This is a genomic window from Sphingobacterium pedocola (assembly GCF_015209965.1).
Classification (GTDB): Bacteria; Bacteroidota; Bacteroidia; order Sphingobacteriales; family Sphingobacteriaceae; genus Sphingobacterium; species Sphingobacterium pedocola.
In genome coordinates, this window is record NZ_MU158689.1 from 115,343 (window position 1) to 173,013 (window position 57,671).

General features: G+C 43.3%; 46 protein-coding genes (2 of these 46 running past the window's edge). 26 read left to right on the forward strand and 20 right to left on the reverse strand.

The window, feature by feature from the left end; all coding sequences use genetic code 11:
- From C4F40_RS00490 to C4F40_RS00515, 6 genes are all read right to left on the reverse strand, one after another.
- Positions 1-896, reverse strand: the 5' portion of a protein-coding gene (locus C4F40_RS00490) for a hypothetical protein (protein ID WP_196937411.1). Its footprint begins 427 nt before the window's first position; 896 of the gene's 1,323 nt are visible here — the first part of the coding sequence; it begins with the start codon at positions 894-896; its stop codon lies beyond the left edge, outside the window.
- A gap of 33 nt (positions 897-929) precedes the next feature.
- The gene (locus C4F40_RS00495) at positions 930-2,168 is read right to left on the reverse strand and encodes a hypothetical protein (RefSeq protein ID WP_196937412.1); all 1,239 of its coding nucleotides are present in this window, start codon (positions 2,166-2,168) and stop codon (positions 930-932) included.
- A gap of 12 nt (positions 2,169-2,180) precedes the next feature.
- Positions 2,181-4,109 carry a sialate O-acetylesterase gene (locus C4F40_RS00500; protein ID WP_196937413.1) on the reverse strand — a complete coding sequence of 643 codons (1,929 nt, stop codon included), beginning with the start codon at positions 4,107-4,109 and terminating at the stop codon, positions 2,181-2,183.
- Positions 4,110-4,117: 8 nt separating this feature from the next.
- Positions 4,118-5,926, reverse strand: coding sequence for a RagB/SusD family nutrient uptake outer membrane protein (locus C4F40_RS00505; protein WP_196937414.1), 1,809 nt, complete (start codon positions 5,924-5,926; stop codon positions 4,118-4,120).
- A gap of 11 nt (positions 5,927-5,937) precedes the next feature.
- Positions 5,938-9,051: a SusC/RagA family TonB-linked outer membrane protein gene (locus tag C4F40_RS00510; RefSeq protein WP_196937415.1), complete on the reverse strand. Its 3,114-nt coding sequence runs from the start codon at positions 9,049-9,051 to the stop codon at positions 5,938-5,940.
- Positions 9,052-9,136: 85 nt separating this feature from the next.
- Positions 9,137-11,512 carry an alpha-L-rhamnosidase-related protein gene (locus tag C4F40_RS00515; RefSeq protein ID WP_196937416.1) on the reverse strand — a complete coding sequence of 792 codons (2,376 nt, stop codon included), beginning with the start codon at positions 11,510-11,512 and terminating at the stop codon, positions 9,137-9,139.
- A 369-nt stretch (positions 11,513-11,881) separates the two neighbouring features.
- Between C4F40_RS00515 and C4F40_RS00520 the strand changes: the two genes are divergently transcribed.
- Positions 11,882-13,225: an alpha/beta hydrolase family protein gene (locus tag C4F40_RS00520; protein WP_196937417.1), complete on the forward strand. Its 1,344-nt coding sequence runs from the start codon at positions 11,882-11,884 to the stop codon at positions 13,223-13,225.
- 42 nt (positions 13,226-13,267) lie between these two features.
- Here C4F40_RS00520 and ilvD read toward each other — a convergent pair whose 3' ends face one another.
- The 3 genes from ilvD to C4F40_RS00535 are packed head-to-tail and all read right to left on the reverse strand — an operon-like array spanning position 13,268 to position 16,938.
- Entirely contained in the window at positions 13,268-14,959 is a 1,692-nt protein-coding gene (gene ilvD, locus C4F40_RS00525) for a dihydroxy-acid dehydratase (protein ID WP_196937418.1), read from the reverse strand.
- A gap of 34 nt (positions 14,960-14,993) precedes the next feature.
- Complete coding sequence (locus C4F40_RS00530; protein WP_196937419.1) at positions 14,994-16,067, reverse strand: Gfo/Idh/MocA family protein; 1,074 nt, start codon at positions 16,065-16,067, stop codon at positions 14,994-14,996.
- Complete coding sequence (locus C4F40_RS00535; protein WP_196937420.1) at positions 16,054-16,938, reverse strand: amidohydrolase family protein; 885 nt, start codon at positions 16,936-16,938, stop codon at positions 16,054-16,056. The genes C4F40_RS00530 and C4F40_RS00535 overlap by 14 nt, the downstream gene beginning before the upstream one ends.
- Positions 16,939-17,112: 174 nt before the next feature.
- Between C4F40_RS00535 and C4F40_RS00540 the strand changes: the two genes are divergently transcribed.
- The 10 genes from C4F40_RS00540 (at position 17,113) to C4F40_RS00585 (ending at position 31,928) form a co-directional block, all read left to right on the forward strand.
- Positions 17,113-18,015: an AraC family transcriptional regulator gene (locus tag C4F40_RS00540; protein ID WP_196937421.1), complete on the forward strand. Its 903-nt coding sequence runs from the start codon at positions 17,113-17,115 to the stop codon at positions 18,013-18,015.
- Between the two features lie 121 nt (positions 18,016-18,136).
- Complete coding sequence (locus C4F40_RS00545) at positions 18,137-19,369, forward strand: sugar MFS transporter (RefSeq protein WP_196937422.1); 1,233 nt, start codon at positions 18,137-18,139, stop codon at positions 19,367-19,369.
- Positions 19,370-19,585: 216 nt separating this feature from the next.
- Positions 19,586-22,663 carry a SusC/RagA family TonB-linked outer membrane protein gene (locus C4F40_RS00550; RefSeq protein WP_196937423.1) on the forward strand — a complete coding sequence of 1,026 codons (3,078 nt, stop codon included), beginning with the start codon at positions 19,586-19,588 and terminating at the stop codon, positions 22,661-22,663.
- A gap of 25 nt (positions 22,664-22,688) precedes the next feature.
- Positions 22,689-24,341, forward strand: a complete 1,653-nt coding sequence (locus C4F40_RS00555) for a RagB/SusD family nutrient uptake outer membrane protein (protein ID WP_196937424.1) — start codon at positions 22,689-22,691, stop codon at positions 24,339-24,341.
- A gap of 9 nt (positions 24,342-24,350) precedes the next feature.
- Positions 24,351-25,610 (forward strand): hypothetical protein, encoded by a 1,260-nt coding sequence (locus C4F40_RS00560; RefSeq protein ID WP_196937425.1) that lies wholly within the window; start codon positions 24,351-24,353, stop codon positions 25,608-25,610.
- A gap of 19 nt (positions 25,611-25,629) precedes the next feature.
- Positions 25,630-26,556 carry an alpha/beta hydrolase gene (locus C4F40_RS00565; RefSeq protein WP_196937426.1) on the forward strand — a complete coding sequence of 309 codons (927 nt, stop codon included), beginning with the start codon at positions 25,630-25,632 and terminating at the stop codon, positions 26,554-26,556.
- A 10-nt stretch (positions 26,557-26,566) separates the two neighbouring features.
- Positions 26,567-28,165 carry a beta-N-acetylhexosaminidase gene (locus tag C4F40_RS00570; protein ID WP_196937427.1) on the forward strand — a complete coding sequence of 533 codons (1,599 nt, stop codon included), beginning with the start codon at positions 26,567-26,569 and terminating at the stop codon, positions 28,163-28,165.
- Between the two features lie 839 nt (positions 28,166-29,004).
- Positions 29,005-30,249 (forward strand): quaternary amine ABC transporter ATP-binding protein, encoded by a 1,245-nt coding sequence (locus tag C4F40_RS00575; RefSeq protein ID WP_196937428.1) that lies wholly within the window; start codon positions 29,005-29,007, stop codon positions 30,247-30,249.
- Between the two features lie 6 nt (positions 30,250-30,255).
- Positions 30,256-31,086, forward strand: a complete 831-nt coding sequence (locus C4F40_RS00580) for an ABC transporter permease (RefSeq protein WP_196937429.1) — start codon at positions 30,256-30,258, stop codon at positions 31,084-31,086.
- 5 nt (positions 31,087-31,091) lie between these two features.
- Positions 31,092-31,928 (forward strand): glycine betaine ABC transporter substrate-binding protein, encoded by an 837-nt coding sequence (locus C4F40_RS00585; RefSeq protein WP_196937430.1) that lies wholly within the window; start codon positions 31,092-31,094, stop codon positions 31,926-31,928.
- A 55-nt stretch (positions 31,929-31,983) separates the two neighbouring features.
- Here the strand turns inward: C4F40_RS00585 and proB are convergent, their stop codons facing one another.
- Positions 31,984-32,772, reverse strand: coding sequence for a glutamate 5-kinase (gene proB / locus C4F40_RS00590; RefSeq protein WP_196937431.1), 789 nt, complete (start codon positions 32,770-32,772; stop codon positions 31,984-31,986).
- A complete protein-coding gene (gene proC / locus C4F40_RS00595) occupies positions 32,765-33,580 on the reverse strand; it encodes a pyrroline-5-carboxylate reductase (protein WP_196937432.1) in 816 nt (271 codons plus the stop codon). The genes proB and proC overlap by 8 nt, the downstream gene beginning before the upstream one ends.
- A 450-nt stretch (positions 33,581-34,030) precedes the next feature.
- Here proC and C4F40_RS00600 point away from each other — a divergent pair, with 450 nt between their 5' ends.
- The 4 genes from C4F40_RS00600 (at position 34,031) to hmpA (ending at position 37,562) form a co-directional block, all read left to right on the forward strand.
- Positions 34,031-35,098 (forward strand): endonuclease/exonuclease/phosphatase family protein, encoded by a 1,068-nt coding sequence (locus C4F40_RS00600; protein WP_196937433.1) that lies wholly within the window; start codon positions 34,031-34,033, stop codon positions 35,096-35,098.
- Positions 35,099-35,514: 416 nt separating this feature from the next.
- On the forward strand, positions 35,515-35,853 hold the full coding sequence (locus tag C4F40_RS00605; RefSeq protein WP_196937434.1) for a cupin domain-containing protein: 339 nt from the start codon (positions 35,515-35,517) through the stop codon (positions 35,851-35,853).
- Positions 35,854-35,861: 8 nt separating this feature from the next.
- The gene (locus tag C4F40_RS00610) at positions 35,862-36,299 is read left to right on the forward strand and encodes an RrF2 family transcriptional regulator (protein ID WP_196937435.1); all 438 of its coding nucleotides are present in this window, start codon (positions 35,862-35,864) and stop codon (positions 36,297-36,299) included.
- Positions 36,300-36,353: 54 nt separating this feature from the next.
- The gene (gene hmpA / locus C4F40_RS00615; protein WP_196937436.1) at positions 36,354-37,562 is read left to right on the forward strand and encodes an NO-inducible flavohemoprotein; all 1,209 of its coding nucleotides are present in this window, start codon (positions 36,354-36,356) and stop codon (positions 37,560-37,562) included.
- Positions 37,563-37,659: 97 nt separating this feature from the next.
- Here hmpA and C4F40_RS00620 read toward each other — a convergent pair whose 3' ends face one another.
- The 4 genes from C4F40_RS00620 to C4F40_RS00635 form a co-directional block, all read right to left on the reverse strand.
- Positions 37,660-39,822 carry an Ig-like domain-containing protein gene (locus C4F40_RS00620; protein WP_196937437.1) on the reverse strand — a complete coding sequence of 721 codons (2,163 nt, stop codon included), beginning with the start codon at positions 39,820-39,822 and terminating at the stop codon, positions 37,660-37,662.
- A 140-nt stretch (positions 39,823-39,962) separates the two neighbouring features.
- The gene (locus C4F40_RS00625) at positions 39,963-40,718 is read right to left on the reverse strand and encodes a LuxR C-terminal-related transcriptional regulator (protein WP_196937438.1); all 756 of its coding nucleotides are present in this window, start codon (positions 40,716-40,718) and stop codon (positions 39,963-39,965) included.
- 108 nt (positions 40,719-40,826) lie between these two features.
- Positions 40,827-41,585 carry a methyltransferase family protein gene (locus C4F40_RS00630; protein ID WP_196937439.1) on the reverse strand — a complete coding sequence of 253 codons (759 nt, stop codon included), beginning with the start codon at positions 41,583-41,585 and terminating at the stop codon, positions 40,827-40,829.
- A gap of 228 nt (positions 41,586-41,813) precedes the next feature.
- Entirely contained in the window at positions 41,814-42,071 is a 258-nt protein-coding gene (locus C4F40_RS00635; protein WP_196937440.1) for a DUF5640 domain-containing protein, read from the reverse strand.
- Between the two features lie 93 nt (positions 42,072-42,164).
- On the opposite strand from C4F40_RS00635, the gene C4F40_RS00640 reads away from it, so the two are divergent.
- The 6 genes from C4F40_RS00640 (at position 42,165) to C4F40_RS00665 (ending at position 48,921) form a co-directional block, all read left to right on the forward strand.
- On the forward strand, positions 42,165-43,121 hold the full coding sequence (locus C4F40_RS00640) for a hypothetical protein (protein WP_196937441.1): 957 nt from the start codon (positions 42,165-42,167) through the stop codon (positions 43,119-43,121).
- Positions 43,122-43,880: 759 nt separating this feature from the next.
- Positions 43,881-44,495, forward strand: coding sequence for a Crp/Fnr family transcriptional regulator (locus C4F40_RS00645; RefSeq protein WP_196937442.1), 615 nt, complete (start codon positions 43,881-43,883; stop codon positions 44,493-44,495).
- 290 nt (positions 44,496-44,785) lie between these two features.
- Complete coding sequence (locus C4F40_RS00650) at positions 44,786-45,613, forward strand: hypothetical protein (protein WP_196937443.1); 828 nt, start codon at positions 44,786-44,788, stop codon at positions 45,611-45,613.
- Between the two features lie 96 nt (positions 45,614-45,709).
- Positions 45,710-45,919: a cupin domain-containing protein gene (locus C4F40_RS00655; RefSeq protein WP_196937444.1), complete on the forward strand. Its 210-nt coding sequence runs from the start codon at positions 45,710-45,712 to the stop codon at positions 45,917-45,919.
- Between the two features lie 619 nt (positions 45,920-46,538).
- Entirely contained in the window at positions 46,539-47,780 is a 1,242-nt protein-coding gene (locus C4F40_RS00660; RefSeq protein ID WP_196937445.1) for a DUF2264 domain-containing protein, read from the forward strand.
- A 241-nt stretch (positions 47,781-48,021) separates the two neighbouring features.
- Complete coding sequence (locus C4F40_RS00665; RefSeq protein WP_196937446.1) at positions 48,022-48,921, forward strand: sulfite exporter TauE/SafE family protein; 900 nt, start codon at positions 48,022-48,024, stop codon at positions 48,919-48,921.
- A 73-nt stretch (positions 48,922-48,994) separates the two neighbouring features.
- On the opposite strand, the gene C4F40_RS00670 is transcribed toward C4F40_RS00665, so the two are convergent.
- From C4F40_RS00670 to C4F40_RS00685, 4 genes are all read right to left on the reverse strand, one after another.
- Positions 48,995-49,570, reverse strand: a complete 576-nt coding sequence (locus C4F40_RS00670) for a DUF4256 domain-containing protein (protein WP_196937447.1) — start codon at positions 49,568-49,570, stop codon at positions 48,995-48,997.
- An 89-nt stretch (positions 49,571-49,659) separates the two neighbouring features.
- A complete protein-coding gene (locus C4F40_RS00675) occupies positions 49,660-50,055 on the reverse strand; it encodes a DoxX family protein (protein WP_196937448.1) in 396 nt (131 codons plus the stop codon).
- A gap of 9 nt (positions 50,056-50,064) precedes the next feature.
- Entirely contained in the window at positions 50,065-50,529 is a 465-nt protein-coding gene (locus tag C4F40_RS00680; RefSeq protein ID WP_196937449.1) for an SRPBCC family protein, read from the reverse strand.
- Positions 50,530-50,536: 7 nt separating this feature from the next.
- Positions 50,537-50,857, reverse strand: a complete 321-nt coding sequence (locus tag C4F40_RS00685; RefSeq protein WP_196937450.1) for an ArsR/SmtB family transcription factor — start codon at positions 50,855-50,857, stop codon at positions 50,537-50,539.
- A gap of 147 nt (positions 50,858-51,004) precedes the next feature.
- Here C4F40_RS00685 and C4F40_RS00690 point away from each other — a divergent pair, with 147 nt between their 5' ends.
- Together C4F40_RS00690 and C4F40_RS00695 are read left to right on the forward strand one after the other, a co-directional pair.
- Positions 51,005-52,228, forward strand: a complete 1,224-nt coding sequence (locus tag C4F40_RS00690) for an MFS transporter (RefSeq protein WP_196937451.1) — start codon at positions 51,005-51,007, stop codon at positions 52,226-52,228.
- Positions 52,229-52,300: 72 nt separating this feature from the next.
- Complete coding sequence (locus C4F40_RS00695; RefSeq protein WP_196937452.1) at positions 52,301-52,753, forward strand: hypothetical protein; 453 nt, start codon at positions 52,301-52,303, stop codon at positions 52,751-52,753.
- Between the two features lie 9 nt (positions 52,754-52,762).
- On the opposite strand, the gene C4F40_RS00700 is transcribed toward C4F40_RS00695, so the two are convergent.
- Positions 52,763-53,725 (reverse strand): isopenicillin N synthase family dioxygenase, encoded by a 963-nt coding sequence (locus C4F40_RS00700; protein WP_196937453.1) that lies wholly within the window; start codon positions 53,723-53,725, stop codon positions 52,763-52,765.
- An 820-nt stretch (positions 53,726-54,545) separates the two neighbouring features.
- Here C4F40_RS00700 and C4F40_RS00705 point away from each other — a divergent pair.
- The 3 genes from C4F40_RS00705 to C4F40_RS00715 all read left to right on the forward strand — a co-directional run.
- Entirely contained in the window at positions 54,546-54,998 is a 453-nt protein-coding gene (locus C4F40_RS00705; protein ID WP_196937454.1) for a MarR family winged helix-turn-helix transcriptional regulator, read from the forward strand.
- 35 nt (positions 54,999-55,033) lie between these two features.
- Positions 55,034-57,460, forward strand: a complete 2,427-nt coding sequence (locus C4F40_RS00710) for a 3-hydroxyacyl-CoA dehydrogenase/enoyl-CoA hydratase family protein (RefSeq protein ID WP_196937455.1) — start codon at positions 55,034-55,036, stop codon at positions 57,458-57,460.
- A gap of 155 nt (positions 57,461-57,615) precedes the next feature.
- Positions 57,616-57,671, forward strand: the beginning of a protein-coding gene (locus C4F40_RS00715) for a four helix bundle protein (RefSeq protein ID WP_231389875.1). Its footprint extends 256 nt past the window's final position; only the first 56 of its 312 coding nucleotides appear in the window; its start codon is at positions 57,616-57,618; its stop codon lies beyond the right edge, outside the window.

Here is a 57,671-nt window from a genome sequence, read left to right on the forward strand (position 1 = left end):
ATAACTGCATTGGTAAATGGCTCGCCTTGATTGATAGGCGTAAAATAAGTAAACCATACGGGATATTTGATCCCGTAAGCCAACATGGAATACACGTTAAATTTCAGCTCATCGGCATTGGGCCTACGGTAATGCCCAGTGATCCCAATGGACTGCAAGTAGGCAGAGGTCTTGATTCCTCCATTGTTGATGGCCAACTTCCGGATAATATCTAAGTTGGTATAATACGCATTTAACAACGAGCCATCTGCACGAAACGGATATACATCAACGGAAAGATATTTCAAATTGCTCGCGCCAACTTTGTTAATCCAAGCTTGTACATAATCGGTTTCATAGTTGATGGGGCCCAAAATCGATGGAACCACCAAATCCGGGAAAAGATTGACATGGGGCAAGTGGAAACTGTCATGACTTAATATCTTATTGTAAATAGTTGCAGCCCAATCTAGCTGAGGCATATTCGGCTCATCTTTAATATAATATCCAGCGAGTCCGGGATGCGTTTCGTAGGCAGCTACCATCGCAGCAATATCAGCGTCAGTACCATAGGCTCTTGCATCAAAGATAATAGACCTTAATCCGTGGTCTGCAGATTTATCGAGGATAAATAGATTTTCCGCTTCTGAATACGTGATAACGTACTGTAAAATGTCTACATTGCCTTGCGCTAAATGGCTAAAAGTGGTATCGTTTACATCGGCATATGTCGGTGGCCAAAATACACCGATCTGAAAATTGTCCGTAATGTCTGCTGCGGACGACCTGCCTTTGAGCGACGCAATTTTTTCCGACACCTTCAATGCGAGGGGATCCCGGTCCTGTAATACATTTTTTTGACAGCTAACCATCACGATCAGCGAATAAATCAAGAGTACTGAATAATACGTTTTCATAACAAAAAATTTAAATGTGACTTTAGTATTTTTTTAGTTAAAATAGTACAAGCGTCCCTCGCCAGGTAGAAACGTGTCAGAGAAATCACTGTCTATAGGTTCTTTGCGGATGGCAATTACACCGGAGTCGACCTCATAATGTGTGATGTGCTTATATCGTTTATCGACGTGGAATGTAAAGGATTTGGTAACGGTTAAAGACTTATTGACGATAAAAACATAGCTTCCGCTTTTGCCCTTGTTGAAATGGGTGATGATCATATTATCGGTGCGGGACGTTGGCTTGATCCAGTAGTTCTGAGGTAATGCCTGTGTTCCCAAAGGCTGCTCTTCACCACTATGATATACCTCCGTGGCATCCAGATTATACAACACTTGGCCGATCGCCTTGACATGCCTGTTTAACGCACTGAATGGTACGTAAAGATCTGTCTTTCTACCATGGGGATCGATAATCGCATCGGCGAAGATCTCTTTACCAGCATCGGTTGGGGTCCAATAGGTGAACCATACGGGTCTTTTAATGCCATACGCCAGCGCGGTAAAAATATTGTACCGCAATTCACTGGCAGATGGCCTTCGGTACGCGTCAATGATCCCTACAGATTGCAGGTAGGCCGATGTTTTAACGCTGTATTTGAGGCCGACGCGCCTAACAATTTCCAGATTTTCAAAATAAGTAGGTCTTATATAGCCATTTACCATAAACGGATATTGATCGAAAGTCAGGTATTTAAGATGCTGAGGACCTACTTTTTGCACCCAACGCTCTACATGATTTGTTTCATAACTGGGTATCACAAAGTTTGGAAATAAATTGACATGCGGTACGCGATCGTGATCCAGATCTATTAGCTTTTGGTAAATTGTTGCTGCCCAATCAAATTCTGTTGAATCTGGTTCATCTTTGATGTAATATCCCTCGAGCGCAGGGTGGTTTTTATAGGCTTGTACAGCAGCTTTTATCTCCTCATCTGTACCATAGATACGTGGATCGGCGACCGAAACTTTAAATCCGTACTTATGTGCCAGATCTAACATCTTCTTATTATGCGACTCTGTAAACATTTTCGCATTCTTAACGTTCTCTATAAAATCGATGTGTGCTTCTTTGATCCATTGATATTGCTGATCATTGGTGTGCTCCCACACGGGCGGCCAAAATACGCCTATTGAAAATTCCTGTGCAGATCCTTTAGGACTGAAACAGATCGTAAGCCAAAATGCTAGAATGGCGGCCGTATGTTTTGAAGTTAAACGCATTGTTATCATAATTACTTTATTTTATTTATCGGTGCGAAAGGGGGAGGCGGGTAAACCTGCTGTATTGTATAAGCTAACCTTAGGATCTGCCGCCCAACCATAACGTATAGTTGTCGGGTTTTTCAGACTTGGATGGGACAGTTCGACGGTGTTGCCAACTATCGTGGCAGTCGCATCTTCGAAATTATTGTCTGCCCCTGCAATCTTAAACCCTTCCACGCTGGCAGTCTTGCTTATTAAGCCATCGCCTGCATGATCGAAATAGACAATAATTTTATGATCCTTGATTTCCATGCGCCGATATAGAGGTCCTGAGTACACGTTGTCTTCGTGGTAGGCTATATGACGCGCAGCCTCATATAATCGAAGACCAACATCTTTTTTGTTTCTCGGGTGAATATCAGTAGCATCACCAATATCAATACTCACCGCCATTCCGGTAGCGGGCTGCTGTAATGTCATTAACTGTGCCTCACGAAGGTATGCCCAGCTTTCGTCGGCCGGAGCCAGATTGTTGCCTCCAAAGTTGGGCAATTGAACAAAAAGAAAGGGCATGTAACCTTGTTGCCAACGAATGCGCCAATCTTGAATTAAAAGAGGAAACATAAACTGGTAGTCGCGCGGACGCCAGGTATTCGCCTCGCCTTGATACCACAAAACACCTTGTACTGAATAAGGAATCAGGGGTGCGATCATCGCGTTGAAAAGAACGCCTGGATTGTTCCGCTCTTTGGGAAGATCTGGATAACGTGGTTCAACGGAAATATTGCTTAACCACTCGCCATCCAGTTTGATATGTTTTGTCCCTATTACCAAACTTACGGATCCCTCCGAATGCCCAACGGTGCCCGTAGCCCACAAACTTCGCAACCGAATGGCCAGCAAATTCCTGCCTTTTTTTAAGACCGACTTTGGCAAGACAAGGCCTTGGGAAGTACCTTGTGCGTTTTTTAGTTCAATTTCGGTTCCATTTACATAAATCGCGGCTTCGCCTTCCAATTCATCGAACTGGAGGGTGGCATCTTTGTCTAGAGACGAGAGATCGAAGTGTTTTCTGACCCATAAATAACATCCGGGAATGTACAGCGCAGTTTCGTCACCGTATATGGATGATACCTGAAGGGGGAACGAAACCTTTTTCCAGTGTTGATCTTGATACGCTAAGGTGTGCACGCCCAAGCGCAAACCTTCCGAAGCATTCTCAAACGCTTCAACGTCTTGAAGGTACTTCGCGTATAGCTGGGTTGGCTGCGCGCCCGATTCACGGGCTTGAATCACCGAAGGTTTTGTTTCTTCTCGACTGGATAGGGCATCTTCACTAATCCATGGTTCGATAGGTGTTCCTCCCCAGGCCGACTGGATAATACCAACAGCAATATTCTTTTCTTGGTGGAGCTTTTTCGCAAAATGGTAAGCCACTCCTGAAAATGCCGCAGCCGTAGCGGAAGAGCTACGCACCCAAGAACCTTGGACATCGTGCTGCTGCTGATTATTCATCCCGTGAACAACCTGAAAGAAACGGATGTTCGGAAAATCAGCATGAAGCTGTTCTTCTGCCCAGCTTAAGGAACTGCCCAGCGTAAACTCCATATTAGACTGGCCCGAGGCTAACCAAACCTCGCCAACATATACATCATCTATGGATATGCTATCCCGCAAATCTGTAATTTGCAGGATATGGGGTCCTCCGGCAATCATGGCAGAGAGCTGTACACGCCAGGTACTATCAGGCTGCACGGTGGCACTTGCGCGCTGGTTATTGAGCGAGACGTGTACAGTTGTTTCTGGTTTTCCCGTTCCCCAAATCGGAATGGACTTTTCCCGCTGTAAAACCATGTGGTGTTTGAAGAGTCCATTTACGCACAAAGAATCGGATTGAAATGCTTTAAGCGCGTTCGGAAAAGCAAAGATGCTCAATATCAGGAAACATATGTAATGTCTGTATAGCATAATTAACGTTATTGATAGTCTGGATTTTCAACTAACCTGGTGTTTTGCTGTGTACGTGCTTTGGTGATGGGAAGATAATAATGATGATCTTCGAAAATAGCGGAGACGTTAGGCCCGCCGTCTACTTTTTCGAGAACCTGAAGTTCTAATTTTTTGGTCGCAAAATCCAACATATAGCGTAACCCGGTTTCTCTTTTCGTTAATACGTCGGTCGCCATTCTCCAACGTCTAAGATCCCAATAACGAGAACCTTCAAAGGCGAGTTCTACTTTACGTTCTTTTTGAATCAATTCAAAGTTGATAACAGTTCTTTTTGATACGCCTGCACGCTCACGAATGGCATTAATGGCGAGCAGTGCTTCATCTTGCTTGTCCAATTTATAGGCGGCCTCCGCGTGATTTAACAGCACTTCGGCATAGCGAAATACGATCCAGTCTTGACTGGATGCAAAGTCGGCGGACATATTGTTCTTCGTTTCATCTAAATACTTTAGAACGCCAAAACTGGTGTAAGGTCCAGATTTTTGTGCCTGCAGACCGAGGTGAGGTGTCCCTTGATACGCTCCATTCTGATCGGCTAGATATTGACCATTGACTTTTAAAGATTTGTGCCAGTCAATAGTACTGCCCTGCCAAGGTGTGCCATGTGTATACACACTCGCGAAGAAGCGAGGTTCCATGTCGGCCCAAAGTTCGTTGATATCCCACAGCTTGCTGGTCAGCTTACTCGTTGTTAAATCTGGTGCGGTGCCATCCTTCTTTTCAAAAGTTGAAGCGATGAAAGAAAGATAAGGCATATTTTGATTCCCGTTGAACCATGCGTTGGGCAAGGGGCCTTGAATGAAATCGTAACGCCATCCATTTCCGCCGGAAGCAATCATATCCTTACCATCATGCGGTACCACGAATATAGCTTCGGTATTGCCTTTAACGAGAAACAGGTCTCTGAAGTTTTTTACCTTATCTGATGAAACGTCGTACAAGCCATGTGCACCCTCTTGCATGATCAGGGTAGAAGCATCGTAGCTTTTTTGATAGTAGGCCCGTGCTTCCGCGGATGGCATCCCCAATAGACCGTCAAGTTGGACTGTACCATATTCGGCAATACTTCCGGCGTATAGTGCAGCTCTTGACAAAAGTGTAAGCGCGGCATAACGAGAAGCTCGGCCGCTTTCGGCCTTGATGGGCAGCAGGGGCGATGCTTCGTTCATTTCCTGAATCACAAAATCATAAAGTTCTTTTTCACTGTTTCTACTTGGATAGAGTTCCTCTTGTGGATCGGTCAATTTTTGCACTTTGGTAATTAAGGGAACTCCACCATATCGACGTACCATAGAAAAATAATTGTACGCTCTTAGAAACCGAGCTTCGGCGATTAAGCTCATTTTTAAATCATCGGAAAGCGGTGATTGAGGGACTTGCGCTATAAAATCATTGAGCTGTCTGATGATGATATAGGCATTCTCCCACCATTCCAGCAATCCGCCATTTATCGTTATTCCGGTGTTCCTAAAATCTGCCCAATTGGGATACATACCCCATGTCGCTTCATCGCTCAGGTTGTTTATTAAGGTGGCCCCAACTTGGCCTTCCACCGTCCATCCGACGCCGGGTCGGATACCTACGTACTTTTCGGGAGTTTCATTCTCTAATACGCTCATCATACTGTAACTCCCCGCCAAATGCGCTAAGATGGCGTTTTGATCATTCCAGACTATATTTTCAGATATGCGATCCAAAGGTTCCCGATCTAAAACGTCTTTACAGGAAAGCGTAGTCAACGTGCCCAATAGCACTATGTAATATATCTTTTTCATTTTTTTAAAAGTTAGAAGGAAACATTAACACCTAACATGATGGTCTTTTGCTGTGGATAATACGAAGTTGTCGGCTGTCCATCTTGAACGGCATAGGGGGATTCTGGATCAATCTTAAATTTATTCAGTTTTGAGAATGTGAAGAGATTTGTTCCCCCCAAGTAGAGTCGCGCCTGTTTCATGTTTAGATTATCCAATACCCTGTTGGGTAAGTTGTAGCCTATGGTAAAAGAGCGTAATCGTAAATAGTCTGACTTGATAAAGTTGCGGTCCGATAGCAAACCATTTGTTGATGCTCCTCCCAATCTTGGTATCAAAGAATTTGCATTGTTGACTTCTTCTGTCCACCTATTATCAAAAAATGTCTGGGTGAAAGATGTTAATGATACGGCTTTATAAAATCCAAATGCACCTTGAAAAGAAGCGGCTATATCAAAATTTCGATATGCAACTGCCAAATTTAAACCGCTAATAATATTCGGAATCTGCCCTTTGCCTATTTCTACCATGTCGCGCCAGTCTAATATGCCATCGTCATTGGTATCGATATACCGTACATCGCCAAGTTTTAGTGCAGGATCTCCTGGATAGCTTAGATCCAAATTATCGATTTGATCTTGACTTACAAATAAACCATCCGAACGGTAACCAACCGTACGGTCGACCCATTGTCCGGATTGCTGATAAATCCGCTTCGAATCTTCATCGGTATATTCTACTTCTTCGACGTGATCCCACTTCGCACGTTGCCAAGACACATTGGCCGAGATATCCCAGGTCCAATCTCCCTGTTGCCGGAATGTCCCTATTTTCAATTCAAAGCCCCTATTTGTCTGACTGTTGATGTTTTCTAGGGGTAATTCGGCGCCAAAGCTTGACGGAAGACTGATGGTTTTCTTTGCAGGAATGCCGTTGCGCGTTCTGTAAAACACATCAAACTCACCATAGATCTTACGCTGCAGAAACGAGAAATCGAGCCCCGCATTATAATTCGCTAGACGCTCCCATGATAAACTTTCATTGGCCATACCCAGTGTTGTTATACCTAAAACAGGCGTTCCATCAAAAAGAACTGGCATCAATGTAGGACCGTAACCCGCTAAATATTGAAAGTCACCGATCCCGTCGTTACCCGAAGCTCCATAGCTTGTTCTTAATTTCAATTCATCTAATCCATCAAAATCCGATAAGAACTGCTCCTGATTCATTCTCCATCCAAAAGAAATAGAAGGAAAGTATCCCCATCTTGAATCTTTCGGGAATTTGGCCGAAGCATCTGCTCTAATAATAGCTTCGACGAGATATTTATGATCGTATCCGTAGTTGAGGCGACCTACGAAACTTTTACGTCCCATCTGGCTAGCGGACCCATTATTGCTTAAAGTGCTCGTGCTTCCGGCAAACATTTGATCTAGTGTTGGAAAGGTGAAATCCTGACGGCCCGCACTGAGGTAATCGTAGTCTACCGAAATGATCTCATGCAACAGCATGCCTGACACGTCATGTTTACCGGCAAATTTTCGCGCATAATTTACCGAAAACTGTCCTGTTAACATGGTGTTCACAGCTTTCTGTTGAAAAAGCGGTGTATTGGTATTGAACTGTGAAACCAGTTCGTACGTGTCATTTCCAACATTGTAATTATACATGTCTACCGGCCGACCGTAGGATTTAACATTGTCGTTAACCTGTGAATAATTACCAAATGCCTTCAGTGACAAGCCCTCGATACTTGTAAACGAATAATTCAGTATAGCTGTGTTACTTAATGTCTGTAAGAAATTGTTATTATAGCCCCCTAGCTCCATATCCGATTGTACCAAGGCGCCTCCAGTGGCGGATCCAGAATAAGGAATCCTTGAAGGATCTGGCAGACTTGCTGGATACATTGGCTTATTGTTGAATAAATCCGCGAAAAGATAACCTCCTCCATTCTGCGGGCGATGCGTAGACTTGATGCGGTCGACAATGTTAGAAACGGTGACGCCCAAGGTAAGATTATCCAATATGTTTGCATCAACATTGACCTGTAGGTTATAGCGGTTGTAATCGCCGCCATTCTTTTTCCAAAAAGATCCTTGATTCATCAGCCCTAAAAAAGTGTAGTATTTGATTTTGTCGCTTCCGCCTCTGACAGACATGTTGTAATTATGTAGTTGTGCATAATCTTTCATAATAATGTCTTGCCAATTCGTATTGTAGTAACCAGGTTCGGTGGCATCGTAGAATTTCTGGATTTGTTCCGCTGTATAGGGTACAGCATTTGCTGGTTGACCCGATTGCAGATACTCTTCCGAAACCAAGGTTGTGTAATCGCCCGAGGAAAGCATCTGTTGGAAATAGGTTGGCTTTTGTAGCGTAGATGTTCCATTAAATGAAATGGTGGGCTTTTCGGAATTCCCCCTTTTCGTTGTTACCAGGATGACACCGTTTCCTGCTCTAGAACCGTATATAGAAGCAGCACCGTCTTTTAGTACAGTAACGCTCTCGATCTGACTGGCATCAATATTATTAAAGGATGCTTCGATTCCATCTACAATAATAAGCGCATTTCCATAACCCCGAATGTTAAGACTTGCACCATCACGCCCCGGTAAACCGCTTCCCTGCATAGCAATTAAACCCGGTAACTTCCCGACCAGCGCATTTGTTACAGACGACATAGGAACTTTGGCCAATTCTTCAGATTTCAAAGTGGATATCGCACCGGTGACATTTGATTTGCTTTGTGTTCCGTAGCCCACGACCACGACCTCGTCCAAACCAGCGATTTGCGCTTCCAAGACGATGGTTTTAAATTCATCTTGGCCATCCAGTACAATTTCTTTGGAGGCGTAACCGACAGACGTAATGTTTAAAACGATAGGTGTGTTTCCGGTCAAGGGGATTGCAAAATTTCCCTCCTTGTCGGAACTGGTCTGTCTGGAATCTCCTTTGACGGAAACTGTCGCTCCGGCAATAGGTAACCCGTCGATATTTTGGACCGTTCCTTTAAATATCCTGTCCTGCGCAACAGCCGTTAGCAAAGGAAGCGAGAGTGCAACGAATAGGGTCAGGAAAACCTTGTGCGCATACCTAACTGTAGATCTTGGACACCTAAAAAATACACGTGTTTCTGTCTTCATAATTTAGTATTTATACGATGCGACTTAACGCAAACGCGATTAAAATGAATTATTTTCCTAAATTGATTATGTGAGTCGTTTGCCGTTATATGGTGATCGAATTGGTACCACTCTGTAGCTTTATTTCCTTTCCTCCGAATTTAAATGTTCCATCTACATCGTCGGGGAGTGACACCGTTGCCTTGATACCGCTACCATTTCGTTTCAACTTTACCTTGATTGTTCCGTTAGGATGTGGCATGGATCCTTCTGCCTCTTTCAGCTCGCCAAGTCCAGGTTGGATTAATACAGATTTGAACCCCGGCGAGGCAGGCATAATACCGATTATAGTGGCGAGAAAATCATAATTGGGACTAGAACTCCAGGCGTGTGAATCTGTTCGGGTAGGTTCTGGCTTTTCTGCAAAGGTTGTTAGCCCCATATCCAACATCTTCCACCAGGGGTCGAGCTGCGCATAATATCGATCTGCCAACCCAACTTCTTTCATTGCTCGTATCAGATAAAACCGATAAAAGAAAGTTACTTTGCTTATGGAATCATTTGTTGTCAATTTTTCAAAAACGGTGCGAGCCTCATCTCCTTGAACAGCTCCGCTAAGAATGGCCAAGATACTTGCATGCTGGCTGTAAGTTTCTTTTAGGGGTGAATTCGCCATGAGCATTCTGTCTTTATCAAAAGCATGTTCATACGTTTTCGAATTCAAGTTGTGGGATAACGTTTCATATTTTTGAGCTTGCGTTTCTTCGTCAAAGTACGCGAATAGGGCTTGCGCTTGTTTTAAGGTATAGGCCAGTTGTAAGCTGATAATTGCAGAATTGCCGTCTTCTGCTCCTTCAGGAACGCCCCAGAGATCAAATGCATCCCAATCCACAAAATTCCACCATTTCATGGGGCCTAGCATACCCTTTTCCTTATCCATATTGGAGACATACCAGGCCAGGACTTGCTGCACAGACGGCAAAAACTGTTTAACGAATTCATCGTCTTGCCTGTGCATCCAGTAATCGTAGACCATCGAAACCCAAAAGAGGGAAAATGTGGGTATTACCTGTAGTCTATTGCTGGGGTAACGACCTTGCGGTAATCCTTCAGGGGTCTTTGAGTTGTAAAAATCCAATAATGCTTTCCGCATTAGACGGTCGTCACCACTCATATATAGGGTTATTAGCGCTTGAATTCGGGTATCTCCTTCGTATTGTAATTGTTCGTAGTAGGGCGTATCAAAATAGGTCTCGCCGGCACAGATAAGCTGCGTTCGCCAGCCGACATCCCATATTTTAGTCAGATTGGGGTCGTTACTTGTAAAGGAGGCCTTCAACTCAAACGGATACCCGGTCTTCATTCCATATAAATCGTTCAACACCAGTGTCTCATCTAATGTCTCTATATCGAGTTGAACGTATCGGTACGTTTTAAACCATAACGGTCTAAAACTTCGGAGTGAACCGCCATCTGGTAGAAATACATCATAGTTTCCTTTTATTTCTTTTCCGTCTATCTCATTCCTATTTCCCTTATTGCCAGTAGCGTCGTATAGCGATTCGGCGTAGGTCATTTTTATACGTGCCCCCTTTCCTTGGCTCACTATTAATTCTGGATAAGCAACGGTATTAAAAGACTGGTCTAAAAGAATAGACACCTTTTGATGCGGAGGGATACGGAGTGGGGTACGACCGTCGATAAATTTAGCCGCTCCTTGAAGGCCGCGAACCCTCCTAACGGTCGGAATACGTTGCATCACCTCTTGCATAAACGGAATATTCCGAGGCTTTAGGGTCCAGAGGTTGTCTGTACCGTAGCCATGCGTAACCGGATTATTGACGAGCTTCCGAGCGTACTGCCATTGCGCATCATCAAACTCCGGTTTCTCCCAATTCCACGGGAATTGACTTGCATCGACTTGGTCTCCAGGCCCCACAACCATGTATGCGCCTAGCCGTTCGGTGTTGTCTGTAGAGACAGGAGAGTATGCGTTGTTTTGCATAACTTTCCAGCTTGTATCCGAATTAATCACCTGTTCGGCGGGTCCATCACCCTGCAAAACAAATCCTGTCTGATTGGATACCTGTGCTACGGCGGCATACTCGCCCATATTCCACACCAGCGTGGCGACAATATTATTTCCGCGTTGTAAGTAAGGTCCGATATCTACGGTCTCGAAATACCAATTAGCAAGATCGCCTCGGGCAGGTCCACTCACGACTGCAACACCGTTAACAAATAGCCGATACCGATTATCTGCAGTGACGTGCACGATAAACTTATCGGGTTTCTCTTTTAAGTCGAATGACTTGCGGAAATGGTAAACACCATAATCCCGTTGGGAGATATCTGGGCATGAAATCCATGAGGAAGGCCAATAACCTTTCATTAATTGTGGATTTATAGGTGTCGTCTGCGCAAAGATACCTTGGACAAGGAACTGGTAAAAGGATATGAAGAATAGAACTGATCTCATCATAAGTTATTTTGGGTGAAATTGATATAGCAATAATAAGATAACATTGGCTTTGTTGCTAGTACAAGTTATACTAAAATATATACTATTTTAACAACTAGCTCGTTAAGAGGGGTTATCCGCATGCAGATATAATAAAAAATGGCAAATAATAAACGAGGCCCTGCATTTTAGGCGTAGAATGTGCATCAGGCATGGTAGAAATTTGTTAAAATAAAGGTCAAATGGGTATAGGTTGCTGATAAAACTGTACTTGGTGAAAGGCACATCATTCAGCATCTTTGTTTGGACAGGTGCTCGTTTTAGTTTTGTATTGCCCTGTGGCCGTTAACGAATAGCTCGGTTAATTTTACCTGTATAAACCTTAATCAAATGAGAAAAATGAATTTGCAGATATTTTATTTAGGGATAACCGTTTTGCACCTACTCTTTCTCCATGTGACGCAAGCACAACATCTGCTGAACGCCGGTCAGCAGCGAAAATCAGCGGTAGACAGCAATCTGATTGACAACGGCACCGTGTACCGGTTAACCGTAAAAAATAAAGACACATTGAATTATGCCACTTACAATGTATTTATTCCAAAGGGAATAGACCGCATCCGAGGGGTCTTAATTCATCAACACGGCTGCGGTATGGAAGGACGGGGTGTATCGACCGCATACGATGTACAATATCAATCTTTTGCGAAGAAATGGAATTTAGCTATTGTAGGTGCAGATTTGTATTACACTGCAGGTTGTTATGCATGGAGAGAGCCCGATTCGGGTTCGGGCGAATCTCTTTTAGCAGCACTGACTCAGATAGGCGAGGTATCTGACCAATCCGCGCTTGGGGAAGCCCCCTGGCTTCTTTGGGGGCATTCGGGAGGGGGATATTGGGCATTGGCAATGATAAGGGATTACCCCCAACGTGTGCTGGCGGCTTTCTGTTATTCACCTGCTTTCGATCCGTCGTGGAACTATCCTAAAGAAGCGCTGGAAATCCCGCTTATGATCCGTCATGCAGGTGCGACAGATGCTAATTCCCCCGAGGTAAGCTGTTGGGCTACGGCAGTGAATAGCTTTAAAAAACTGAGACGAGCCGGGGGACTGGTTAGTATTGCGTATACACCCTATCAAAACCATAACTATAGTTTTGTGCGTTATATGGCCATTCCTTTTTATGAATCTGCGTTGTCGCAACGGCTGCCACGGGGGCGCTCTGCTTCATTCAGGGAGATGAGAAAAATCGACAGAACAAGAGGCTGGCTGGGTGATACCCTGTCGCTTAATACCTATCCATATCGAACGTATAAGGACGAGGCGTCGTCTATGTCTTGGTTACCTGATTCCGCAACGGCTGCGGCATGGAAAGAATACGTAATTACAGGAAGCGTCATCGACAGAACGCCTCCGCCGCCGCCATTTGAACTTCGCATAGCACGATTGCATAGTGTGTCGGTAGCGCTACGGTGGAAAGCGGATGCTGACATCGAGTCCGGAATTAAGCATTTCAACATCTATAATAATGATCAGCTTATTGCTCGCTTCCCTGAGCATGGTGTGTATCAGTATTTTGATACCAACGGAGATGATGCGATACCGATGTCTGCCCTTCCAGAGATGAAAATTATTGCGACCGCTTTAAAAGATTCAAACTTCCGCCTCACGATCAGCGCTGTCAATCACTTTAACCTGGAGTCAGAAAGGATTACTTTTCCGTCGATCGAATAAGCGAAGGAGAATTCCGGAGTTTGCCGGAATTCTCCTTTCTTTTTAGTCGATTATCTTACCGTCGGTGATACATCCCTCGGAAGCTGATGAGACCGATTGCGCATATTTAAATAATATGCCTTGTGTAATTCTTAGCGTGGGTTTTTTCCAGCGCCCCCGCCTTGATTTTAATTCTTCGTCGCTCAATCTAACGTCTATCCGGTTGTTTGGGATATCAATCGTGAGAATATCGCCATCTTCTAGCAACGCGATAACTCCACCATCAAAAGCTTCCGGTGCGATGTGTCCTACAACAAAGCCGTGGGTTCCGCCCGAGAACCGTCCGTCTGTGATCATGGCCACATCTTGCCCTAGTCCAGCACCCATAATGGCAGCGGTTACTTTAAGCATCTCTGGCATTCCCGGCCCTCCCTTAGGGCCGACGTAACGGATAATAATAACGTCGCCTTTTTCAATAAACCCATTCTTTACAGCTGTGACCGTATCGTCTTCGCTGTCGAACACCTTAGCTCGACCTTCGAAAAACTCGCCCTCTTTTCCGGTTATTTTAGCGACGGCGCCATCAGGGGCAATGTTGCCGTGAAGGATCTGAAGATGACCGGTTTTCTTGAGGGGGCTGTCAAAGGGAGCCAATATTTTTAGGGCATTGTTCCACGGTTCGATACCGTCGAGATTTTCACGCAAGGTTTTTCCTGTTACCGTGAGGCAGTCGCCATGTAATAGTCCCTCGTCCAATAGAATCTTCATCACAGCAGGAGTTCCTCCGCAATCGTGTACATCTTCCATCATATATTTCCCGCTGGGTTTTAAATCGGCAATGAGGGGCGTATGATCGCTGATGTACTGAAAATCTTGCAAGGTAAGGGAGAGGCCATAAGCTTTTGCTATGGCGAGATAATGAAGTACTGCATTGGTTGATCCACCTAAAGCCATGACCATTACCAACGCGTTTTCCAGTGAACGGGACGTCACGATATCACGTGGTTTTAAATCTAGCTCGAGCAGGTTTTTTATTGCTGCCGCTGCATCAATACATTCCTGTTTTTTCTCGTCGCTTGTAGCTGGGTTGGATGAGCTGTATGGCAAAGACAAGCCCAACGCCTCAATGGAAGATGACATGGTATTTGCCGTGTACATTCCGCCACAGGCACCGGCCCCCGGGCAGGCATTACGAATAATCTGACCCAGCTCTTCTTCGTCGATTAAGCCGGCAACTTTAGCGCCATAGGCTTCAAAGGTGGACAGCACGTTGATTTTTTCTCCTTTGTGACGGCCGGAATGAATGCTGCCACCATAGATCATCAGCGCCGGACGGTTGAGTCGCCCCATAGCGATGACCGCACCGGGTAGGTTTTTATCACATCCCATCACGGTAACCAAACCATCATACCACTGGCCACCTACGACGGTTTCGATACAGTCCGCAATCAAGTCGCGTGATGGAAGTGAAAAGTTCATGCCTTGGGTCCCCATACTCATGGCATCGCTAACGCCGATGGTATTGAAGGTTAACCCCGTTAGATCGACAACCTTCATAGCATCTGCTACGATCGAGGCGAGCTCATTGAGGTGCATATTGCACGGATTGCCTGCATAGCCTGCACTGGCAACGCCAATTTGCGGGAGCTTGATGGTTCGTTCATTCAGGCCAATCGCATACAACATGGCCTTCGACCCAGTTTGGTCTTCGTTTTCCGTAAGTTTACGGCTATATTTATTTAATATAGTATCCATTGAATTGGAAATTAGGTTTTTAATGCTATTTCTATTAGTCGGGAATTACAGTGCCTCCAACATCGTTCGATTGGTACGCAGCTTCTACGAGCCGCATGGTATCGAATGCATGTTTGACAGAAGTAATGTGGGCTGAACCTGGATCGTCAACGGCACATTGTAAGTCGGCCATGGTGGCCATAAATGCGTCGGGATACCATGCCCCCGGAATGTCGGCTTCTATCCACCCGTCGCTGGCTTTTTCGGTTAAAAAGTACGTGAAATGATCAGCTTCTCCTTTGGGGAAGTTGATGTTTTTGCCGAGTGTGGCCTTGATAGCGCCTTTTGTCCCCTCCCATTTTACAAACGATTCCTGATGTGCTAACCCGAAATCATGTCCGTGATTCGTATTGATAAATGCACGGATGGGCTGCTCGTAATCGAAAATGATAACCGAGCGAGTGGATGCCAACTGCATTTGTTTGGGATGTTGAAACGTCTTTGCATAGATATGCTTGGGCATACCTAAAAAGTATTTTATCATATCCATATAATGTATACTGTGATAAAGCATTTCCATCCTAGGAATGCCAAACAGGAAGTCCCATAGTTCCCAGGGATGATAAATGTTCATCCGTATTTCCATATCGTGGACCGTGCCGATAGCACCCTGGTCGATCAGGCGCTTTGCGGCAATAACGGATGGAATGAGTTTCATCTGGAAGTTTACGCTCGCGGTGAATCCTTTAGTTTCACATAGTTGTAGAATCTCTCTGGCTCCTTCCAATGTTTCCCCCATAGGTTTTTGCATCAGGACATTTGCGCCCTGAGGTAATTGATAGAGTATACCGGCCAAGTGGGAGGCTGGAACAGCGATATCAAATATGGTGTCGTCCGGAGCATCGGCTACCAATGCAGCGAGCGACGGGTATACGCGGGGAATTTCAAAAATCGAGGCTAGATGATTAGCCTTTGTTTGTTCCAGATCGAAAATGCCGTAAACCGGCCAATTTGCTTTCCGGTAGGCTGGAAGATGTGCTTCTTCCACGATGCCACCGGCACCGATAATTATAATGGGATGAGGTGCGGCGGGCATTTTAAAATCCGTTGCTATTTCATATCTGTTCATAGGAGATGTCGTCAATTCGGTAAAAGTCCAGTGCATTCTGGTAGAAAATTCGTTGTAAATCTGCGTCCGGAAGAGATCGGCACAGCGCAAGCGCCGTGGTAAGCCATCTGGTATAGCTCGAAGAAAGGGTGACAACTGGCCAATCGCCGCCGAAAGCAATGCGATGGGTTCCGAAGAGCTCCAGCACGACGTCAACGTAAGGTTGTAAATCGGCAATCGTCCAGTGTTTCCAATCGGCTTCTGTAACTAAGCCAGAAAGCTTGCAATACACACGCGGATTTTTAGCAAGTGCCGTTATGTTACGTTTCCATTCCCGGAATTCACCTGTTTTAATAGCTGGTTTGCCTAAATGATCGACCATGTAGCGATTGGTCGGACACGCCTCTACCAGCCTTACAGCAGCAGGTAGCTGATGGGCTTTTATTCCCAGATCAAAACTGAGGCCGTAACGGTGCAACAAATTCATGTTATTGATGAACTGCTTGTTATCATAGAGGGATATAGGTTCCTCCTCCAGTCTACGGATGCCCTTTATCAGCTTATTTTGGGTAAGGGTAGCCAGTGTGCTTTCCACCTCAGGTTGTTCTAACGGGAAATAGGATACAATTCCACGGATGCGCGGATCATGAACAGCGAGATCTGTGATATAATCAACTTCTTTTTGGTATGCCTCCGGTGCACATTCACATTGGAGAAATATCATATTGGAGACTGAAATCCCTTTTGTCGCCGCTCGGTATGCAGCTAGGTCGAATGATTTTTTTAATTGCGGTACCTCATCCAGCCACGGGTAATTTATCACGGAAAGATCCCAGAGGTGCAGATGTGCATCTGTGATGAGTAGGTCGTTATCATTGGATCTTGCTATCATAAAAGTTTTTTAAAGGTATAAAGAAAATAAAGGTCGTGATGGTATTGGATTAGCGGATATCTGTACGAATTTGATTTCGTATCGAAAAACCAAAGTTATTGTTGTATTTTAGATATTAAATTGACATGCTTTGTGTCGAATTATAAACTTTTTGTCAATAAAATATTAGTTGTCATGAAACCTATTTATGCGAAACCACCATGGGGAAGCCGAGCTGCTTTTCAGGTTCGGAAGGATTATTTTGATGTGCTGGATACGAAATGGCATTATCATTCGGAATATGAATTGGCCTTCATTAGGTATCCCTATGGAAAGCGGATCGCTGGAAAAAGTATCTGTACATTCGAAAACAGTGATTTGGTGTTTTATGGTCCTAATATACCACACGCCTGGTCGCATGAACAGTTTTTAGGTAAATCCGAAGTGCAGAAACACAATGCGGGTCTTTCGAATTATGCCATTGTCGTGCATTTTAGTGAATCCTGCTTTGGAGAATCTTTTTTTTCCATTCCTGAAATGAACGCCATTCAAGCTGTTTTAACGAAAAGTTCGCGAGGATTGGTGGTGCAGGGAACTTCAAAAGCGAAGATTGCAGACTGGATGGAGCAGATGGTTGCGAATACCGGATCTAAAAGGGTGGTGTTATTGCTTCAAATTTTGGAAGAATTGGCGGTAGCAAAGGAACTGAGCCTCTTATCTTCGGCGGGCTATTGGGACAACCTCAATGATCACGATGCGATCCGTATGAGTAGTATTTACGAATACCTGATACGAAATTTTACGAAAGATATTGCGCTGGACGAAATTGCTGAACAAGCGCATATGTCGCCGTCAGCGTTCTGTAGGTATTTTAAAGCCCGCACAAAACGGACGTTAAAGGAGTTTGTCAATGAATTAAGGGTGAATTGCGCCTGTCAATTGCTTGAAGAAAACCGAAATAGTATTACCCAGATCTGTTTCGAAGTTGGTTTCAATAACATCTCCAACTTTAACAGGCGATTTAAAGAAGTTAGGGGCATCACCCCGCAACAATATCGTATCAATATTATAGGCATACACAATAAAAACAGTGTATAGATAGAAAAGAGAGGCATTAGCCAAAGACTGCGTCAAATGCGTATCGATAGTAGTAAAATCCGTACTACTTCATGCGCTCGTTTGCTGCTTTCTTTGTATAAATTATAATCCTAATTCACTGATGCCAACTTATCACAAAACGGGAACTCCCCGATCACGCCCTTATCTATTGCCATTAATAATGGTCATTAGTCTTTTTTTTATGTGGGGATCCGCCATTAGCATGTTGGATGTCTTGAACAAACATTTTCAAGACGTATTAAACGTTTCCAAGGCACAATCCGGACTGATTCAACTGGCGGTGTACGGCGCGTATTTTCTGACCGCGTTGCCCGCTGGTTACGTGATGAGACGCTACGGATATCATAGAGGTATTTTGATAGGGCTAATACTGTATGCGGCAGGGGCTTTTCTGTTTTATCCCGCAGCTCAGGTAGCGCAATTTAGCTTTTTTCTTTCCGCATTATTTATTATCGGTTGCGGGCTCGCTATCATCGAGACAGCGGCGAATCCGTATATAACTGTACTCGGTAAACCAGAGGGTGCTGTATTTCGATTGAATTTGGCACAGTCGTTCAACGGATTAGGTGTCGTGCTCGGACCTTTGATTGGCGGACTGGTACTCTTCGGCGACCAAGCGGGAGGTCCGCAAAATGGACTTGCCGGTGTGCAGCATGCTTATCTCATTATTGGTGCGGCAGTGATCCTGTTATTCATTGTTTTTTCGTTCGTGAAGTTGCCCGAGGTAACGGAAATGGGTGAAAATCAGGCTGAAAATTATGATCAGGCATTAACGCAAAAAACGCTATTTCAACATAAACATTTTGTGTACGGGTTGATTGCACAATTTTTTTATATCGGCGCTCAAGCTGGAGTCTGGGGTTTTTTTATAAATTATGTGGTCGACGAACTGCCGGGGATGACGAATCAAAGCGCTGCTTTTTACCTAACGGCTGCCATGGTACTTTATACCATTGGACGCTTCAGTGGCACGGCCTTACTCCGCTATGTTCAGCCGCCAAAACTTTTGGCTTGGTTTGCAGCGATCGCAGCCATCGCGATGATAGTGGTGATGCTGAATCTAGGGGAGATGTCGCTCTATGCGCTGATCATTAGTTGTTTTTGCATGAGTATCATGTTTCCCACCATATTTGCGCTCGGTCTGAAAGGATTGGGCAAAGAGACAAAGCGCGCGGGATCCTTCATGATCATGAGTATCGTTGGTGGTGCGGTGTTGCCTCCCTTAATGGGTTTATTGGCCGATCATATGAGTACCGCATGGTGTTTTGCGTTACCTTGCCTAAGTTTCTGTATCGTAATGTGGTATGGCCGAAAGGGACATAAGGCACTATAGGACGATAACCTCTTTAAGCCCAAAATTCAAACATCATCACGACAAAATAGTACATGTAGCGGATAAAGGGGTACTGGAAACTTCTTTATTTTCAGCTTAATATTGTTTATAAGAAAACTAGCACATGAAACCGAGATGTAAATAATAAGTGCGCAAGGAGCCGTATTATTTTATTAAGCGTTCATCAATAATTAAACTAAAAGATGAAATCAAATTATGAATTGGAGACTAATGAACAACCCTGCACAATCTATTCTGCCAACATTGGGCAGAAAGTATTGTTGTCAAATCCTTTTATTATGGATGTTGAGCTTGATGATTTTTCAGGCTAACGCGCAAAGCAGAACAATAAAAGGAATCTTAAAAAATGAGCTTGATGAGCCCATAGAAGGCGTGACCATCGCCGTGAAAGGGACAGCCCTTGTTGCTTCAACGGACACTGATGGAAGATTTAGTTTGGATGCTTTATCTGCCGAATCGGCCGTGTTGGTATTCACATATGTGGGATATGTTACACGGGAGATTACCGTGCGAAACCAGAATGAATTGGAAGTAATTCTGGTCGCAGAATCGGGAAACCTGGAAGAAGTGGTGGTACTTGGTTTCGGACAGAGTCAGAAAAAAATCGCCCAAACGGGATCTATTGCGTCCATATCAAGTAAACAATTGAAGCAGAGCCCGGTGGCAAATATCACGAACGCCCTTGCAGGTCGCTTGCCCGGATTGATAGCGATGCAACGTAGTGGTCAACCCGGAAATGATATGCCTTACCTTTTTATCCGGGGGAGAGCTTCCCTTAATAACTCGTCTCCATTGGTGACCATCGATGGTATACAAAAAGATTACCAATCTATTAGCCTACTAGACCCGAATGAAGTTGAAAATATTACCATATTAAAGGATGCATCGGCAACGGCTCTTTACGGTGTAAAAGGTGCCAATGGTGTAATTATTGTAACGACTAAGCGGGGGAGTGCTTCACAACCTATTATCAATGCGAGTGTGGAGCAGGCTATCCAGGAGGTGGTGCGGGTTCCTAAGTTTCTCGATTCTTACAATCATGCATTATTAGCAAATGAGGCCTATTTTAATGACAATCCTCATGCAACTTCCCCGCTGTATTCAGCGGAGGCTTTGGAAGCATACCGCACGGGTAGTAATCCATTACTATATCCCAATGTGGACTGGATGGATGAGATGCTGAAAAACGGATTACAATCAAAAGTCAATTTTAATATAAGCGGTGGAGCAAAAAAGGTAAAATACTTTGTGAATGTAGGTTATTTGGACCAGGGAGGAATTTATAAAGCAGAGAAAAATAAGGATTATGATCCCAATGCCAACTTCAAGCGCTATAATTTTAGGTCGAATGTTGATATTGATTTCGACGATGATTTTTCCATGGGATTAAGTCTTTTTGGCGCCATAGAAGATAAAAACCGACCGTTCTATACGGATGCAGACATTTTTTATACCTTGCTTGTTGTCCCTCCTAATGAATTTCCAATTAAGTATCCGAACGGTCGTTATGGTGCAAGAAGTGGCGGACAAAACAATGCTTTCTGGATTTTGAACGACTGGGGTTACGTAGAAGAATACAATTCATCCTTGTCAGGGATGTTATCCTTGGCGCGAAAACTCAATTTTATTACGGAAGGCTTGACCTTAAAAGGAAATTACTCATTTGATGGATATTTCAGAAACAGCTTTGTACGACAGAAATTAACTATCCGGTCGCAATATAAAGGTACCGGCCCGTTTGAAGAAGATAGCAGTTATGATCTCATCGGTACAGAAATGCCGCTAACAGCGCCCTCTTCTTCCTTCGTGCAAAATAGAGACGTGTGGATAGATATGTCCTTAAACTATCAACGGAAATTTGGAGATCACGAGCTGACAGGTTTGCTATTGGCAAACCGTACCCAAAAAGTAATCGCTAATCAGGTTCCGTTTGTTTCACAGGGCTTGGTTGGTAGGTTCGTTTACAACTATAAAAACAAGTATTTTGGAGAACTGAACGCCGGTTACAATGGTACTGACAACTTCGCGAAAAAGCTTAGGTACGGCTTTTTTCCTGCAGTTTCCGCAGGTTGGGTATTGTCTGAAGAGAATTTCTTAAAAGATAATGGCGTAGTTAATTATTTGAAACTGCGGGGATCTTATGGGCTTACAGGTAATGACCAGCTTGGAGGACGGCGTTGGTTGTTCATCTCCGAATATCAAAATTCGACGGGGTACGTGTTTGGGAACTCCTTAACACATATCGGCGGAATAACGGAAGGGGCGATGGCGAATCCGGATGTTTCTTGGGAAAAATCTAAAAAGGCAAACATAGGACTCGAGACCCAGTTTTTCAACAATGTTTTTGGGTTAACACTTGATCTCTTTAAAGAAAATAGATACGATATTTTGATTACCAGAAACACCGTTCCTTCTATTTTAGGTGTTCCTTCTGGAAACCTTCCGCCCGTCAATATGGGTAAGGTAGATAACCGTGGATTTGAGGTTGAGCTATCACATCGGTATAAAATTGGCAATGTTAACTATTTCTTGAATGCAAATGGTTCCTTGGCCAAGAATAAAATTCTATTCATGGATGAGGCTACGCCAGATTATCCCTGGCTGGCGAGAACAGACCATCCTATCGGTCAGCTCTATGGATTAACAAGCTTGGGGTTTTTCAATAGCCAAGAAGAGATTGACAATAGTCCCACACAGTTTGGGAATGTAATCCCTGGTGATATAAAATATAAAGATCTCAATGACGACGGCGTTATTGACGGGAATGATGAGGGGGCCATCGGTCGTAGCACTGTTCCGGAAGTTTTCTTTGGCTTTGCCGGAGGGTTTACCTGGAATAAGTTGGATATGAGTTTCTTATTTCAAGGGGCAGCAAATGCAAATAGACAGCCGGTAAGTGTGGGATACTATGAGTTTTACGGCGGAGGAAAGGCAACCCCTTACCACCAAGGTCGCTGGACACCGGAAACAGCATCCACCGCCACTTACCCTGCACTACATTACGGAGGTAACTCAAACAACCATAGGGCCAGTACGTTCTACATGGATAATACCAGTTACATAAGGCTAAAGAACGTTGAGATTGGTTATACCTTCGAAAACGTTGCGTTGTTCAAAAACCGATCCTTTAAGACGCTAAGGCTGTATTCCACCGCGATGAATTTGTTCACATGGACAGAGGCCAAATTGCTCGACCCGGAGAACGACAATGGGTATGGTGCAGTACATCCTCCAATGCGAATTTTTAATTTTGGACTATCTGTTAATTTTTGACCATTGAATACCTAGATAAATAGCGATGATATTTAATAATAAATTACTTTCTAAAATAGCTTTTGTAGCCATATGTACATTTCATTCATGCAATGTGAATGATTATCTCGATAGGTCTCCTGTCGGTGGACTTTCCGAAGATGAGGTTTTTGGTAGCTACCGTCAGGTCGAACAATATGTTTCTAACCTATATGCTCGCATTCCCACGGAATGGTTTCCCGGCAATCCTGGAGATCACCCAACTCTAACCTATGCGTCGGTATCTGATGAGGCGCTATCTTCGGTGCAGCTTGCCGGAGGGCCTCACGAATTTACGCAGGGGTTGATCAATGCCAATTACAATCCCATGGATAGGTGGACCGGTATGTACGAGTCTATACGCGCAGTCAATATTTTCTTGGAAAAAATCGATCAGCTCCCGACAACTAATCCCACGGAAGAAGCAGGGAAAAGCCGAATGAAGGGAGAAGGGTATTTTCTTCGGGCTTGGTATTATATGGAACTGTTTAAACGTTATGGCGGTGTTCCATTGGTGGATCATGTATTGAATATTAATGATGATTTGAATCTTCCGCGAAATACGGCCGAAGAAATTGTTGATTTTATTTCATCGGACTGCGATAAGGCGGTGGAATTATTGCTTCTTGAGAATAGTGCAAACAATATTGGACGCGGAACCAAAGGCGCCGCATTAATGTTGAAAGCAAAGGCGCAACTGTACCTGGCTAGTAAACTACACAACCCAGAAAATAACCCAGAAAAGTGGAAGAATGCTGCTGCTGCCGCACAGGCGGTAATGGATCTAAACTTCTATCGGGTAGACGGCAATTACGAGAGTCTTTTTCATTCCCGCACCTCACCGAATTTGATTTTTCAGTCTAGCTTAAACGAAACCAGATGGGTGTCATTGAATTTTTTGCCAAGCTTGGGCGGTAGTGCTCGTGTTCAGCCCTTACAGAACTTGGTCGATGCGTATGAAATGAAGGAAACTGGACTTGGGATTTTTGACCCCGGCTCTGGGTTTAATGAGTTTGCGCCATATGTGGGAAGAGATCCGAGATTAGCCATGTCCATCTTATATGATGGTGCAACATGGAAAGATATTACCGTTCGTACCTACTTAAATTCGGGTACCGATGGGGTACAGCGCTGGGGTGGATTGGCCCAAACGCAGACGAGTTATTATCTTCGGAAAACAGTTGACGAAAATGGTAATATTACCCCGAACGCGATCTCAGGAGAGCATTATTGGGTCTACATGCGCTATGAAGATGTGCTTTTGTGTTATGCTGAAGCACAAAATGAATGGCTAGAAGCACCTGATGCAAGTGTTTACGCCGCTGTGAACGAAGTCCGAACCCGAACAGGTATAGATATGCCGCCGTTAACTGGTAATTTGGATAAAGAAGCAATGCGTGAACGGATTCGCCACGAACGCCGGGTTGAGTTGGCTTTTGAAGGACAGCGTTTTTGGGATATCCGTCGCTGGCGAATAGGCGAACAAGTAATGAAAGAAGCGCGCGGTGTGATTATCGATGTCAACGATAACGGTACCTTTTATTGGCCAAATATAATAGGGGAGCGAATATATAGACCAGCCTTCGATTTGTTTCCAATCCCTCAGAGTGTAATCAACAGACAACGGGCACTTGACCAGAATGACGGGTATACGAATTAATATGATCTTATGAAGTTGAATAGATTGAATGTATTAATAGGATTAGCTTTTCTATTGCTTATGGGCAACTGCTCGAATAAATCCGAACATCCCGAACCTCAGCCGCCAGAAATACCTGATGTCGTGGATGATGGATCTATATTATTTGGTATTGTCGAACCGCTCTGGGAGGTGGGAAACCCAGATCCGTCGAACAATTATTTCCAAGTTCGGGGGTTCGATCTCGATAAAGCGGCAAATCTTGTGGGAGCAATCGGCGCACAAAGTTTTAGATTAATGATAAACAATGGCACGTTTGAAAACGGAGAAGGGTATAATGAGCAACTCGTTAGTTATTATAAATCGGCGATTAAGAAACTTAAAAATAATGGGGTAAAGCAGATCATTGGCATGTGTATGGTATTCCCAAATAACTCAGGCTTTGTTCCCGATAGCCCATACAGTGCGCCCCGCATAAACGACAAAGATTATGGTAAATGGTTATCGGCGGTCGCCGATACATGGACGCTTATCGCGAAGACATTTCCAGAGATTGAATACTGGGAAATGGGAAATGAATTCAACGCAAATGTGTTTTATCATCCGAATGGATTTGATGGCGCTTTTGGTAGCGAAGGAACAGGAGGGTTTACGCGAGCGGAATTAATTCAGCAGAACGTTAATTACATGTATTATGCTTCTAGGGGAATTAAAAGAGGAAATCCGAATACCAAAACGATTATGCCAGGCTACAGCCCGGGTACGGGTGGACTGGGAAGCGGGGATCTCAGGTCTTTCATGACAGGAATCTATGACCTGATCCGGTCTGGAGATTACCCGTTTGGGGCAGCCTCCTCGAAAGATCCGAATGATTATTTTGAAAATCTAGGATGGCATCCTTATGTCAATACGGGTGGAGTCAATGGAGACTGGGTAAATGCGAACAATCAAATTTATGAAATTAGTACTTTGTACGGCGATCAAGGTAAAGCTGTTTTTTTTACGGAGTTTGGCTTTACCGATTACGGTGATGGGAATACGGAAATACAACAAATAAAGGACATGGAAACTGCCTTCAACTATATAAAAACGGATATGTCTTATGTGAAAAATATGACTGCATTTAGGTTATTCGAATGCGAATTTGCGAACCAATGGGGAGGTAAAGGAGAAGTTCACTTTGGTTACTTCCGGGAACCATCTCAAGCAAAAGGATTTTCACCCAAAGCCAAGGCGTATGCGTTGCAAGCGATTTATAATGGGAAAGGGGATTTGACTCAATATGAATAACATCCAAATACGGGGATTTATGTTATCACGAAACATTGTTATCATTTTAATGATACTGCTGTGTAGTGAAGATATTGTTTTTGGACAGCAATCATTTGCGTTATATCATCGGGAAATACCAAATACGAAATCCGCAGTTAATAATGTATATAGTAAGAAGGACCCGGTGGTAGGTATGCTGTCGTTCGAAATTTCGGAACCCAGTTTGATAGCGTTCTATCCTCCTGAAGCAATTGCAAATGGCACGGCTGTGATCATTTGTCCGGGTGGTGGATACCACGTCTTGCTTACCGAAAGGGAAGGTACTGACATTGCTAAAGCGCTTAACGCACATGGCATAACAGCTTTTGTATTAGTATATCGACTACCGAGTGATAGGACAATGTGCAATAAAGCGATTGGTCCTCTTCAAGATGTGCAACAGGCCATAAAGCGGGTGAGAGATGGAGCACAGTCCTTGAGGGTTAACCCTGACCGTATAGGATTAATGGGCTTTTCTGCAGGAGGACACCTTGCAGCAATGGCTGGTGTACATCATAATGACCCTCACGTTGCTAACCTGGAGAATACATCGCTAAAACCCGACTTCATGTTACTCATTAACCCGGTAATCAGCTTTGAAAAGGATTTCGCTCATTTAGGGTCAAGGGCCAATTTGATCGGCTCCCAGCCCGACGAACAATTGATTACCTATTTCTCTGCTAATCTGCATGTGGATCATACGACCCCGCCGACATTTTTAGTGCACGCAGCGGTCGACGAAGTGGTGCCCGTAGAAAACAGCTTGCTGTTTTTTAATGCGCTTCGTCGAAGTAACGTCGCAGCAAGCATACACATTTACGCGAAAGGCGAACACGGATTTTTGACTTGGCCTTCTTTTGAAGAATGGTTTGGACGGGGGTTGAATTGGATGGAATCCATGTCTTTAATACGATTGATAAATTAAAATTATAACTATGATATTTCGAATCTTTATACTATTTATACTAGTTGGTGTGGTTCATCAGACTGCGTGTGCGCAAATTATCCCCCGTCCTAACCAACTAGAAGTATTTTCAGGAGAATTTAAGTTGGATCATCGAACTGCGGTCATGTGGCCAAGGGAGCTGAAAAAAGAAGGGATGTATTTGGAGAAATTATTTGTGGAGGCGTTGGGCCATAAGCCGGTAGGAGCGAATGATGATAAAAAATGGATTAAACTCGCTATTGACGAGACATTGGAAAACGAATTAAAAAATGAAGGATATGTGCTGCATATTTCTACGCATGAAATCTCTATTCGGGCAGCCCATTCAAGAGGAATATTTTATGGCATTCAAAGTTTACGGCAGCTCATGATGCAGCAAGGGTCTACCTCGGGGGGATTTAATCTACCCTGTATGCAAATGCGGGATGTCCCACGTTTCGGATGGCGGGCCTTTATGTTGGACGAAGCCCGGCATTTCAAAGGAAAGGGTACGGTGAAGAAATTACTAGACGAGATGGCGTTGCTTAAAATGAATACCTTTCATTGGCATCTCACAGACGACCAGGGTTGGCGCATTCAAATAAATAAGTACCCTTTGCTTACGAGTATTGGAGGGCGTCGTGACTCGACAATGATTGACGGCTGGGGAACGGATAAATTTATCTACGATGGAACACCTCATGCCGGATTTTATACGCAGAACGATATCCGTGAGATTGTCAAATATGCGGCAGATCTACATATCAGCATCATTCCAGAAATCGATATGCCAGGCCATACAAGTGCGGCCATCGCAGCATATCCTTGGTTAGGAAGCTCTTCACAGCAAATCAGGGTGCCCGGTTATTGGGGTGTACTTGATCAGGTTTATAACGTAGCTGATCCGAATGTCATTACTTTTGTTCAGGATGTGTTGACAGAGGTGATGGAATTGTTCCCCTCAAATATTGTTCATATTGGAGGTGATGAAGTTAAATACGACCAATGGCGGGCCTCTGAAGCCATTCAAAAGCTGATGGCAAAAGAAGGTTTGAAATCTCCCGCTGATGTGCAAACCCGGTTTACGAACGATTTGTCTCATTTTTTGAATGGCAAGGGCAAGCGTATGATGGGCTGGAATGATATTTTAGGAGAGAAAATAATGGATCATTTCAATAATGACGCACATGATTATGTTGTTAGCGAAAGTCTTGCCGCAAACACCATCATTCATTTTTGGATGGGGAATGAAGACCTTATGGTACGCGCCGCCCAAGACGGATATGATATTGTTAATGCTTTTCATGAATACAATTATTTCAATTACGAAGCCACGGCGCTAAGTAAGGTATATGAATTCGAGCCTGTACCAAGTTCGTTAGTGGGTTTGCCGGGTAATGTGTTGGGTGTGAGCTGCCAGCTGTGGAGCGAATTTGTGGCGACGGAAGAGCGCCTAGAATACCTGCTCTTTCCAAGGTTGGCTGCTACAGCAGAAGTGGGGTGGACACAAAACGATAGAAAAGATTTTTCGCAGTTTACAACATCACTTCGTTTTTTGAAAGATAGATGGCGCTTAAAAGGCATCTCCTTTAATAATTCAATAAATTAATCGTCCCCAGCATGAAAAATAACTACTCACAATGTTCCTGAACGGTAAGATAATGGGATGGGCTGGCACCTTACATCCTGCTGAAGAATTCGGACCTTTTAGCCAATAACTGGAGAGGGCGTCTCAGAAGGAAAATATGTCGTCATTTCGACGGAGATTGAATTGCCGCTATTACGGCAAATAGACCTCGCTTATGTGGTTAAAATTAAACAGCTGTTAACGATCATTGCAGAATCCGTACCCTTCATCCCCAACGTTAGTAAAAGTAAGTGAATAGAGAGGGATTAACCGAAGTACCTTGTTGTCCTATCTGCACTATCTGGATGAAATAGATTTAACCACTAATCTTTTCAAGTACGGAGAGGGAATCAGTCTGTTGCAAAAGCCATCGAAAATTTATCTCGAAAATACAAATCTTATTTATTTGCTGGCAAAGGAAAATGTGAATCGCGGAAACCTACGTGAGACTTTTTTTGCTAACCAAGTTGGGTATGCGCACGACCTTTTATCTGTCTGAAATCTTTGACGTTGTCCGTCGTGCCGATCCTCCTGACGGGCATGTATTTATTTTTTCATACCTTTGTCGTAATGAGAAAAAGAGAAATATACAATAGTTCGTATTGCTTATTTTATTGGATCAGGAAAATGTCCTTAATAAATACCTTAAAAATCCCTCCCTGCGGATTTTAAAATATCACGGTTTTTTAGTTCAGAAAATACATTTCTAGCGTAGCGTGTATACGCAAGGGAATTCCTATGTAAACCGTTGACTGCTCGTCATGTTCTGGATGGGCATATTGCATTAAGCAACATTTAATCACATTTTAAAATTTGTTAATATGGAAGAAAGCAGACCTGTAAAAATAAGGGTCCAAGATCTTATTTTGATTTTTGGCAAGAATAAGGGACATGCGCTCGAGATGCTGAAAAAGGGTAATTCGAAGAATGAGATTCTAACGAAGACACAGTGCACCGTGGGTATAAACTGCGCGAATTTTGACATAATTGAGGGTGAATTTTTTGTCATTATGGGGCTTTCGGGAAGTGGGAAGTCGACTTTGTTACGTTGTCTGAACCGCCTAATCGAGCCCACAGCAGGCAGCGTATACGTCAACGGCGACAATATAACGCGTAAAAGTCACCGTGAATTACTGGATGTACGCCGTACGGAAATGAGTATGGTGTTTCAAAAATTCGGTCTGCTGCCGCACCGTACGGTGTTAGACAATGTGGCTTTTGGCTTGGAGCTGCGAGGCGAAAAGAAGGATATAAGGGAGGCTAAGGCCCAGCAGGCGATAGAAACTGTAGGGTTACATGGATTTAGCCATCAAAGTCCCGCGCAACTATCTGGCGGTATGCAGCAGCGCGTCGGTTTGGCACGTGCCTTAACCAATGATCCCGAGGTACTGCTGATGGATGAGGCATTCTCGGCGCTGGATCCGCTGATCAAGACCGAGATGCAAGATGAGCTGCTTGGTCTGCAAAGCAAACTCAAAAAAACGGTGGTATTCGTTACGCATGATTTGGATGAAGCGATTAAACTGGGAGATCGTATCGCGATCATGAAAGATGGTATTATCGAGCAGATCGGTACAGCGGAGGAAATCCTAACGAATCCGGCTACACCTTATGTAGAGGCTTTTGTTAAAAAGGTAGATCGTAAAACAATCATTACAGCGGGTACATTGATGCACGAAAAGCCTACCGTCGTTCGCTTTGGCAAGGACGGCCCGGAGGGGACTTTACGCAAGATGCGTACAACAGGTCTGGATGTACTGCCGGTGGTCGACGACCAACAGGTGTTTATGGGTTTTGTATGGGTTAACGATGCCGTACAAAGTGCAAAAAGGGAAGAGAAAACGGTGCAGCACATTTTGCTAACGGAGGTACCCGCAATTACTACGGATGTAACTGTGGAAGAAATGTTACCGCTCATTAGTGCTACACGATCACCTATTGCGGTAATCGATAAACAATCAAGACGTTTGTTGGGTATCGTATCACAAAATTCACTTGTCATCGAAGCTACCCGTTTTAATGAGCAGGACATCAATACATTAAAAGAATATGCAAATAATAATTAATCATTCATGGAAAAGATAATTGACATAGGGCAATATATAGCGGTGGCCGTAAAATGGCTAATGAATAACTTAAGGCCATTTTTCGACTTTATCAAAACGACCGGAAATGCAGGTATCGAAAGTATGGAATGGATATTGGTCGGAACACCATTCTATATAACGATTGGACTGTTTGCCGCAGTGGCATGGAAATATGCAGGGCGTCGTGTGGCGGTGTTTACGCTTATGGGATTGGTGCTGATCTACCTAATGGGATTTTGGGAAGAGACCATGCAAACACTCGCATTGATCATTTCATCTACAATCATTGCGCTGATAATGGCCTTGCCGCTTGGGATATGGTCTGCAAAAAGCCAAACTGCGAACCGAATCATTAGGCCGCTTCTCGATCTGATGCAGACCATGCCGGCCTTTGTTTACCTCATCCCCGCTGTTCTTTTCTTTAGTATCGGTAAACTGCCAGGTGCTTTTGCCACTATTATTTTTGCGATGCCTCCAGCGGTCCGTTTAACGGCTTTGGGCATTCAGCAGGTACCGGCCGACATAGTGGAGGCCGCCCGCTCTTTGGGCGCGACACAAAAGCAAATACTCCTCAAAGTAGAATTGCCATTGGCGTTGAAGACTATTCTTACCGGTGTGAATCAAACGATACTACTCTCGCTCTCAATGGTGGTGATTGCCGGCATGATCGCGGCGGGGGGGCTAGGTGAAAAGGTACTGGAAGGTATTAACAACCTCGATATTGGGTTAGGTTTTGAAAGTGGTCTGTCGGTGGTGATTTTGGCCATCATTTTGGATCGCATTACGCAGGCTTTTGGTAATAGGATAAATAGATGAGACAGATGGTATACAAATTAAGCTTTTTTGGACTCCTTTGCTGCGTTTTATGCGGGTGTGGCGAGCGGTTAACAAAACGTATCAGTATGGGGATGGTAGAAGGGTGGGCTGAAGGTAACGCGATGACTTTAGTGACCAAGGAATTTCTTGCGGAAAAGGGATATCACGTCATTACGCATAAGGCAGCACCTAATCTTTTGCTGGCGTCGATGGATAATGGAGACACCGATGTGTTTATGAATGTGTGGCTGCCCACAACGCATGGCGACAAGATAGCACCTTTTAAAAGAATTTCGAGCGCTGGTATAAATTACAAGGGGGCAAAGCTCGGATTGGTGGTGCCCAGATATGTGGATATTGGTTCCATAGATGAACTGAATGAAAATAAGGACAAATTCGAGGGTAGGATCGTCGGGATTGAACGCGGATCGGGTATGGCTACCTATACCGACAGTGTGTTGCTTGCCTATGACTTGGACTACAGGCAGTTAAATTCTTCCATGATTGCGATGGCATCAGAACTGCAGAAAGCCATTAATGACAACAAATGGATTGTGGTTACAGCTTGGCAACCGCATTGGTTATTCGGTCGTTTCGACCTCAAGTTTTTGGAAGATCCGAAAAAAATATACGGTGATACCGAGCATATCGAAACCTTTGTAAGAGACGATTTTGAAGAGGACTTTCCAGCGGTCTACCGCTATTTTCAGCGTGCCTTTTTTGAAGAAGCGATCATGAATGACCTGTTGATTCGAATGGAAGCGAGTAAGCGTAAAAAAGAAACGGCAAGGGAGTGGATAGCGGAACATCAGGAGCTCCTCGAGTCTTGGTGGGAAGGTTGATCTACATAAAAATGGGGCATCCCGGTTAAGGATGCCCCATACAATCACGATACACTCAAATTGTAAACCTTGTGCCGACGTCTTTGCCTGCAACAATATCCAGAATAACGTTATTCGTTTTCCCGTTTGCAATATAAGTGGGGATATTCATCTTAGCGGTCTTTTTTGCAATTTGCAATTTGGATCTCATACCTCCTCTGCCTTCAGCTTCGTCTTTGATGTTTTCCTGAACAAATTGTTCTACGGTTTCATCAACCGTTATCTGTCTGATAAGTTCGCTGTCGGGATCTCTGGGGTGGCCATTGAAAAATCCATCTGCATCGGTCAGGAGAATCAACATGTCCGCTTGTATTAATTCGGCCACAAGGCTAGCCAATTCGTCATTATCGGTAAAGGTAGACATAGACAAGGATACGGCATCATCCTCATTCGCAACCGGAATTACACCTTCTCTTAATAACCCTTCGTAACAGTTAATCATGTTTTCTCGGTGCTTGCCCGTATCGAAGTCGCGCTTGGTTGCTAGTACTTGTGCACAGCGCATACCATGCGATTGAAAAAGTGTATAGTAATGCCGCATCATGCGTGGCTGGCCAATAGCTGAAAACACTTGTCTTCTAATAATTTTATCCGCTGTCTGCAGTTGGTGTCGCATTACCTCTTTTCCGGCGATAACTGATCCGGAAGAGACGAGAACGGTAAGGATATCCTGTTCGTATAGTTCTGCAATCTGCTCGACCAGCTTATTTAAAATAGTGCCATCAATTCGCTTGTCTTTATTGGTTATCACATTGGTGCCAACTTTGACTACGACTCGCTTCACTGTTTTTTGTTCGTTATGCATAATCGAACTCCTTACCTAATTCTACGGCACGGGCAAATGCCGCATAGGCGGCTTCTTTGATTAGCTCTTTTACATTGTTATCTTCCATCGAGTCGAGTGCCGCTCGGGTGGTACCGCCCTTAGATGCGACCTTTGCCATCCATGCATTGGGATCTAGATCGGATGAGCCGAAAAGTTCGACTGCACCTGCAAAAGTTTGATATACTAATGTACGGGCCTCACGGGCAGAAAATCCCATATTCTGGGCGGCCTCGAGCATAGATTGCATGAAGTAAAATATGTAAGCCGGGCCACTGCCAGAGATGCCTGTGGAGGCATCAATATCTTTTTCGGTTTCTAGATGAATGGATCTTCCCGTTGTGTTCAAGAGTTGTTCAATGGTCGAAAGCTCCAACCTCGAAACCTCCGCAGCGGCAGTAAATGAGGTCATACCAAGGCCTACCTGAGCCGGTAGATTGGGCATGGCCCTAACGACCTTGGTTACATCCAATCCATTTTGTATAACGTTGATTGTAACACCGGCCATAATGGAAACAAAAACTTGTTCCTTGTTTACCCAAGGTTTCATCTCGGCCATTAACCCCTGCGCATGATTGGGTTTGACAGCGATTAAAACTACGTCTGCTTTCGGTAAACAGTCTTTGAGATCTGCATAAGCATCCAAAAGCGGGTGTCTTTTTAGTTCGGCGACCCGTTCCTCCGATTTGTCAAGGATCATCAAATCCTTGGTTTTTAAAAAAGTTGATTTTGCAATAGCTTCCGCGTAGGTGAAGCCCATATTCCCCCCTCCAATTACTAGTACCTTCATAGTTCTGTAATTTTTTGTTTATTGAATTATATAAACGGAGACGATCTCCGTTTTTGTATCATGAATGCCACAATCATCATGCAAAAAGCGGCGATCGCGGGTGAAAAAGTTGGAAAATATTGCAAGAGGTTTGTTGACCTGACAAGGTCACAGTTTAAAATGTACCCTATCTCTGTACAGACCCACAAAATGAGTATATAAATGTATGTTCTCTGATACGACTGCAAATGTGTCACGAGTACACGAAGTTGGCGTTGCGGTTGTGGTTTTGTCTGCTTCGTCAAGATATTGACACTTGCACCGCTCTCTATCATTGCAACCCTCTTTTATTTCTTGTGGCCTGTAGGCTATGCGCGACCACAGGATAGCTTGACCAATCTGCTGGAGATTGCGGACAGATGTGGAACCTGAGACGCTGGTTTTTATAGAATTTTTCTATCTTAGCGCAAAATGGAACTAATTGCAATATTTTTTTCTACTCTTCTGATTTTGTTGGGCTTACTTCCTTTTGTACAAAATCAACATTGGGTATTCAGGGTAGCGGAATTCATTAAATTGCAGCTCTTATTCGCGCAGTTAGGGGTTTTTTGCGCGTCTTTCTTTTTGATTAAAGATATCACATTACTTTGGGTACTCCAATCCGTGCAATTGGCGTTGATTATATATCATGTTGTTATCTTGATGCGATATACTAAGTTTTGGCGAACACAGAAATTTCCGCATTCTAAATATAGTACAGCGAAAGTTAAGATTATATCTTGTAATATATATCAGTATAATACAGAATATGATCGTTTTATAACGTTAATTAAGGAAGAGAAGCCAGATATATTCTTAACGATTGAGAGTAACGGGGATTGGGAAAAAGCGTTGGAAGTGCTGGAGGCGGATTATCCGAATTACGAAAAAGTCGGTTTGGAGAATACGTACGGAATGCACTTTTATACGAAACTGAAAGTAAATAAAATACAGACGCACTATTTTGTAGCGGATGATCTGCCGAGTATCGAAGCCGAACTCGAAACGGAAGATGGATGCCGTTTTATATTCTTCGGTGTGCACCCGCCACCGCCTAGTCCTACGGAAGAAGATAATTCAAAGGAGCGGGATGGGGATCTCCTTTCTGTAGCGAAAAAGATAAGGGACTATGACATTCCAGTCCTCGTAACAGGAGATTTTAATAATGTGGCCTGGGCGAAATCCTCAATTTTATTCAAGAAGACGAGCAGACTGCTCGACGCTCGGATCGGTAGAGGGATATTGTCGACATTCCATGCAAAATATTGGTTCTTCCGAGTGCCGTTGGATTTACTGTTTCACAGTCCCGATATCTTTATTGATAAACTGTTTATTTATCCTTCCGTCGGTTCTGACCATTTTCCAATAGGTTGCACGTTCCATATTGACAAAGGGAATGATGAACAAGTAGAAGACGTTAAAACGCTGGAAAGTGGAGAAATGGAAGAGGTGGATGAATTAATACAGGAAGGAAAAGAAGAACAAAGTGATAGCCGATAGCTAAAAACACTTCACGAATGGCCTAATTTGAAAGGGCCACCTTTTGTGGATCAATGGAGAGTCCACGATCGTCGGAAGCGTACGCAATCAGGGGATTGATATGTTCTGGGGAGGAGGGAAACACGCTGCCGTATCCGCGCTAAAATTTAAGAAGCTTTCTTAACGATTAAATGGAGTTGATCTTCAAGAACAAGGGGCGTTGGGCAAATTACGAGTCCTTCCATTTTTGCCATATGAATATTTTAGGCCGTTTACAGAACAATAGGAATATGGCACAGTGCTCTTTTTTAATAAAGGATATTTTTATCTTCTATTAATTTCACTATATTTGTAGTCGTTAAGGCTATTTAGATCGATCGTCGATCGGACGCTGAATAGCTGAAACAAGCTGTTAATAATACATAAGTTAGAGGCGAATGGAAATAGCATCGATTTTTGAGAACATCACATACAGCGATAAGCAACCAGTGGTTAGTGTGCTTATTAATTCGCCAGACCTTAAGGAAGTGCGTATAGCTTTTAAGGCGGGACAAGTGATGAGGGAGCATAAGGCGGGCTATCCAATCGTGGTAGCTGTAGTGGAAGGGTGTATCGATTTTGGTGTAGGGCAGGAACATTGTGTATTGCAAAAGGGTATGTTGATCGCATTGGCGGCCAATATATTACATGACCTAGAAGCAAGAGTAGACAGCATAGTTCGCCTATCGCTCAATAAAGCAGATGCAATCGAACGAGCAAAGAACGTAATGGAATAAGAATCGAGATGGGAATTTTTTCAAAAACCTGTGAATACGCAATAAGAGCTGTATTTTACATTGCACAGAAATCACAAGAAGGACAGAAGACGGGGATAAAGGAGATCGCAGAAAACATCGATTCGCCTGAAGCATTCCTCGCCAAAATTTTACAAAAGCTTAGTAAAGTTGGTTTAATTAGTTCGAGTAAAGGTCCGACGGGTGGGTTTTATCTTGATACCGTGGGTTTACAACGGCCGTTAGCTGATATTGTAGCTGCAATAGAAGGGGATGATATTTTTACCGGATGTGGCATGGGCCTCAGCTACTGTTCGGAAGAAAACCCATGTCCGTTACACAAGGATTTCAAAAAGGTTCGTAATCAGATTATCAAAATGTTACATGAAACGACGATCGGAAAATTCAACCAGGAATTGATAAATGGACAATTAACATTAAACAAATAAAATTTTTTACACCAATAAAGGACTTTTTTATCCTTTATTAAATGCTAAATACGTATGACAGAACAACAAAAACAATTGGTCAAATCTACGGTACCTATTCTGAGAGAACACGGTGTATCGCTGACCACACATTTTTACAACCGCATGTTTGAGCACAACCCAGAACTGAAGCATGTATTCAATATGGGCAACCAACAAAACAAGAAGCAGCAGACCGCATTGGCTATGGCTGTTTTGGCCTATGCAGAGCACATCGAAAACCCGGCTGTGTTGATGCCTGTAATCAATAATATAGGTCATAAGCATACCAGTCTGGATATTAGACCGGAGCATTATGCTATAGTTGGCAAACATTTGATTGCCTCAATCGGCGAGGTGCTGGGCGGTGCAGCGAACAGTGAGTTGCTGGAAGCATGGGCACTAGCTTACCAGCAGTTAGCTGATATCATGTCGGGGCATGAACAAAAGATTTATGGTCAGCAAACGGCGAAGACGGGCGGCTGGGCAGGCTGGCGACCCTTCGTTGTTAAACAAAAGATCAAAGAATCCGAAGAGATTACCTCGTTCTACCTCTATCCCTCGGATGGTGGTGCGGTTGCCGACTTCCATCCAGGGCAATACCTAAGCTTGCGGATATTCCTTCCCGAACTGAACTTACTACAACCGCGACAGTACAGTATTTCTTGTGCACCTAACGGTATATACTACCGCATATCGGTGAAACGCGAATCGGGTACTGAGCATCCCGATGGGATGATCAGCAACCGTCTGCATACTTATATCCAGGAGGGGGATCTTATCGATATTTCTGCGCCGGCAGGCACATTTGTGTTAGACGAGCACGCCGAAAGTCCCAAAGTGTTGATCAGTGGAGGTGTAGGTCAAACGCCGCTGTTATCTATGCTAGAAGAATTGATCGCCAAAGGTGATGAGATGAAGACGCCGATCACATGGGTACACGGCTGCAGGAATGAAGGTGTGCATGCTTTTAAAGACAGGCTTGTTGAACTGGAACAAAATTGTACATTTCTAAAAAAGCATATTTTTTACGATAGCCCAGCGGAAACGACTGCAGATCAGCATAAGGGATGGGTAGAGTTGGCAATGATTGCGGACGATATTCTTCAGGATAATGCCGATTACTACATTTGTGGCCCAGCACCTTTTATTTCGAAGCATCATAATTTCTTGTTGGGAAAAGGTGTTCCAAAAGAAAAGATCCGTTTTGAAGAATTTGGTCCAGCTTCTTTACAGGTAGGTTGATTTAATTAGGTGTGATACATAATCCACGCGCCGGCGAAGATTTTTATACGCTGGCGCGTGGAAAAGTGGAATTTTTCCTACTGTTCTGTATTCTATGTCAATTTCTTTTCAGTACTAATTTCATATAGTCGCCCTGAAATGTTTCGATAATTAGTTCGTCGGAGGTGAGCTTTAATATTTTGAAGTTCATTTCATCACCTTCTATATCAATCACCAGCACATTATCGGGTCGCAGGGTATAGGAGCTCGAAGTGGTGTCATCGTAGTTTTCTTCGATAGGTGGTACAGTCGAACAGGCGGTCTGATAGCGATAAAATCCTTTTTCCCTAAAGTTGGCCGTATTGTTTTCCTTGAATTCCAGTTCGTACGCATCGGTCCGCTCTTCGATCTTGTCGTGATCTGTACAGTCGTGTTTCGTACTTTCTCGTGTATAGGCTACGTGGTAACCGAGCATCTGTCTTCCGCTTACATCGATGTCGCCGTCGTACCAGTCGTGGTATAGTTCGGTAGCTTTCCACTTGCCGATTATAGTGACACCCTGCGCCGTAAATACTAGCGGCGCGTTGCGTACCGGTGTGCCTGCTATTGTGTTAACCAGTACACTAACTTCTTGGTCTCCCGTGCTCCCCGGTGTCCATTCAGCGGAGGCGATGCCCTGTGCATTTGTTTTGCGCTGCGTGTTGCTAAGGCTGCCGCCACCACTTTTGATTTTCCATTCTACATCAACACCCGCCAGAATTTTCCCATTCTCGTCTGTAACTTTTATTTTCAGTGGCTCTTTGAGTTTCTGTCCCGGTGTTGTCGTTTGTTTGTCGCCACTTACCTTATCCAGTTGATGGGGACGTGGTCGCCCGTCGTAGGTAGCGTTGACGACGGTATGGATATCGATACCCAAGTCGGGCTCCTTGTAGGCCAGACGGAATGTGAGAGGCACGATCGTATCCACCTCCGTACTGCTGGCTTTGACCGATATCCCATCGTCGAGCGGTGTAACTTGAATGTTGATCCGGCTATCGGACACGGCTTCAACACGAAGTAAGGAGCCGGGAGAAGTCCGGTTCTGTACCGGGGAACTAGCGGGTAGTCCGAGCGTGAACTTTGTAAGTGAAGGCTTGGCACTAAACCAGGATGATACACCGTTCAGAAAATCGATTCCTTTATTATACAGGCCTCCCGCCTCTTCCATCCGGGAAATAAGACGGCTAAAGACCATATTGTTGCTATTCTTGTCGGCCGTGGTAAGCGTTTCGTATCCTACGGTTGGGCGTAATGCATAAAGGGTATCTTGAACGAAGGTGAGCCCAGCAGAATTCGAGGTGGTAGTAGACATGAGACGCATCTTGTTGCTGGCGGATGGCATAAATATGGTTATGGCTTTACCGTTATACCTGAACATAACTGACTTATACTTTAAAAACTTGCTGAAGGAGTATAGGGAGGAGGCTAGTAAGGCTAAGCCGCCAACTTGCGTCCATCCGGTAGGGGCAGCGAATAGTTCCGCACCGACCACCAATGTGGAAAGTGAAAAGACGAGTAATGCGCCGGAAGCAAGGATGGCTTCTCGATATTCGGCCTGTGATTCGATCGATCCAGGGACATCCAGCCAGGCAAAGGATGACGATTTTAGCAGACGACTCTGCAGCGAGGCACTGGATGAGGCGGAAAGCAATTTGTTACTTCCGGCTTGCGGACCGGCCTGTAGATTTTTCGTAATACCATTTAGGCAATAGGCCAAAGCTATCTTCTCGCTCGGAGGCAGCTCGGCATACTTTTTATGAAAGGCTTCCATTAAAAGATTCATGTTGGTCTTTAATGTTGCATCTTCTTCGTGTAGACTCGTGATAAGCGTCTCCAAGGTATTGCTAAAACTGCTCACGGCCGGCGTGGGATCTGTAATGGCTTGATAGGTGTCTACCGTGAATATCGATTCTTTCAGCCCGGCTTCGCTCAGGTTCAGGTTTACTTTACCGGGCGATACTACGGGCACCACGAAATAGGCAATGCTGTCGTTGAGACGGCTTAATTGCATGCTTTTATCACCAAGCTTACCTGTCCATAGGCTTTTATCTGCTTTGAAGCGGGCTTTCACTTGGATAATGTCCCCAGGTGTTCCTGACATGGGCGTAAATACAGCATTTTCGGAGCCGACAATTGGTGTTTCTTCGTCTGGCTTGTCATCGATCGCGTCGTTGCTCTGTTTTTTGCACGATGTCGGAAGGACAATCAGCAAAAATATAAGATAAAAAAAGATATTTTTCATATGCGTGAATGGTTAGTGATCCTCTTATTCATATCCTGGTTGTTTATGCCATCAAAATTAGAGAGAAACTTTCTAATGGAAAATACCACGTTTGGGGTATTTTACGGTTATAATTCACTAACCAAAAGCGCATGAACGGGCTAAACCCACCCTTCCCGTATGGATTTGACCAAAAGTTCCTGAACGCTGTTACACCCCGACTTCCGAAAAATATTTTTGCGGTGGGTTTTGACCGTCAGAAGGCTTCGGTTCAGCTCGTCTGCAATATCTTGGCTTTTCAGTCCTTGCACGATATAATGCAATATTTCCAATTCCCTTTTTGTAAATAGGGGAGAAGAGAAGTGAAAACTATCGTGTAGGTGAACATTGTAGTAAGAGGGTGCGCCCTGCATCCCGATAAAAGATAATTTTGGAATACCCTGGATATTTAGATGTGTTAAATCGGTAAAAATTCCCAAAGTTCGAACGCCTCCTTCCGGGAAGTAAAACAGTGGGACGACCTGTTGCTGCATACGTTTATAGCTTTTGTCTTTGATCTGTAGACGATAGTCGTATGCAAACTTGTATTTGAAAAATAGATCTGGAGCCAAGCCCGAAAAGAATCGAACGGCACTCTGCTCGTAGTGATAATAGTATGGTAAATCATCAGGATGTATGCTGTCTAGCACCATTTGCAACTGGAATTCTTCGGGAGCATATCCCAATATTTTTTCCACATTCGGATTTACGTATTCCATTTCCGCGGTACGCGTATTGAAGATCACGTAGAAATATTCACCAAAATGAAACACGTCCATATAGCGGTTGATGATCTCTTTTTGTGAAAGGTCTAATTGCTCGCTGACCGCAGTCGGAATGTTTTCCCAGATATCTCTCAATTTATCAACTCTATCCATTTATCAGGTTTAAATTAGCGCAACAAATACATGTACGTAGCTATTTTTAATAAATATATAGAAATTATTTAAGAACTAGCGGGCGGCTTACTCTTTTTGATCCCCCCGTTATCTGTCTCTCTCGTTTAGTAAATTGGTATAGGTCTTGAAGTATTTGAGAATGACATACAGCAGCCCTATCAGTAGACACGATGCCAAAAGTGTGTAATCGAAATACACTTTCCCTTCTTTTAGCTCTCCAAGTATATCGAAGAAAGCGAAAATTAAAAAGGTAGCTGCTAATCCGTTTTTTTCTTTTTTTAATACCTTCTTCCAGCTAAAGGCAAATTGCGGCTTTACAAATTTTTTGAGATTAAATATAGGAATAAATGCTGGTACGCGGTTGGCCCATTCCATATAGGTAATGCCAAATTTACTTCTCAAAAACTGCTCTTCAGCAAACATTATTCGCTCGTAATAAATCCAGTAAGCAAGCACGAATGTGATCAGAAACCAAAAATTAGCGATTAATAAAGCGACTCCCAACCACATAAAAAAGTTTCCAAGATATAAGGGATGGCTCACCAGGGAATAAATACCTGTGGTATTTAGACTATCCGCTATTTGCGCTTTTGTATTTCTGCCCGAGGTGTTTGCGGGTGTATGTCCGACCGTATAAACTCGAATAGCCAGACCAAGAAGACTTATTAATAAGCATACTCTTCCATAGTATATTTCGTAACGGTTTTCTGCTAAAAAAAATATTTCCGGATAGATTTCCGTTCTGAGATATAGTATAATACCAATCAGCAGTATAATAAGGGGGAGTATACTGCGGTACCGAAAAAGCCAATTGCCCTGTTTCTCAAATTCTTCCTGAAGAGCCATATAAATTTGTTTTAATTCAATGGAATTAAGAATACAATGATCCGATAGGTTAACAACTGAGAATGCTCGAAAGTTCATTTTCGAGCCAAGTTCTTAGGCAATGCATTGCACGAATGCTCGCGCTAGAAAGAGTATTTAGTACGTATTCTCGAGGGTTAGCACAAAAAAAGGCTGCTCCGGTTTTTTTTTATCCGAAGCAGCCCTTTTATGTGTCGAACGGGGTGCGCCTTATCTACGTTTAAATGTGGTCGTCGATTCGTAGGTATTGCTGCCACTTACTTCCTTTTGGTGCAAGATTAAATTGCCACCATTAAAGGAAAACGTGAAATCTGCATCATCTCTATCCGATTCAGGATTGGTGGACGTTATTTCGAGCTTATTTCCGTTTATTTTATACGTAAAATTTTCTCTTTCCCAGATTTTACTTTCCGTCAAATACTCTTCCAGCGTAATGTGTTGGTCATAGAAGGTGCTCTTTTTACACACCTTCTTTCCGAATCGGCTGGAATATCGGTATTATTTTATTTTCTGTAAGGGTATCTTCGTCATGGGTTGTCTTTATATAAAACAAAAGAAGAAATGAAATTAAACACAATCTGCATTAAGGCCTTGGTTATTTTAACCCTTGTAAATTTTTCCTTCCCAAGCTTCGCGCAAGAGGAAAAGAAGTCGTCTATACATATAGGGTTACTATATCCCTTAAGTAATCACGGAATTCATGCGAAGAACTATTCCAATGTATTCTCGCTGCACGGTATTGCGGGCGTATCTAAGCGTGAACATGGTATAGCATTGGCTGGCTTTGCCAATATTGTCAAAGAAGAAGCTAGTGGAGTGCAAATAGGCGGTTTTGCCAATGTCATTAAAGAGGACGCTAGTGGGGTGCAAATAGCTGGTTTTACAAACGTGTACAAAAAGGGCAATGGTTTTCAATTAGCAGGATTCGCTAATCTGGCTACAGGCGATGTGAAGGGTATGCAATTGGCGGGCTTTATGAATAAAGCGGCTAAGGTTCGCGGCGTGCAATTTGCAGCGTTTATGAATATAGCGGATAGTAGCGATTATCCGATCGGTATTGTTAACCTTGTTAAAAATGGTACGAAGGCCATCGGTCTTAGCTTTGATGAAGATCAGACAGTTCTCGCTACATTTCGCTCAGGGGGACGAGTAATGTATGGTATCCTGGGCCTGGGTTACAACCTGCAAAATGAGAAACAACGCTATGCGCTGGAGGCGGGTTTGGGGGCACATCTTTTAACAAAAAGGGCTTTTACTTTAAATACCGAAGTAACTAGTACCTACTTGTTTGATTTTCATGATGGAACCTATCACAAAAGCTCGATCCGGATTCTTCCGGCGTATAAGATCTCCAAACGGATTGAAATCTATGCGGGACCCTCCATAAACCATATTTTTACAAATACCAGTAAAGGTAGAGAAATGATCCGTAATAATCTCTGGGAAAAAAGTTTAGAACCAGGTGAAGTTAATGCAATAAATATCGGTGTAATGGGTGGTATCCAGGTTTATTTCTAACCATCCGTATCGGGTAGGCCTGCACAGTGATGTCATACCATTATTTTGTTGCAAAGGGTATAACGAGGCAGATTTGATAGAGACGGGGGTGGTAGCGGATTACGCAACTAGGCGCGAGCACTGCTTTACTGGTGCTCGCGCAATAGGTTGTCGTATTTTCTTGTTAGTTTCGGTTGAGTACTAATTTCATGTAGTCGTCCTGATATGCAAATCGCCTCTCGTGCAAATGGCCGCATATGCGTAACGGTGCTTATGCTTTGAGAAGCATCTTCTTTAAGGCGGTATTTCTTTTCAGTAAAAAAGCTATCTTCGTTGTTGGAATGCGAAACGTAATTTCTATATTTCCGCTATAAATAAATTCTCATTGACCGAGGAGAACCGACCGTAGGGAGCTCACCGTAGGTGAACCGATAAACCGCTTAGCGCTCATTCATGCCACTAAAGATGATCATTAATGAACTTAAGCGAAGCGTTCTTGAATGCGGAAAACAGACACATCATGAAAAATAATTTGGCTTTATATGTAACGCGATTATACTTGCATATAAAGCCAAATTTATCTAAGTTTGTCGTGTTAACTCTCGCACGCTTCTGATTCAAGTGCATCTTGCGAGGTTTTTTGCTAAATTATGAGGTATTCCAAAAAAGTCCGCCCCCCTTTGCGATAATATGTAGCTACCGATAAGGCTTACTGTTATTTCTGCTTATCCTGTAGGAGGCAAGTGCCGCGTTGACAGGAAGAGGACGATAACATTAACTATGGAAAAATTAATTGCAAAATATCCTAATGGAGGAAAGGAAATGATCTACTTCTTTGAAAAGATCTATCCGATTTCTCAGCCAGCAATGGAGTTTGTGATGGCCAATACGTCGTATGTCAACGTTAAGAAGGGAAAATATATCAGAGAACCGACGGACGGAGAAGAGATGGTTTACTTTGTGGTCAGTGGGCTTCTGCGTGGCTTTTTAAAGACAGATGATGTCGAGATAACAACTTGGATCAACGAGGAATATAATATGATTGGAAGCATTCGTAGTATGGGACTCGATGTAGAAACAGGGGAGTATATACAGGCCTTGGAAGACACCCTGCTGATTGCGTTTAAACGATCTTGTTTGGATGAACTTTATGATCGCTTTTCGGAAACCAATATTATTGGCCGTAAAGTACTTGAAGTATATTATCGCGATGCGGAAGAGCGCGCCTACCTTTGCCGGCTACCCTCTGCCGAGAAACGCTACCGGAGGCTCGCTGAAACGCGCAACACACTATTTGGGCGCGTAGCCCTTAGACACCTCGCTTCTTATCTGGGGATGAAGAAAGAAACACTCTGCCGTATCCGTGCTAAATATATCCCTGCCACTGGGAAATAGGGTTCTCCTGAAGGTTAATGTGTTTTTTTATTTAAATGAGCTGAGATGAAGAGTGCCGACGTAGCTATGGACTTCCGCTAGCGCACGACTTCCTTTTATTTTCCTTGATCTGCACAAGCGCATGGATGCATGCTACGCTCACACTATTATTTGATCGCTGAAATATTTTTTATTTTTTTTTACTTGGGGGGTAACAAATCGAAAGAGGTGTTGATATCCCTATGAATGCACAAGCAGACGGCGGATTCCGAAAAGCCAAATGAGTAGGGAAACTAAAAATAAATGAAACTATGAAAACTTTACAAAATTTAATCCTAATCGCTTTATTAAGCACCTTTACGTTAACATCTTGTCAGAAAGATGAAATCCCAGGTTCTAAAGTGGAGGAACGCGAAATTTCGACCAAGCAGATGCAAAATGGAAAAAATCCATATGACGAGCAAGGTGTGCTGCACAATGCTTTCCTGGATCACTTTATCGCAAAGGCGGATGGGAAAAAGGAAATGAACCCAGATAAGATGTTAAGCATTTATGCAAGCTTTTATGCCGCGAACAAAATGGAGTTTGGCGATGAGCAGATTGCGGGTTACCAAAAGCTTTTTAATGCTTATGGTGAGCTGAAAATAGGAAGACCTGTCCCTCCTTTTCCACTTAATTTTTGCCGGTTGTTTCCAGCGATTTGCGATATCCTAACCCCATCACCAACGTTTCCATTTGCGCTGCCCACAGGCCTCTTGAATGGACAAAATGGCGACAGCTCTACCGAACGGACCTTGAAATTTATTGAGGCTGTGAAAATGACGGAAGCGAATATACTAGCTGATAAAGAACTGAGCGAAGATCACAAAAAGGTATTGTTGAACCAACATGCTATTGCGCGTTATTCCGCTGGTTATTGGCACAATGTTTCCGCTATTCAGAAAGGAAAGAGTGGGTATTATGATGACTTCCAAGACGCAGATATAGCAGCGCTTTGTCACGTTTGTGATGTGGTAGGTGCTGATGCCGCCGGTGCTGCGGTTGGTGCGTTAGTTGGAGGTGTCGGTGCGGGACCTGGAGCAGGTATCGCTAGTGGTGCCGCGGTACTGGAAAAAGCATGGAACTGGTTCTGGAATTAAAATCTTACAACACAAATGACCAGGTACAGCGGAGTTGATGAAATGTCAACTCCGCTGTCGTTTTTTTGGTTATGCGGATGGCGTTAAGGTGTTGCCTTGGTTGCGCGTAAAGGTGAAGTGGTGCCATACCAACTTTCGCACGAGGGAGAAGAATTTGTATACGTGATAGCAGGTGAAATGAAGATGCAGGTGGGTGATACGGATTATTTATTAAAAGCGGGTGATACTCTTTATTTCAATGCGCTACACAAGCACGGTATCACGTCGATGACGGACGAAGTGAGGTATATTGATACCTTTGTGTAATGCAATTCCGTATTTTATCGGCAGCGACGCAAACGAAATCGATCGATAGCCGGTGTACGGCTGGCGGTTGATGAACGTAGCAGGGGACTTAAAAGTGCATTCCAATGTGGAATGTACGTGTGCCCCAAATTCTGTTTGCATCGAAAAGCACCATGTTCTGTTAAGATGCGTTCCTTGACACTCCAGCACCGAAATCAAAATAGAGGGTTGCACCCCATAGCCGTTGCCTATCCTTGCGGTTTCGAAAATGTTTTTTTTACCGTGAGGGCTTAGCTGATTGGATGATTGGAATTTGATGCCGATAGGACTTATTGCATTCATGAACGCAATGTCTTTAAGATAACCCTGATCTACTTGTTGGATAAAGCGCGCTACAATAGGAAAAAGCTCATTTGATCGATTTTTCCCCTATAAATAAACTATAATTGAACATTTGATTACCATGTATTGAATATCTTTGATGAGAATCTGGATTAAACCTTCATGTGGACAGCGTTATTTTTAGCGGTCTATTTAAGTTAGATGTTATTTTATGTTTTTGGCCTATCGATCGCGGATCGTTTGTCTTGAAAATGAATGCGGATGTAAATAATTTGTGAAATATAATAGTGTTTATAAAATGAAAAGTATACTAGTTATTACTGCTTGTTTTCTGCTATGTAATATAGCGGTATTTGGACAGCAAAGAACCAATAAGGAAGCCAAGCAGATATCGGAACGTATGTTTTGGGTGCAGCAGATGGATAAAATGTGCAGGCCTGTTATTCAGAATCTTGCGAATGATAGTCTGCGCATTGCCATGCCACAAGTCACTTCTGAACATGTGGACAATAGGGAGCATCGAATAAAAGTACAATATGTGGAGGTGCTTGGGCGTGTATTAAGTGGTATTGCACCGTGGTTACAGCTTGAGGGCGGGAACGATGAAGAGGTGGCATTACGTAATCAATATAGAACATGGATTTTGAAGGGGTTGCAAAATGCGTTGGATAGTAACGCAAATGACTTTATGCGCTTTGATATTGGCGGGCAACAGTTGGTAGATGCATCTTTTTTGGCCTTTGCGTTCGTACGTGCACCCTGGCTGTGGGAGAATCTTGATAATGCTAGTCGGGTAAAGCTGGTGCAGTCTATCATGGTTACCCGAAGGTTTAGGCCGGTTTTTTCAAATTGGTTGCTGTTTTCGGCAATGAATGAAGCATTTTTAGCCAAGTATGGCTTTGACTGGGATGTAATGCGGATTGATTACGCGTTGCGCCAGATGGAGCAATGGTATGTGGGCGACGGGATGTATAATGATGGTGTTCATTTTGCTTACGATTATTACAACAGCTATGTCATTCATCCTTACCTAGCCGGAATTGCCGAAGTGGTCGGTGAAAAGACAGATGCATACAGAGGGATGTTCGATAAGATCAAAAAGAGAAATCAGCGGTATGCGATCATTCAGGAGAGATTGATTAATACGGATGGAACTTATCCCCCGTCAGGTCGGTCGATCATATACCGGGGAGCAGCATTCCATCATCTGGCCGATATGTCGTGGAGGAAGAGTCTACCGGAAGAATTGAAGCCGGCACAAGTGCGGGGAGCATTGACGGCCGTTATTACCAAGACTTTAGAAAGCCCGACTACATACAAAGACGGATGGCTTACGATAGGTCTATACGGAGCACAGCCGGGCTTGGGTGATTTTTATAACAATCAAGGAAGTCCATATTTATGTGCGACGATCTTTTTGCCGCTTGGACTTTCTGAATTGGATGAATTCTGGACAGCGCCTGCCTTGCCTTGGTCGTCGCAGTTGATTTGGAGCGGGCAGCTGGACGCAAAAAAAGACTATGGGGTAGATTTAAGATAGGTGTGTCAGCTTTTATCAGTTACGGTAATATGTCTTTTTGTTGCCGGGGAACCTGCGCTATCTGCCGTATTTGACGCAGGGCGCACCGGACCCGAGCGGGGTTGTATAGCTCACGATTGGGTTCCACGAGGTCTTCGAATCAACAGCCTAAATAATTTAACATATATTAATCTATGGAAATAGTCGTCTTTTAATTTTTTTATTTTACATTTGTGCGTTCACCAGATGTTATAAAACTTATATGGAAAAAGCGCTGTCGGCATTAAATCTGAATAAACTAAAAGGAAAAGTCACCTTAAAGCATGTAGGATGGGTTATCGTTTTTTTAAAAGTCGTTATTCTGCTGTATTTTATTCATTTAATAATTGAAGGTGTTCAAACGAATTCTTTTCAGTTTGGATCTATGTTTTTCGGTTTCGTACTTGCTGGATTTGTAGCGCAATTAATCGATGGTGCTTTAGGAATGGCCTATGGTGTGAGCTGTACGAGTTTATTGCTGTGGTTTGGTATTCCACCTAAGTTTGCGTCGGCTAGTGTACACACATCTGAAATATTTACTACTGGCGTGTCAGGTTTGTCACACATCCGTTTTAAAAATATTGACAAAAAGCTGTTCTTTCAGATTGCAATAACAGGAAGTATAGGTGCTATACTTGGTGCTTATTTGCTATCTGATATACTCGACGGCAACTTAATAAAGCCGTATATCTCTATTTATTTATTGGGACTGGGGTTGTACCTGCTTTTAAAAGCCTACAGAAACAAGGCCAAGGCAGCACGTAAAATAAAGAACGCGCCGCTTCTAGCATTTTGCGGTGGTTTATTGGATGCCATCGGTGGTGGTGGCTGGGGGCCAATCGTTACTTCGAATTTATTAAGCCAAGGAAAAAATGCGCGCGAATCCATCGGCACAGTTAATACTGCAGAATTTTTTGTTACCTATTTTGCAACAGCAGTATTTATTTTCGTACTAGGCGTACAGCATCTAGAGATCGTATTAGGTCTTATCATCGGTGGTGTTATTGCGGCGCCCGTGGGTGCATACGTAGCTTCCCGAATAAATCAACGTGTTTTGCTTACGCTAGTAGGTGTGATGGTGGTGTTAATTTCCTCCTGGGGCATCTTTCAAGCCTGGTTCTAAAGAAGATAATAGCTAAGCTACTTGCCATTCGGTATCCCCCTGGAAGTAATTTGATAAGGATTTGATGATACTATTATACTCTTAACAAGCCACGGAATCCCCTCGCTCCGTAGTAAGATTCGGCCCCGTTATGATAAATAAACACGCGACCGAAGCGCCAATCACCAAAAATTGCACCTCCGAGTTCTCTAATGTCAGCTGGAGTTGCTACCCAGCTGGATGTTTTCGTGTCAAATTTTCCTAGCTGCTGCAGTTCACGGTATTGTTCTTCCGTTAATAATTCAATACCCATCTCGGATGCCATACCAACTGCACTGTTTTTTGGTTTGTGTTCTTTCCTTGATTCCAGTGCGTCGTGATCGTAACATACACTTCTACGGCCTTTGGGACTTTCCGTTGCACAATCGCAAAAAATAAATTCATCTGTTTTTGCATCGTAACCAATTACATCCGGCTCGCCCCCTGTTTCCTCCATTTCATTAATCGACCAAAGCTTCTCGTTATTGTTTTCAAGTTTGGTTTGTATTTTACACCACTCAAGTCCCTGATGACGGTCCATATTCTTTTCAAAACGGGTGTGTAGTACCTGGAATAATTCCAATATTCGTTCTTGCGGCAGTGCTGTCCCGTTGTTTATTGTTTTTTTCATACGTATCTAGTTATTTATTCATTTGTGTCTGTTGAATCGCCAAGCTAAATTCATGCTGCTTTGGCGGTATACAGGTTAGATTTCCATGTTTAAATTCTTCTATTCGAGGGCCTATAATACCACGATATTATCGCGAGCACCAAAAGCAACGTAGATGGAAGTATGTCGGTTATGGGGTCTTTCAGCGCGATATGGGAGATTGTTGCTCCGGATGCTACAAAGAAAAAACCAGCATAAGCCCACTCTTTTAATACCCAAAATCGAGGAAGCAATATAGCAATTACGCCCAATATTTTCCAAATGCCTATTATCGTAAGCAAGTAACTCGGGTAACCTAGGTGGTTAAAGGCTCGAACCTCTTCTTCCATTTTTATCAATTGCACTATCCCGGTCGAAAGCATTCCTAAAGCCAGCCAAATAGTTGCAATCCAGTAGATGATTTTCTTAAACTTCGTCGCGCTTTTAAATTCGGTCGTTGTTATCATGGTTGTTTATTATATGTTAGTCATAATTTTTTGTAATTGATTGTGTGCCATATTGATGCCTTTTGCGAAAGGCATTTGTAGCATCAGATCTCTGTCGGCGGTCGATTTATAAATTATATGTATGGTTAATTTACTGTTTTCGTTTGTAAGTTCTGTAAATTCCAGGAACTCGAGTTGTACGGGGAACGGCGTATCCTCCATTTCAAATGTTCGGGTAATTTTCTGATTCGGTATATATTCGTGAATCACACCGTTTGCTCGAAATAGTGTATTTCCCTGTGCGTCTTTTGTTTCAAATAGGTAGGCGCCGTGGGGTTTACTTTCCAATTTAAGCACGTTGTTGCCCATCCATTGTTCTACTAGTTCGGCTTCTGTGTATGCTTTGAAAAGCAAGTTTACGGGTAATTCAAATTCTCGCGTAATGATAATTTCCTGTTTGCCGTCTTCAGCGTTTACTTTTGTTTTTAACTCCATTATACCGTTATTTAGATTTGTAATTTCTCATCACAGCTTCCAGCTTGTTGAACCGGTCATCCCACATTTGACGGAATGGCTCAACGAAATCCGCGATCTCTTTTATTTTTTTTGGATTAAGTTGATAATAGATTTCTCGGCCAGTCTGCTCTTTTTCCAGTAACTCACACTCCGTCAGAATTTGCAGGTGTTTGGAAACAGTGGGTCTTGCGGTATCAAAGTTTGATGCGATTGCTCCAGCTGTCATCGATTGGGAAGCCAGTAGCAATAATATTGCCCGTCGTGTCGGATCGGCTATGGCCTGAAATACATCTCTTCTTAAATTCATTGTGAAGTCATTTGACTACAAATTTAATCGTAGTTATTTAACTACGCAAATTTTTTTATTAATTTTTTTATCAAATTGAAAGCCTATATTTGCCCGTTAATCAGTAAGAGGGCTCCCTTCCCATAGGGAATAAATGGAATAACAGGTATGGATACACAAACGTCGACTTCTCCGGTAGTTAAAAATACAGTATACGCTATTTTATTTGCAATTAGCTTCAGTCATTTGCTTAATGATTTAATGCAGGCAGTCGTTCCGGCTATTTATCCGATGCTGAAGGAGAATTTCAAATTGAGCTTTACACAGGTGGGGTTAATTACGTTGGTATTCCAGTTGTCGGCTTCCATATTTCAACCTTTAGTGGGGTACTATACCGATAAACGCCCGAATCCGCTATCCTTAGCTATCGGTATGGGGTTTACATTGGTTGGGTTAGTCTGCATGTCAATGGCACCGAGTTATGGGTTTGTTCTGGCTTCGGTGAGCTTGATCGGGATAGGATCCTCGATCTTCCATCCGGAAGCATCGCGTGTTGCGCAGTTGGCATCGGGGGGTAAGAAAGGTTTGGCTCAGTCTATCTTTCAGGTAGGCGGGAATGCAGGGAGCGCCATTGGCCCGTTGATTGCCGCTTTGATTGTTATTCCGCACGGTCAGGCTTATGTCAGCTGGTTTGCTTTATTCGCGTTATTGGCCATCGTTGTACTAACAGCTGTAGGCAAGTGGTACAAAGCAAATATGGTCGTAAAAACAACATCAACAGGCGGCGCGGTTAAACTTGAGGTAGGGACACCGGTGTTAAGTAGGGGGAAAATTACGCTTTCGATTACTATTTTATTGATACTAATTTTTTCTAAGTATTTTTATATGGCTTCCATGACAAGCTATTTTACGTTTTATTTAATTGATAAATTTGGTCTCTCGGTTCAACAATCCCAAATCTATCTTTTTGCTTTTCTGGCGGCTGTTGCCGCAGGTACCATTCTTGGCGGGCCTTTGGGTGATAGATATGGACGCAAGCTTATTATTTGGGTTTCTATTTTAGGAGCTGCTCCTTTTACGTTGCTTTTGCCCCATATGGATCTTTTCTGGACAGTCGTGCTAGCTGTATTGATTGGTGTAATTATTTCTTCTGCTTTTTCCGCTATCTTGGTTTACGCGACCGATCTAGTTCCGGGAAAAGTCGGTATGATAGCGGGTCTCTTTTTTGGTTTTGCCTTCGGAATGGGAGGGATCGGTTCTGCGTTATTAGGCTGGTTGGCTGATCGTACGAGTATACAATACGTCTTTCAGGTCTGTGCTTATCTGCCATTGATTGGTATTATAACAGGATTATTGCCTAATATTGCAGGAAAACGGAATAAGAAGGGCTAAAGATTTGTCATCCATTTAACATAACGCTGTAATTGACTTGGCTGTTCGAGATTTTTTCTGTATTATCCAGTTATGGAATTACAAAAAAGAATAGAAGAATACAACAAGCGTTATCTGTTTTTAGATCACCCTAGGAATTTTGACTTTAGTGCCTCGCCAGAACGATTGATTTATCGTAATGAAGCGTTGAGGTTGGTTGATAGGAAGCTGTATGAAGAATATTTGCTGGCAAACTATCCTGAAACGGTAGATAATGAAATGATGGATTTCGATAACGTCGCGAAAAACCTATTGATGCTAAATAATTTTGAAGCGATGAGGTACTTTGAAAATAACGATATAGACCTCCTGCGATCCGATATCTTTATTTACGATGATGATTCTATTGTAACACCAGTCCCGATGAATGCAGCGCAGCCGATGCACGAAGCAGCGACTGCGGAAGAACTAATAGGGAATTATGCGCAATCTAAATTTGTAGTGGACAAACGCAATTTTGTATGGATTGATACTTCGTCGCTGTAAGGTGGCTGTTTACATTTTCAATCCGATCTCCCTTAGTCGCTCATCCAAATACTGTCCTGCGGTGTAATCGGCATACGTTTTTGGATATTGTTCAGAGATGCAGCTGTCCAAGCTGGTTAAACTCATGGTAGATTTCGGATGTAAAAAGAATGGTACGGAATAGCGGGATGTTGTCATCAATTCATGGGGAGGATTGACCACGCGGTGTGTCGTAGATTTGAGCTTATTGTTGGTGAGGCGTTGCAACATATCACCCACATTCACAACGATATCTTCCCCTTTGGCCTTGATAGGAAACCAGGTTCCTTCTTTAGTTAATACTTCAAGCCCGTCTGCGCTGGCACCAATTAATAAGGTGATCAAATTGATATCTTCATGTGCTCCCGCCCGTACCGCATCCGGTGAAATAGTGTCCGGATTTTCGATGGGAAAATAATGTATTGCCCGTAATATGGAGTTTCCATTGATGACGAATTTCTCAAAATAATTTTCCTCTAAATCGAGGTAGACGGCGATGGCTTTTAATAGGTTACGGCCTGCATCTTCCAGTTTTTTGTAAACCTGTGCTGTAATTTCATTGAATTGCGGCAGCTCAGCTACTTTCGGGTTATCTGGAAAGTCTGCTTTTGAATACGTTTCACCCACAATGGTTTGGCCACGTTGCCAAAATTCTTTTAGATCCGGTGTACTGGCATCTTTAGCTTTTTCGCGTCCCTTGGCTGTATATCCACGCTGTCCGGCGAGTTCCGGAAATTCATATCGGCGTTTTGCATCTTCAGGTAAATCGAAAAACGATTTAACCACTTTGTATAAGTCGTCAATAAGCTGTTGACTCAACCCGTGATTGGCGATGGTGACAAAACCCGTGTCGTTGAAGGCCTTACCGATATCCTGAGAAAATTGTTTACGTTGCGCCGCAGATCCTTGTGTATAGTTCAAAAGGTCTAATCGGGGTATGTTTACGAGTGCCATATTTAACAAGTTGTTTGATGCAAAGTTAATGGAATATTATCGTCTGGAAAATTTTTGTAACGGGAATATGAAGGGGTAATGTTTGAAATTGTAAATTTAAGGAACGTATTTTTTAAACAAATTTCTTCTACTGATTCTAGATTGTATTTGCATGCATTGCTTTCCATATTTTTCTATTTGTCGCTCAAGCCGCGACTGGCTCGTCCTTTTGTCTTGTCAAAAGGACGCAAAACCGTGTCGCTGTACCCATTTGCCACAGTGGCTAGTGCCTCCTCCTGCTATTGGCAAATGGCTAAGGCGACATTGCCGTGCGCGTAAGGGTAGTGCGTTTATTATTAATATTGAGCTTATACTTCTGCTGAATTGAAAAAAGCGGCCTTAGCGGATTTGGACGTGGAGGCAGCAGATGATGTGCTGCAGAAGCGTACAGCTAGCATTTAACCAAGCAGATCTCAGCCTTTGCTGTGGCACAGAGCGCTGGAGGCCTAAGAGCTGCGCATTGCATCATCGCGTCGCCGAAACGACAAATACGGTACAGCCTTGTCTTTTTTGCTTCGTTTTTGTGACAAGACAAAAATGAAGGCCCTGTCGTGGCAACGACGGATAGGTAATGTGAGGGGCAAAAAAAACTGAAAAAAATACCTTCGTTTTAACCCGACAATAAATCTAAAAGCGCTTTCTAGATCCATCCATCACGACTTGAAGCCATCAAACAGCTAGAGGTCATTAAGAATAGATTAAAAAAATAGTAAACTATTTGAAATATCAAATCTAAGTAGTAAATTTGATATGCTTGCATAACAAAAGAACAGGCCCAAGTATGAACCAAGAGAACACAATAGATTATTTTTTAAAAACTGCCTGGCAGACCGTTGCGAATAAGTACAATTTTATTGCGACGCAGTATGGTTTTACACAGGCTGCCGGTTATATTTTAATAAATATTCATAAAGAAGGAACTCCGGTTTCCCAAATTGCAAATTCGACCGGTGTTAAAACCACATCGCTATCTCGGGTGTTAAATAATTTAGAGACATTGGGATTTATTTACCGAGAGACCAGCGATGTCGATAAACGTTCCGTGAAAGTTTATTTGACGGAGCTAGGCAAAGAAAAGCGACGGATTGCAAAGGACGTCGTCCGTGAATTCAATGAATATTTGGAATCTCAGCTACCTGAAAACGAGCGGGAGCAACTCGTTAGAACGCTAGCTAAAATTAATGAATTAGCGAGTGCCTATACACCTGGATTGCGCTTGGAATCTTTAGAATAATGGGTACCGTATGTTAAAGAAAAAAATATAGACAGATGAACAGAAATATAAAAAAAATCGCTGTTTTAGGGTCGGGTGTAATGGGGTCGCGCATTGCGTGCCACTTCGCGAATATCGGTGTGGAAGTATTGCTATTGGATATCGTACCAAATGCTTTGTTACCTGCTGAGGAAGCGAAGGGGCTTACGTTAGATAGCAAGATCGTGCGAAACCGTATTGTCAATCAATCGCTGGAGACGGCGGTGAAATCAAATCCTTCACCCCTTTTTAGCAAATCTTATGTAAAACGGATTAAGACCGGGAATTTTGATGACGACCTGAAACAGATCGCGCAAGTGGATTGGATAATAGAGGTAGTTGTTGAGCGACTGGACGTTAAAAAATCTGTATTCGAGCGGGTAGAACAATTCCGAAAGCCGGGCACATTGATCACCTCTAACACATCGGGTATTCCAATCCATTTGATGACGGAGGAGCGTTCGGAAGATTTCAAGGCACATTTCTGCGGTACACACTTTTTTAATCCTCCCCGGTATTTACAGCTATTGGAAATTATTCCGACTTCCCATACCCATAAAGATGTCGTTACGTTTTTAGTTGAATTTGGTGACAAGATGTTGGGTAAGACAGTTGTGCTATGTAAAGACACACCTGCATTTATCGGTAATCGCATTGGCGTGTATTCTATGTTAGCACTGACGCACTTAGTCGAAAAGCTAGATCTTTCTGTTGAAGAAGTTGACAAATACACCGGACCTGCTATGGGACATCCAAAGTCCGCAACATTCCGTACGGCCGATGTAGTCGGCTTAGATACCCTTGTAAATGTAGCAAAAGGATTGGAAGAAAATGCGCCAGATGATGAGGCAAAAGGTGTATTCCAACTACCTGCTTTTATTACCAAAATGGTCGAAAATAAATGGTTGGGTGAGAAAACAAAAAAGGGATTTTATGAAAAAGTAAAAGATAACAAGGGCGGTTCGGACATCCTTTCGCTTAATCTAAAAACCATGACCTTTGGTCCCCAGGAAAAGGTGAAATCATCAACTTTGGAAGCAACCAAACCGGTCGAAGATATCCGCAAGCGAATGAAGGTTTACGAGCAAGGCACAGACAAAGCTGCTGAGCTGTTCCGGGCCATGCATTATCCGCTATTTGAATACGTATCCAAGCGTGTGCCTGAAATTACCGATGATTTCTTTCGCATCGATGACGCGATGCGTGCCGGCTTTGGGTGGGAAATTGGGCCATTTGAAGTATGGGATGCCTTAGGCGTACGCGAAACCATCGAAAAAATAAAAACGGAAGAGAAGCGCCTTCCCGGACAAGCCGGTGAGGTGGCTCAATGGGTACATGATATGCTGGCTGCGGGAAATGAATCTTTCTATAAAATAGAAAACGGTATACGTCACTTTTATGATATTGCATCTAAGTCATATAAACCTATTCCCGGAACGGAAGAACTGATTGTACTTGATCACATCCGTGACACGAAAACGATCTGGAAAAATTCTGGCGTATCCATTATTGATCTTGGGGATGGTATCATCAACTGCGAGTTCCATACTAAGATGAATACCATCGGAGGAGATGTAATAGAGGGACTCAATAAAGCGATCGATTTGGCAGAAAAAGAGTATAGAGGCCTGATAATTTCTAATGACGGGAAAAACTTCTCAGCAGGTGCTAATATCGGAATGATTTTCATGATGGCCGTGGAGCAGGATTACGAAGAACTGAATATGGCGGTCCGGATGTTTCAAAATACGGCGATGCGTATTCGATATTCCTCTATTCCGGTGGTAGCGGCACCGTTTCAGCTCACATTAGGAGGGGGCTGTGAATTTTCGATGCATGCTGATTTTGTACAATTGCATGCTGAAACGTATATGGGACTTGTCGAATTCGGTGTTGGCGTGATTCCGGGCGGCGGCGGTTCCAAAGAATTTGCGTTACGTGCGTCTGACGAATACAGAGAGGACCAGATCGTTCAAAATACATTAAAAGATCGCTTCTTGACCATTGGGCAGGCCAAAGTATCTACTTCGGCGGTGGAAGCCTTTGAATTAGGCTATTTGCAGCAAGGTAAATATGCAGTGACAATGAATAGGGCTCGATTACTTGCGGATGCGAAAACGAAGGCATTGGAGTTGGCAGCAGATGGATATATTCAACCGGCTCCGCGCGATGATATTAAAGTATTGGGGAATCAAGGCTTGGGTATTGTATATGTTGGGGCAGCGTCGATGCACGCGGGTAATTACATCTCTGAGCATGATAAGAAAATTTCAGAAAAATTAGGTTGGGTAATGTGTGGTGGAAATCTTTCAGCACCAACAGAAGTTTCCGAACAATACTTGTTGGATCTTGAGCGGAAAGCGTTTCTAGAACTTTGTGCTGAGCGCAAAACACTGGAGCGTATTCAGCACATGCTGACCAAGGGGAAACCGCTTAGAAATTAGTATTAAGTATAGGGTACAAAGTATTGAGTACCCTGCCTCTGTATAAATGAATACTTAATACTCACTACTTAATACTCACTACTTAATACTCAGTACTTAATACTCAATACGTATAAGATGCATAGATTTAAAGAATTAAAAGTTGGCAAAAATCAATGGATTTAACGGAAAAGCTATATAAGGAGACGGAAGGATTACCTGATACAGAAAA

What these genes read in the sequence shown, in the direction of transcription:
- C4F40_RS00575 (WP_196937428.1), top strand. Translation starts at nt 29,005, where the DNA reads ATGGAAGAAAGCAGACCTGTAAAAATAAGGGTCCAAGATCTTATTTTG.
- C4F40_RS00625 (WP_196937438.1), bottom strand. Translation starts at nt 40,718, where the DNA reads ATGGATAGAGTTGATAAATTGAGAGATATCTGGGAAAACATTCCGACT.
- C4F40_RS00675 (WP_196937448.1), bottom strand. Translation starts at nt 50,055, where the DNA reads ATGATAACAACGACCGAATTTAAAAGCGCGACGAAGTTTAAGAAAATC.
- C4F40_RS00600 (WP_196937433.1), top strand. Translation starts at nt 34,031, where the DNA reads ATGGAACTAATTGCAATATTTTTTTCTACTCTTCTGATTTTGTTGGGC.
- C4F40_RS00530 (WP_196937419.1), bottom strand. Translation starts at nt 16,067, where the DNA reads ATGAACAGATATGAAATAGCAACGGATTTTAAAATGCCCGCCGCACCT.
- C4F40_RS00705 (WP_196937454.1), top strand. Translation starts at nt 54,546, where the DNA reads ATGAACCAAGAGAACACAATAGATTATTTTTTAAAAACTGCCTGGCAG.
- proC (WP_196937432.1), bottom strand. Translation starts at nt 33,580, where the DNA reads ATGAAGGTACTAGTAATTGGAGGGGGGAATATGGGCTTCACCTACGCG.
- C4F40_RS00665 (WP_196937446.1), top strand. Translation starts at nt 48,022, where the DNA reads ATGGAAAAAGCGCTGTCGGCATTAAATCTGAATAAACTAAAAGGAAAA.
- C4F40_RS00670 (WP_196937447.1), bottom strand. Translation starts at nt 49,570, where the DNA reads ATGAAAAAAACAATAAACAACGGGACAGCACTGCCGCAAGAACGAATA.
- C4F40_RS00510 (WP_196937415.1), bottom strand. Translation starts at nt 9,051, where the DNA reads ATGAAGACAGAAACACGTGTATTTTTTAGGTGTCCAAGATCTACAGTT.
- C4F40_RS00550 (WP_196937423.1), top strand. Translation starts at nt 19,586, where the DNA reads ATGAATTGGAGACTAATGAACAACCCTGCACAATCTATTCTGCCAACA.
- C4F40_RS00555 (WP_196937424.1), top strand. Translation starts at nt 22,689, where the DNA reads ATGATATTTAATAATAAATTACTTTCTAAAATAGCTTTTGTAGCCATA.
- C4F40_RS00660 (WP_196937445.1), top strand. Translation starts at nt 46,539, where the DNA reads ATGAAAAGTATACTAGTTATTACTGCTTGTTTTCTGCTATGTAATATA.
- C4F40_RS00700 (WP_196937453.1), bottom strand. Translation starts at nt 53,725, where the DNA reads ATGGCACTCGTAAACATACCCCGATTAGACCTTTTGAACTATACACAA.
- C4F40_RS00645 (WP_196937442.1), top strand. Translation starts at nt 43,881, where the DNA reads ATGGAAAAATTAATTGCAAAATATCCTAATGGAGGAAAGGAAATGATC.
- C4F40_RS00515 (WP_196937416.1), bottom strand. Translation starts at nt 11,512, where the DNA reads ATGATGAGATCAGTTCTATTCTTCATATCCTTTTACCAGTTCCTTGTC.
- C4F40_RS00540 (WP_196937421.1), top strand. Translation starts at nt 17,113, where the DNA reads ATGAAACCTATTTATGCGAAACCACCATGGGGAAGCCGAGCTGCTTTT.
- C4F40_RS00520 (WP_196937417.1), top strand. Translation starts at nt 11,882, where the DNA reads ATGAGAAAAATGAATTTGCAGATATTTTATTTAGGGATAACCGTTTTG.
- C4F40_RS00690 (WP_196937451.1), top strand. Translation starts at nt 51,005, where the DNA reads ATGGATACACAAACGTCGACTTCTCCGGTAGTTAAAAATACAGTATAC.
- C4F40_RS00500 (WP_196937413.1), bottom strand. Translation starts at nt 4,109, where the DNA reads ATGCTATACAGACATTACATATGTTTCCTGATATTGAGCATCTTTGCT.
- C4F40_RS00630 (WP_196937439.1), bottom strand. Translation starts at nt 41,585, where the DNA reads ATGGCTCTTCAGGAAGAATTTGAGAAACAGGGCAATTGGCTTTTTCGG.
- C4F40_RS00585 (WP_196937430.1), top strand. Translation starts at nt 31,092, where the DNA reads ATGGTATACAAATTAAGCTTTTTTGGACTCCTTTGCTGCGTTTTATGC.
- ilvD (WP_196937418.1), bottom strand. Translation starts at nt 14,959, where the DNA reads ATGGATACTATATTAAATAAATATAGCCGTAAACTTACGGAAAACGAA.
- C4F40_RS00650 (WP_196937443.1), top strand. Translation starts at nt 44,786, where the DNA reads ATGAAAACTTTACAAAATTTAATCCTAATCGCTTTATTAAGCACCTTT.
- C4F40_RS00710 (WP_196937455.1), top strand. Translation starts at nt 55,034, where the DNA reads ATGAACAGAAATATAAAAAAAATCGCTGTTTTAGGGTCGGGTGTAATG.
- C4F40_RS00640 (WP_196937441.1), top strand. Translation starts at nt 42,165, where the DNA reads ATGAAATTAAACACAATCTGCATTAAGGCCTTGGTTATTTTAACCCTT.
- C4F40_RS00620 (WP_196937437.1), bottom strand. Translation starts at nt 39,822, where the DNA reads ATGAAAAATATCTTTTTTTATCTTATATTTTTGCTGATTGTCCTTCCG.
- C4F40_RS00560 (WP_196937425.1), top strand. Translation starts at nt 24,351, where the DNA reads ATGAAGTTGAATAGATTGAATGTATTAATAGGATTAGCTTTTCTATTG.
- C4F40_RS00545 (WP_196937422.1), top strand. Translation starts at nt 18,137, where the DNA reads ATGCCAACTTATCACAAAACGGGAACTCCCCGATCACGCCCTTATCTA.
- C4F40_RS00580 (WP_196937429.1), top strand. Translation starts at nt 30,256, where the DNA reads ATGGAAAAGATAATTGACATAGGGCAATATATAGCGGTGGCCGTAAAA.
- C4F40_RS00610 (WP_196937435.1), top strand. Translation starts at nt 35,862, where the DNA reads ATGGGAATTTTTTCAAAAACCTGTGAATACGCAATAAGAGCTGTATTT.
- C4F40_RS00495 (WP_196937412.1), bottom strand. Translation starts at nt 2,168, where the DNA reads ATGATAACAATGCGTTTAACTTCAAAACATACGGCCGCCATTCTAGCA.
- C4F40_RS00685 (WP_196937450.1), bottom strand. Translation starts at nt 50,857, where the DNA reads ATGAATTTAAGAAGAGATGTATTTCAGGCCATAGCCGATCCGACACGA.
- hmpA (WP_196937436.1), top strand. Translation starts at nt 36,354, where the DNA reads ATGACAGAACAACAAAAACAATTGGTCAAATCTACGGTACCTATTCTG.
- C4F40_RS00605 (WP_196937434.1), top strand. Translation starts at nt 35,515, where the DNA reads ATGGAAATAGCATCGATTTTTGAGAACATCACATACAGCGATAAGCAA.
- proB (WP_196937431.1), bottom strand. Translation starts at nt 32,772, where the DNA reads ATGCATAACGAACAAAAAACAGTGAAGCGAGTCGTAGTCAAAGTTGGC.
- C4F40_RS00680 (WP_196937449.1), bottom strand. Translation starts at nt 50,529, where the DNA reads ATGGAGTTAAAAACAAAAGTAAACGCTGAAGACGGCAAACAGGAAATT.
- C4F40_RS00505 (WP_196937414.1), bottom strand. Translation starts at nt 5,926, where the DNA reads ATGAAAAAGATATATTACATAGTGCTATTGGGCACGTTGACTACGCTT.
- C4F40_RS00535 (WP_196937420.1), bottom strand. Translation starts at nt 16,938, where the DNA reads ATGATAGCAAGATCCAATGATAACGACCTACTCATCACAGATGCACAT.
- C4F40_RS00570 (WP_196937427.1), top strand. Translation starts at nt 26,567, where the DNA reads ATGATATTTCGAATCTTTATACTATTTATACTAGTTGGTGTGGTTCAT.
- C4F40_RS00695 (WP_196937452.1), top strand. Translation starts at nt 52,301, where the DNA reads ATGGAATTACAAAAAAGAATAGAAGAATACAACAAGCGTTATCTGTTT.
- C4F40_RS00565 (WP_196937426.1), top strand. Translation starts at nt 25,630, where the DNA reads ATGTTATCACGAAACATTGTTATCATTTTAATGATACTGCTGTGTAGT.